Source organism: Shewanella oncorhynchi (assembly GCF_012584455.1).
Classification (GTDB): domain Bacteria; phylum Pseudomonadota; class Gammaproteobacteria; order Enterobacterales; family Shewanellaceae; genus Shewanella; species Shewanella oncorhynchi.
Map to the genome: position 1 here is coordinate 1 of NZ_JABAEB010000017.1, position 57,671 is coordinate 57,671.

The 57,671-nt window shown below is 46.1% G+C and carries 50 protein-coding genes (1 of these 50 running past the window's edge); 27 read left to right on the top strand and 23 right to left on the bottom strand.

What is annotated here, in order from left to right; translation table 11 throughout:
- Window positions 1-71 precede the first annotated feature (71 nt).
- Together HGO26_RS20170 and HGO26_RS20175 are read right to left on the bottom strand one after the other, a co-directional pair.
- On the bottom strand, window positions 72-6,299 hold the full coding sequence (locus HGO26_RS20170) for a SpvB/TcaC N-terminal domain-containing protein (protein WP_168827481.1): 6,228 nt from the start codon (window positions 6,297-6,299) through the stop codon (window positions 72-74).
- 385 nt (window positions 6,300-6,684) lie between these two features.
- Window positions 6,685-7,281, bottom strand: coding sequence for a tyrosine-type recombinase/integrase (locus tag HGO26_RS20175; protein WP_168827483.1), 597 nt, complete (start codon window positions 7,279-7,281; stop codon window positions 6,685-6,687).
- Between the two features lie 625 nt (window positions 7,282-7,906).
- On the opposite strand from HGO26_RS20175, the gene HGO26_RS20180 reads away from it, so the two are divergent.
- From HGO26_RS20180 to HGO26_RS20190, 3 genes are all read left to right on the top strand, one after another.
- Window positions 7,907-10,144 (top strand): hypothetical protein, encoded by a 2,238-nt coding sequence (locus HGO26_RS20180; RefSeq protein ID WP_168827485.1) that lies wholly within the window; start codon window positions 7,907-7,909, stop codon window positions 10,142-10,144.
- A gap of 10 nt (window positions 10,145-10,154) precedes the next feature.
- Complete coding sequence (locus HGO26_RS20185; RefSeq protein ID WP_168827486.1) at window positions 10,155-11,855, top strand: toxin-antitoxin system YwqK family antitoxin; 1,701 nt, start codon at window positions 10,155-10,157, stop codon at window positions 11,853-11,855.
- A gap of 599 nt (window positions 11,856-12,454) precedes the next feature.
- Entirely contained in the window at window positions 12,455-12,730 is a 276-nt protein-coding gene (locus HGO26_RS20190) for an acylphosphatase (protein ID WP_168827487.1), read from the top strand.
- A 48-nt stretch (window positions 12,731-12,778) separates the two neighbouring features.
- On the opposite strand, the gene HGO26_RS20195 is transcribed toward HGO26_RS20190, so the two are convergent.
- From HGO26_RS20195 to HGO26_RS20205, 3 genes are all read right to left on the bottom strand, one after another.
- Window positions 12,779-13,780, bottom strand: coding sequence for a CsiV family protein (locus HGO26_RS20195; protein WP_168827488.1), 1,002 nt, complete (start codon window positions 13,778-13,780; stop codon window positions 12,779-12,781).
- A complete protein-coding gene (gene mfd, locus HGO26_RS20200; protein ID WP_168827489.1) occupies window positions 13,780-17,265 on the bottom strand; it encodes a transcription-repair coupling factor in 3,486 nt (1,161 codons plus the stop codon). The genes HGO26_RS20195 and mfd overlap by 1 nt, the downstream gene beginning before the upstream one ends.
- A gap of 85 nt (window positions 17,266-17,350) precedes the next feature.
- Window positions 17,351-17,992 (bottom strand): hypothetical protein, encoded by a 642-nt coding sequence (locus HGO26_RS20205; RefSeq protein ID WP_168827490.1) that lies wholly within the window; start codon window positions 17,990-17,992, stop codon window positions 17,351-17,353.
- A 94-nt stretch (window positions 17,993-18,086) separates the two neighbouring features.
- Between HGO26_RS20205 and HGO26_RS20210 the strand changes: the two genes are divergently transcribed.
- From HGO26_RS20210 to lolE, 3 genes are all read left to right on the top strand, one after another.
- Window positions 18,087-19,319 (top strand): lipoprotein-releasing ABC transporter permease subunit, encoded by a 1,233-nt coding sequence (locus HGO26_RS20210; RefSeq protein ID WP_168827491.1) that lies wholly within the window; start codon window positions 18,087-18,089, stop codon window positions 19,317-19,319.
- A 134-nt stretch (window positions 19,320-19,453) separates the two neighbouring features.
- Entirely contained in the window at window positions 19,454-20,149 is a 696-nt protein-coding gene (gene lolD / locus HGO26_RS20215; RefSeq protein WP_168827492.1) for a lipoprotein-releasing ABC transporter ATP-binding protein LolD, read from the top strand.
- On the top strand, window positions 20,146-21,396 hold the full coding sequence (gene lolE / locus HGO26_RS20220) for a lipoprotein-releasing ABC transporter permease subunit LolE (protein WP_168827494.1): 1,251 nt from the start codon (window positions 20,146-20,148) through the stop codon (window positions 21,394-21,396). The genes lolD and lolE overlap by 4 nt, the downstream gene beginning before the upstream one ends.
- Window positions 21,397-21,672: 276 nt before the next feature.
- Here the strand turns inward: lolE and suhB are convergent, their stop codons facing one another.
- Window positions 21,673-22,476, bottom strand: a complete 804-nt coding sequence (gene suhB, locus HGO26_RS20225) for an inositol-1-monophosphatase (RefSeq protein WP_028759815.1) — start codon at window positions 22,474-22,476, stop codon at window positions 21,673-21,675.
- A gap of 153 nt (window positions 22,477-22,629) precedes the next feature.
- Here suhB and trmJ point away from each other — a divergent pair, with 153 nt between their 5' ends.
- The 14 genes from trmJ to HGO26_RS20295 all read left to right on the top strand — a co-directional run bounded on the left by trmJ (window position 22,630) and on the right by HGO26_RS20295 (window position 33,125).
- Window positions 22,630-23,358 carry a tRNA (cytosine(32)/uridine(32)-2'-O)-methyltransferase TrmJ gene (gene trmJ / locus HGO26_RS20230; protein ID WP_028759816.1) on the top strand — a complete coding sequence of 243 codons (729 nt, stop codon included), beginning with the start codon at window positions 22,630-22,632 and terminating at the stop codon, window positions 23,356-23,358.
- A 40-nt stretch (window positions 23,359-23,398) separates the two neighbouring features.
- Window positions 23,399-24,220: a serine O-acetyltransferase gene (cysE, locus tag HGO26_RS20235; protein ID WP_028759817.1), complete on the top strand. Its 822-nt coding sequence runs from the start codon at window positions 23,399-23,401 to the stop codon at window positions 24,218-24,220.
- A 378-nt stretch (window positions 24,221-24,598) separates the two neighbouring features.
- Entirely contained in the window at window positions 24,599-25,060 is a 462-nt protein-coding gene (iscR, locus tag HGO26_RS20240; RefSeq protein ID WP_006081858.1) for a Fe-S cluster assembly transcriptional regulator IscR, read from the top strand.
- 80 nt (window positions 25,061-25,140) lie between these two features.
- The gene (locus HGO26_RS20245) at window positions 25,141-26,355 is read left to right on the top strand and encodes an IscS subfamily cysteine desulfurase (RefSeq protein ID WP_028759818.1); all 1,215 of its coding nucleotides are present in this window, start codon (window positions 25,141-25,143) and stop codon (window positions 26,353-26,355) included.
- A 37-nt stretch (window positions 26,356-26,392) separates the two neighbouring features.
- Window positions 26,393-26,776 (top strand): Fe-S cluster assembly scaffold IscU, encoded by a 384-nt coding sequence (gene iscU / locus HGO26_RS20250; protein ID WP_006081856.1) that lies wholly within the window; start codon window positions 26,393-26,395, stop codon window positions 26,774-26,776.
- 14 nt (window positions 26,777-26,790) lie between these two features.
- Window positions 26,791-27,114 (top strand): iron-sulfur cluster assembly protein IscA, encoded by a 324-nt coding sequence (gene iscA, locus HGO26_RS20255; protein WP_006081855.1) that lies wholly within the window; start codon window positions 26,791-26,793, stop codon window positions 27,112-27,114.
- Between the two features lie 16 nt (window positions 27,115-27,130).
- Entirely contained in the window at window positions 27,131-27,655 is a 525-nt protein-coding gene (gene hscB, locus HGO26_RS20260) for a co-chaperone HscB (protein WP_113940596.1), read from the top strand.
- 67 nt (window positions 27,656-27,722) lie between these two features.
- The gene (gene hscA / locus HGO26_RS20265) at window positions 27,723-29,585 is read left to right on the top strand and encodes a Fe-S protein assembly chaperone HscA (protein ID WP_168827496.1); all 1,863 of its coding nucleotides are present in this window, start codon (window positions 27,723-27,725) and stop codon (window positions 29,583-29,585) included.
- An 8-nt stretch (window positions 29,586-29,593) separates the two neighbouring features.
- Window positions 29,594-29,932, top strand: a complete 339-nt coding sequence (fdx, locus tag HGO26_RS20270) for an ISC system 2Fe-2S type ferredoxin (RefSeq protein ID WP_168827498.1) — start codon at window positions 29,594-29,596, stop codon at window positions 29,930-29,932.
- 157 nt (window positions 29,933-30,089) lie between these two features.
- Window positions 30,090-30,995, top strand: coding sequence for a 30S ribosomal protein S6--L-glutamate ligase (gene rimK, locus HGO26_RS20275; RefSeq protein ID WP_006081851.1), 906 nt, complete (start codon window positions 30,090-30,092; stop codon window positions 30,993-30,995).
- Between the two features lie 113 nt (window positions 30,996-31,108).
- Window positions 31,109-31,306 carry a Fe-S cluster assembly protein IscX gene (iscX, locus tag HGO26_RS20280; protein ID WP_028759821.1) on the top strand — a complete coding sequence of 66 codons (198 nt, stop codon included), beginning with the start codon at window positions 31,109-31,111 and terminating at the stop codon, window positions 31,304-31,306.
- A gap of 217 nt (window positions 31,307-31,523) precedes the next feature.
- Window positions 31,524-31,691: a hypothetical protein gene (locus HGO26_RS20285; protein WP_168827500.1), complete on the top strand. Its 168-nt coding sequence runs from the start codon at window positions 31,524-31,526 to the stop codon at window positions 31,689-31,691.
- Window positions 31,692-31,888: 197 nt separating this feature from the next.
- Complete coding sequence (ndk, locus tag HGO26_RS20290; protein WP_011789197.1) at window positions 31,889-32,320, top strand: nucleoside-diphosphate kinase; 432 nt, start codon at window positions 31,889-31,891, stop codon at window positions 32,318-32,320.
- Window positions 32,321-32,681: 361 nt separating this feature from the next.
- Window positions 32,682-33,125, top strand: a complete 444-nt coding sequence (locus HGO26_RS20295; protein WP_028759822.1) for an Hsp20 family protein — start codon at window positions 32,682-32,684, stop codon at window positions 33,123-33,125.
- Window positions 33,126-33,225: 100 nt separating this feature from the next.
- On the opposite strand, the gene ilvN is transcribed toward HGO26_RS20295, so the two are convergent.
- The 3 genes from ilvN to HGO26_RS20310 all read right to left on the bottom strand — a co-directional run bounded on the left by ilvN (window position 33,226) and on the right by HGO26_RS20310 (window position 37,175).
- Window positions 33,226-33,720, bottom strand: coding sequence for an acetolactate synthase small subunit (gene ilvN, locus HGO26_RS20300; protein ID WP_028759823.1), 495 nt, complete (start codon window positions 33,718-33,720; stop codon window positions 33,226-33,228).
- Window positions 33,720-35,438: an acetolactate synthase 3 large subunit gene (locus HGO26_RS20305; RefSeq protein WP_105252618.1), complete on the bottom strand. Its 1,719-nt coding sequence runs from the start codon at window positions 35,436-35,438 to the stop codon at window positions 33,720-33,722. The genes ilvN and HGO26_RS20305 overlap by 1 nt, the downstream gene beginning before the upstream one ends.
- 513 nt (window positions 35,439-35,951) lie before the next feature.
- Complete coding sequence (locus HGO26_RS20310) at window positions 35,952-37,175, bottom strand: multidrug effflux MFS transporter (protein ID WP_168827502.1); 1,224 nt, start codon at window positions 37,173-37,175, stop codon at window positions 35,952-35,954.
- 452 nt (window positions 37,176-37,627) lie between these two features.
- Between HGO26_RS20310 and HGO26_RS20315 the strand changes: the two genes are divergently transcribed.
- The gene (locus HGO26_RS20315) at window positions 37,628-39,502 is read left to right on the top strand and encodes a choice-of-anchor I family protein (RefSeq protein WP_168827504.1); all 1,875 of its coding nucleotides are present in this window, start codon (window positions 37,628-37,630) and stop codon (window positions 39,500-39,502) included.
- 184 nt (window positions 39,503-39,686) lie between these two features.
- On the opposite strand, the gene HGO26_RS20320 is transcribed toward HGO26_RS20315, so the two are convergent.
- Window positions 39,687-41,045, bottom strand: a complete 1,359-nt coding sequence (locus tag HGO26_RS20320) for an aminotransferase-like domain-containing protein (protein WP_168827506.1) — start codon at window positions 41,043-41,045, stop codon at window positions 39,687-39,689.
- A 92-nt stretch (window positions 41,046-41,137) separates the two neighbouring features.
- Here HGO26_RS20320 and HGO26_RS20325 point away from each other — a divergent pair, with 92 nt between their 5' ends.
- Both HGO26_RS20325 and HGO26_RS20330 read left to right on the top strand, forming a co-directional pair.
- A complete protein-coding gene (locus HGO26_RS20325; protein WP_028760074.1) occupies window positions 41,138-41,764 on the top strand; it encodes a LysE family translocator in 627 nt (208 codons plus the stop codon).
- A 184-nt stretch (window positions 41,765-41,948) separates the two neighbouring features.
- Window positions 41,949-43,706, top strand: a complete 1,758-nt coding sequence (locus HGO26_RS20330; RefSeq protein ID WP_168827509.1) for a SulP family inorganic anion transporter — start codon at window positions 41,949-41,951, stop codon at window positions 43,704-43,706.
- Between the two features lie 132 nt (window positions 43,707-43,838).
- Here the strand turns inward: HGO26_RS20330 and HGO26_RS22410 are convergent, their stop codons facing one another.
- Together HGO26_RS22410 and HGO26_RS20340 are read right to left on the bottom strand one after the other, a co-directional pair.
- On the bottom strand, window positions 43,839-44,036 hold the full coding sequence (locus tag HGO26_RS22410) for a hypothetical protein (protein ID WP_028760072.1): 198 nt from the start codon (window positions 44,034-44,036) through the stop codon (window positions 43,839-43,841).
- 187 nt (window positions 44,037-44,223) lie between these two features.
- Window positions 44,224-44,880, bottom strand: coding sequence for a glutathione S-transferase (locus HGO26_RS20340; RefSeq protein ID WP_168827511.1), 657 nt, complete (start codon window positions 44,878-44,880; stop codon window positions 44,224-44,226).
- Window positions 44,881-45,021: 141 nt separating this feature from the next.
- Here HGO26_RS20340 and HGO26_RS22315 point away from each other — a divergent pair, with 141 nt between their 5' ends.
- The 3 genes from HGO26_RS22315 (at window position 45,022) to HGO26_RS20350 (ending at window position 47,052) form a co-directional block, all read left to right on the top strand.
- On the top strand, window positions 45,022-45,195 hold the full coding sequence (locus tag HGO26_RS22315; RefSeq protein ID WP_158683081.1) for a hypothetical protein: 174 nt from the start codon (window positions 45,022-45,024) through the stop codon (window positions 45,193-45,195).
- A gap of 47 nt (window positions 45,196-45,242) precedes the next feature.
- Window positions 45,243-46,247 carry an oxygen-dependent tRNA uridine(34) hydroxylase TrhO gene (trhO, locus tag HGO26_RS20345; RefSeq protein WP_105252610.1) on the top strand — a complete coding sequence of 335 codons (1,005 nt, stop codon included), beginning with the start codon at window positions 45,243-45,245 and terminating at the stop codon, window positions 46,245-46,247.
- Window positions 46,248-46,584: 337 nt separating this feature from the next.
- Entirely contained in the window at window positions 46,585-47,052 is a 468-nt protein-coding gene (locus HGO26_RS20350; RefSeq protein ID WP_131524476.1) for a hypothetical protein, read from the top strand.
- Between the two features lie 166 nt (window positions 47,053-47,218).
- Here the strand turns inward: HGO26_RS20350 and HGO26_RS20355 are convergent, their stop codons facing one another.
- The 11 genes from HGO26_RS20355 to HGO26_RS20405 form a co-directional block, all read right to left on the bottom strand.
- Entirely contained in the window at window positions 47,219-47,476 is a 258-nt protein-coding gene (locus tag HGO26_RS20355; RefSeq protein WP_168827513.1) for a DUF2897 family protein, read from the bottom strand.
- Window positions 47,477-47,521: 45 nt separating this feature from the next.
- On the bottom strand, window positions 47,522-48,259 hold the full coding sequence (gene kdsB, locus HGO26_RS20360; protein WP_028760067.1) for an 8-amino-3,8-dideoxy-manno-octulosonate cytidylyltransferase KdsB: 738 nt from the start codon (window positions 48,257-48,259) through the stop codon (window positions 47,522-47,524).
- 97 nt (window positions 48,260-48,356) lie between these two features.
- Window positions 48,357-49,427, bottom strand: coding sequence for a 3-deoxy-alpha-D-manno-octulosonate 8-oxidase KdnB (gene kdnB, locus HGO26_RS20365; protein WP_113939602.1), 1,071 nt, complete (start codon window positions 49,425-49,427; stop codon window positions 48,357-48,359).
- 20 nt (window positions 49,428-49,447) lie between these two features.
- On the bottom strand, window positions 49,448-50,635 hold the full coding sequence (gene kdnA / locus HGO26_RS20370; RefSeq protein WP_028760065.1) for an 8-amino-3,8-dideoxy-alpha-D-manno-octulosonate transaminase KdnA: 1,188 nt from the start codon (window positions 50,633-50,635) through the stop codon (window positions 49,448-49,450).
- A 193-nt stretch (window positions 50,636-50,828) separates the two neighbouring features.
- On the bottom strand, window positions 50,829-51,446 hold the full coding sequence (can, locus tag HGO26_RS20375; protein ID WP_168827515.1) for a carbonate dehydratase: 618 nt from the start codon (window positions 51,444-51,446) through the stop codon (window positions 50,829-50,831).
- Between the two features lie 304 nt (window positions 51,447-51,750).
- Window positions 51,751-52,188: a type 2 periplasmic-binding domain-containing protein gene (locus HGO26_RS20380; protein ID WP_028760063.1), complete on the bottom strand. Its 438-nt coding sequence runs from the start codon at window positions 52,186-52,188 to the stop codon at window positions 51,751-51,753.
- A gap of 10 nt (window positions 52,189-52,198) precedes the next feature.
- Entirely contained in the window at window positions 52,199-53,377 is a 1,179-nt protein-coding gene (locus HGO26_RS20385) for a porin (protein WP_168827517.1), read from the bottom strand.
- 325 nt (window positions 53,378-53,702) lie between these two features.
- Window positions 53,703-54,533 (bottom strand): alpha/beta fold hydrolase, encoded by an 831-nt coding sequence (locus HGO26_RS20390; protein ID WP_168827519.1) that lies wholly within the window; start codon window positions 54,531-54,533, stop codon window positions 53,703-53,705.
- Between the two features lie 112 nt (window positions 54,534-54,645).
- The gene (locus tag HGO26_RS20395; RefSeq protein WP_168827521.1) at window positions 54,646-55,359 is read right to left on the bottom strand and encodes a D-alanyl-D-alanine carboxypeptidase family protein; all 714 of its coding nucleotides are present in this window, start codon (window positions 55,357-55,359) and stop codon (window positions 54,646-54,648) included.
- A complete protein-coding gene (gene dapE, locus HGO26_RS20400) occupies window positions 55,353-56,492 on the bottom strand; it encodes a succinyl-diaminopimelate desuccinylase (protein ID WP_211085980.1) in 1,140 nt (379 codons plus the stop codon). The genes HGO26_RS20395 and dapE overlap by 7 nt, the downstream gene beginning before the upstream one ends.
- Complete coding sequence (locus HGO26_RS20405; RefSeq protein WP_168827525.1) at window positions 56,492-56,836, bottom strand: ArsC family reductase; 345 nt, start codon at window positions 56,834-56,836, stop codon at window positions 56,492-56,494. The genes dapE and HGO26_RS20405 overlap by 1 nt, the downstream gene beginning before the upstream one ends.
- Before the next feature lie 269 nt (window positions 56,837-57,105).
- On the opposite strand from HGO26_RS20405, the gene HGO26_RS20410 reads away from it, so the two are divergent.
- On the top strand, window positions 57,106-57,671 hold the 5' end (the start) of the coding sequence (locus HGO26_RS20410; RefSeq protein WP_168827527.1) for an MFS transporter. It continues 805 nt past the right edge of the window; only the first 566 of its 1,371 coding nucleotides appear in the window; its start codon is at window positions 57,106-57,108; the stop codon falls past the right edge of the window.

The following is a 57,671-nucleotide window of genomic DNA, read 5'->3' on the forward strand; positions in this document are numbered from 1 at the left end:
ATGTTTTCACCTAAAGTCATCTACGAGGTAATAATATCACCTCTATTTAGGTGGCCAAAATTAGTGTGCCACTACATATCTGCACTATCTTCTGGTGTAGGGTGCAGACTAGGGATTGAACTTGTATCTCCATATATTATCCCAAACGAAAAATCACGTACAATTGTCTTTAGAAAACCAAAGGCTCGATTTCCTTCAATTGGTTTTATTTCACCTGTTATACCAATATTTTGGTTTCCAACACTCCTGCTGGCATCCTGCTGCAATCCAACGGCTTTCTTCTCTTGCTTGGCTGCTCCGCCAGTTTGGGCCATCTGCAACTCATTTGCTTGCCCATTTGAAGCGGTTGTTTTGCCGTTGTTTAACGTATTGGAGATAGCATCAGTCAGCTTCATGTTCTCCGTTACGATTTTATTATCCTTAAAATAGTTATCACAGACACTTTCTAGATTTGAGCCTGCACAGGCATACCCCGTAGGGTCAGTTCCGCTCATCGGGTTATTCAAGATGTACGAATACGGGTTAGCACTTTGGCTGTTCTCGGGGAACTGCAAGAACGGGTCAACACTTAAGAAGCGGCCGACATTAAAGTCGTAAATCCGCCCGTTCATATGAATTAACTGCTGCTCATTCAAATGCTCGTGATTGGTGTAGCCCTTAGTCACGCCTTGCCAGGCCGTCAGTAATACATTGCCTGCGGGTATATCCCGTGGCCGGCCGAACACATCATAACCCCGGTATTGCAGGACAGCGCCGGTTTGCCCATCGATTAAGGTATCGACACTGCCTAAGTGGTCCCTTAATACGTGCTGGAATGGTGACTGATTGCCTAAGGTCCCCACATGGGCTTTCATCTTGATGGTGTGGTCACCGATGTAAGTTTTATCGATGGTGGCACTGCTGCTCACCTCACGTTCAAAACTGCCTACATAGTAGGTAGTGGTGATGCTGCTACTACCTTGCTGCTTAACCTGTTTATAGCGCTGACCATTCGCATCATAACTAAAGGTACTGGTAGTGCCATTACGCACCACGGTTAAGGGTTTGTTTTGGTCATCGTAGGTTAAGGTCGCCCCATCGCCAGTTAACCGATTACCATTGTTATCATAAGTAAAGTTGTAGGTTGTACCGCCGCGAATAAACTGCCGTATCGCGTTTGGGCCTGCATTACCCCCTAAACCTTTACCCACGTTACCATAGAGATAACTGCTGCCATAATCACCTTTGACCAGAATATTCCCCGCGGCATCATAGTCATAATTGATAGGCGCATACGGGGTGCCTTTAATGGTTTTGGTGGAATTATCGACCCGCATCAGTTCATCGTAGGTATAATCCTCTGCAAAGCGAGCGATGGCATTTTCTTGCCGAACCAGATTGCCCATAGCATCGTAGTCATAGTTAAGATACTGAATACCTACTGTGCTACAACTGCCGTTATTACTGGTACAAATCGAAAGTGGAGAGCCAGCTTCATTGCGGAAGAATTGTTGTATCTTACCGTTGCTGAATCGTTGCTGGTTGACACTCCCTAAGGCGCTGTACGACTCAACCGTGCGCAGAGACAATTCGCTGCCATCGGTAAAGCGTTGATAGTCTTCAATCAGATAGCCGTTATCATTGAAACGGTAAGCAACATGCTCACCACTGGGGAAAGCCATCGCTTTGAGGCGGCCAAATTGACTGTCGTAGACATACTTTTCAGTTAAGTTAAGGCCGCCCATTTGGGTGATGGTTTGTATCATTCGCCCCACGGTATCGTAACTGTCGGTTTGGGTGTGCCCTACGACACTGGCTTGATACAACTTGCCATTACCGACCGTGGTGTCATACACCCAAGTACGTGTAGTTTGAGTATTGGTTTGCTTTGTTTGTCTGCCCAGTTTGTCGTAGGTAAACGTGGTGGCGAGATTACGCGCATCAGTTTGGGTAACTAACTCGCCAAACAGATTGTAACTGAATAGCCACTTACCCATATTGGGGTCATCAAACCATGCCTTGCGCCCCAAATCATCATATTGCGCAGTGATACGACTGCCGAGCACATCCTGAATGAGTACCGGTAAGCCTGCAGCATTATAGGCAAAATAGCTGTTGTGCCCTTTGGCATCGGTTGTACTCAGCAGTTGGCCCAAGCTGTTATAGCTGCGGCTCATTTGGAGGTTAAAGTCCCCCGAAACACTGATGTCGGTTCGAATACCATCAACATAAGTGTATTGCGATTGATAGGAGACCATGCCATCGTCATACAATTTGCGACTAGGTCGGCCTAGTACGTCAAAATCTTGATATTGCACGACTTCAGCCGTCCCATAGGATTGGGTTGGCCTAGTCTCACTTACCAAATTGCTTCTAACGTCATAGCGTTTTGCGGTAATAATATCCCCAGCAAATCCTGCGGTAACGGTCTTCACTTCTCGATTTAAGCTATCAAAATAGACGATGGTTTCCGGTTGGCCACTGCTTTGCTGCGTGACGCTGTAGGCATAATTGCCAGTTAACCATTCCATACTGCTATACACGGTTGGCGAAACGACTGTGACCCCTTTAGCGCTGCCGCTACTGGTGATTTTGCCGATAAAGTTCACGGTATTGGTGGTGGTCACACCGTTGATATCTATCGAGGTGAGCGGTACACCGGTCAAGGGGTCGTATTGCGTTGTTGACGCCGCGACACCCGGCCACTGGGCATTAAATGTTTGATACACAAAGTAACCATCATTACTCATGGAGACTTGGGTATAGCGGTCACCAACCGTGGTTTTTAATGCATGCCCATAGGGGTCATAAGCACTAAATTGCGTCGTACTTCCAACACCCATCAAGGTCCCAATGTCCTCCACCTTAGTCGAAGCGAGTGCCATCACACCCTGCTCATTGGTACCATAGGTATGAGTGACTCTTTGTCCCGTTGCGGTGTTCGCTGGATTAAGTACGACACTTTCATGGGTTGTTTTATAGGCTACCGTTTGATTGGTGCTGCTCACCGTTGGCATTAACCACCCAAGACTATTTGTGAAGGCTTGGGTCGTGGCTTGAGTATGTTTCACCGTACTGTCTTCGCTAGTCACCGTGTTAGAGGTCACTTGGCAGTGGGCATTTTTAAGCGTGACATCCTTAACCGTTGCAACACTGATATTCGGGTTAACCGTCCATTTCGTGGTGGTGCTTTCTTGAGGATAAAAACATGCGCTTTGGCCCACGACGTAACTTCCTGGTAAGGGCGCATTTTTTTGAACCGAATATTCGCTGAGCGTGTTATTGCGGCTATCGGTGACCTTTTTGTACTTCACCATCCCAGACCAAGGGAAGGTTTGTTCAAATTGAGTCAGAGTAATGAGGCTTTCACTGTTAAGTGCATCGGAGCGCGTTTCAATGATGTCGCTGAAGCCTTGAAAACCGCGCCCTGCGATATGGAAACGCGCATTTTTATAGCTGTATTGGGTGGTATCGACCCCGCCAACCCCATTATCGCTCTTTAGGGCTGATACCACTCGCATGGTGTTGGTGAAGTAAACATAAGGATAATTTAATGTCGATTCAGCAACACTATAACGTTGCTTTAACTGGGCATAATCCAGTTGAAGTTTCTGCCCCATGCCAGTATTAACACTGTTGATCACGGTATCTTGTGTCGTTGCATGGGCAAAAGCCAAAAATCCTACCGAGTAACTACTTGGCTTGCCACCTTGCTTACTGCCATAGAACCAAGTGCGCTTGACTGCATCCGACTCAAAACCCACCCCAGAGACAAAATCGACGCGGCCATCGCCCGTTAAATCAATCGGTGATAAGGTTGCTAACGCGCCATAAACTGGCAATTGCACATCGGTAAAGGTTTTGCCATCAGGGTTAGTCAGTAGCACATTCCAATGCCACACATCGTAATCGTAAAACTTAGGGGCAGATGCGCCATCAACGGCTGCACAGGCCTCATTAGAGCTCCAAGTCCAGCACTCATAAGTATATTTTTTACGGAGCCTGTCGGGATATAGAATATCTTGGCGACCATCGCCGTTATAATCGACAAACTGGATAAACTGCTCATGCACATAGCCTGCAGGCCCTCCATGGCGAGGGTCCTCGGCAATCAGACCACCATTAGCAGTCCAAGCGAGCTCCTTCATTCCGGTGTTATAAGGTGCTTCAAATAATCCCGCCCCTTTATTGATAATGATATGTCGCGTAAAAAAGTTGTCGGTACTTTTGACTTTGTGCAGGGTTAAAATGTCGCTTAACCCATCACCATTGAAATCGACCCACCGGCTTGGTGTGGTGCGGTACACCTTATCGACACTGATGGCAAATGCTTGGTTTTTCTCAATAAATGACACTGTTTTGTCTGTGCGATTAAAGATAACTTTGTACCATTTAAGGCTTGAGTTAAATTGGCTTGGCGCTAAATCTGGCACGCCATCCCCATCTACATCGATAGGAATTAACGGCTCGGCAGCGCTGACACTGAAACTGCCGCGATAATCAAAACCATCACCCACAGCTTTGCGCTGATAAGCCTTATAGGTGATAGTGAAATTACCGACACCGGCTTGCTTGTTGGTGGCTAATAGAATGTCTTTGCGACCATCCCCATCGAAATCCATGACGTGGCTAGTGCAAAATACATCTCCAAGCATTTGAGATACTGAAGCATAGCAAGTGGCGTTAATCCCCGTAGCATAAGCACGCTTTATGCTGCCATTAGGTTGTAAGCTCGTGATGATTAACTGTGAATTATTATCGGTGTAGACAAAATCATCGGCCCCATCAAGGTCATAATCAATGGCACCATTAACCACATTGGTACTGTATTCATTCGATGCGGGAACACCATCGCCATTAATGTCTCCAGCCCAGTTTTCAGTACTCTTATACGGCAAAGTTCGATAACTGACCTTGGTGCCTGTACGAGAAAGATAGATACCATCTAATGGGATAGATAAATCTGCCACCCCATCACCGTCATAATCATTATCTTTGCGCACAGCCAAACCGACGGTGTAATTGTCATTGATGGCGGCAAGCGCATGATTTGTTATCAAGTTATGCTGATAACTGCGTTCAAACCAACCAAAATCGGTATTCAAGCATTGACTGGGGTCGGTACCATCACAGTAAGATAAACTGGCAAGTCTCGCCGCATCATTAAGTGCAGTGGGATTAAGTGGCGCATAATTCAATAGCCACTGCGCTTTCACATCGCCGTCTATCAGTACATCAATGCCACTGATGCGTTTATTGCTAATACTATAGCCGCCCCAATGGTAGCTGGTTTCTGCGGGTACGGCCGTATAGTTAACGTGCACGCTACGCGAACCCTGAGTGCCTTTATAGCCGGTGTAATAAATATCTTGAAGGTATCGATTCCCTGCTGAAGAGGTATCGTAAAAATACGAGACCTCATTACCATGTGAGTCTTGTGTCAGTTGTTGCAACCAAGATGACGCGACACTGACGCCTACAGGGGTAATCCTGCTATTGGCATTGCCCCCTAAAAGATGGTAAGTGCCATTAGCTTCATACACTTTAAAGTAAACTGAACTCGTGTTGAGCGCGCCACCGAGCTGTTCGATAATGACCGTGGAATTACGCTCCGTTTTATAGAACGTGCCTAATGCTCCGTAAACGCCTTGCGCACTCGAATTAGGCGGAGCTGTCACGACCAGTCGGCTACCGTTGTAACACAGCTTGTCATTACTGCTGTAAGTGGCATTACTTGCGGTTGCATCTAAGTCGTAGATTTGGCTACAGCGTGAAATGCTGGAATACGCTGATAGTGACCAGCCCATTCCGGCCAAGCCTTCTCCCGCTTGGCTGCTGTAATTAAGTGATAGCGAGGGCTGCATACCATTTCGCCCAGGCGCGACGGTTAGCGGCACGGTGTAAGAAAACGCGCCACCATCAACCGTCGCTTGTCCTTGAATCTCGCCGACTAATTCATCAAATGCGGGAGACGCTAACGAGTTGCTGGCATCCGGGATAGTCGCAATACTGGCTAGGGTTGATGATTGAGAGGGCGTTCCACCCGTAGGTGCGGTGCCAACAAGCGTACTGGCACTGTAGGCGCTGCATGCTGTACCAATACAGGCATTGATGCGGTAGTAATAGCCTGAGAGCGTTTTACCTGAGAGATTCGCAGAGCGAGCACTTGTCCAGCCAGGGCAATATGTCCCCGTTCCGCCGCCAAACGAAAATGCCATCAAAATTGGTGGAGTAGTCCCCTCATCGGGGCTACCAAGTCCACTATAAACAGTGCTCCAAGCATTGCCGTCAGTAGATTCCTGGATATTGACCGCTGTCACCGTGCAATCAATGTTCCAGTGCAACTCGATTGTTGAACTTATCTTGCTACCACTCAGCGGCGGGGTTGCAGGGGGGAACGCAGCATAACTATTTGGCATCCAGACAAAGCAATAGCATTAAAGCGGCAAAAGATGAGTTACGGTGCGGTGTCCACAGTGGCAACATGATATTCCCTTTAATCCAACATCCATTTTTGTCAAATTAAAATACAAAAATAAAAACATAGTTGCAACATATTAAAAACACTCGGTTAATTTAAGTGCTTGCGAATCAATATTGCGATAAGGTTGACTACGGTAAATAGGGGATGTTTTTTTTGGGGCAATGCTACCGTGCGATTAGACCAAGGCAATGGCGCTTAAGACGACCACTGCCTTTATCCATTTACACCTCAATGGATTCAGATATACGCAGTGCATCTTCAATCTCAACACCCAAGTAGCGGACGGTATTATCCAACTTGACATGGCCAAGCAAAATTTGAATCGCTCGAATATCTTTTGTTCGGCGGTAAATCAGCGTGGCTTTGGTTCGGCGCAGTGAATGCGTGCCGTACAATTCACTATTTTGGCCTAACTGACGCGCCCAGTTTTTGACTATAGCGCGGTAATAGCTGTAACTCATCGGTTGATGAGCACATCTTGGGCTCGGAAATAAGTAGTCCTCTGCGATGAGCCGCTTTTCGAGCAACCAAGAAGTCAGACAATGTTGAGTTGGTGGTGTAATTTCAAACTGCACTTCACGGTGAGTTTTACGCTGTGTTAATCGCACGCGCGGATTGATGATGCCTGCTGAGGTAATGTCTTGAACCTGCAAATGCAGTAAGTCACAAGCGCGCAATTTTGAATCAATCGCTAAATTAAGTAACGCTAACTCTGCAATATTATGCTCTAACTCTAACCGAGTGCTAATGCGCCAAATCTCTTCCAATTTAAAAGGTCGTTTTTGGCCCATGGGATGACCTTTATTCCAAGCGTCCATACAAACCTCCTCAGGTTGTGATGAATAGACACTTAAATTTTAGGAAATGGTGCGCTTAATTGGACACATATGGATTATAAAATCTCATGGATAAATGGAATTAAAGCAGAGTCTAAAAATGGAGTGCTGAATTGCTTTGGGGCAAAAGCTGTTTAGGGCTGATTTGTGTATTAATGACTTAGTTAAGATTGGCCTTGTTACAACAGTGACCGTTGGCGATATGGCTGCTCTTTCACATCTGACCCATAGGGATATGGGAAATATCACTATGATGTCGGGAACATCATTGACCATGTGAACGCGGTATTTACACTTTCGTGTGCTGCAGATGTTACCGTCGAGCCCATAGGGATACTTCTTTTGAAAGAAATAGACGGCGAGTCACTGAGAAACAATGACAATTAATGCTGCACAGCTAGCTTTTTGCATCAGTTATTGATGCCGGAATTTGTCATTAAAAACTTACCTAAGATTGGTATTGCAGTACCTGTGACTATCTAAAAAGGATGCTTTAGTCGCGCATTAAGGTGTTGCGCTGGATAGGCATAAATAGCCAAAGCATTTTATTTACTGGGCATGAAAGGGCATAATGCGGCGCTTACTATTTGAGATACAAGGAATAACCATGAAGTACTTGGTTAGCGTAGTTGCATGCTGTTTATTATCGGCCTGTTCTTTTGGGGATGCTGATGTTGAGTTTACGCCTGAAAAAGGGGAAGAGCGCTCGTATCAGCTGTATAGCACCACTAACATCACTGTAGACAATGGTCAGCGTACCGAAACGGTTAACGCCACGTCACATCAATTGCTGCGTTATAAGGTCCTCGAAACAGGCAAAAACAGTCGGTTTCAAGTGCATGTCGATTATATGAACATGCGCGATGGCCAAGGGAGCGGCGTCAGTAGTGGCCAGCGGGCCGATCGTAATCCAGAAATGCACGCTATTTTCTCGCAGGGGTTTGAATTTTCTTTAAATCTAGACGATGGCAGCGTTAAAGAATTCAGTGCATTGAACAAACCTGTATGGCAGGCGCTGTTGGCTGAACGCGGCGCAGAGCTTGAGCAGGAACTGAAAAAGCTCTTTAGCTCATCGGCCTTTCTTAGCACCATACCCACCAAAGCGGGGGCGGTTGTCGCGCTTCCTGCCTATCAAGGCCACGCCAATGCCAAGCTTACTGTATTGCAAGTCACTGATACTCATGTGTTAGCCAAAGTTGAAAGTGGCGGCGAGCAAGCCAAAATATACGGTCAGCTGATGTTAGAACGTGAGCGGGGTTGGTTAGCGCAATTAGCCTTAGTGGCAGAAGCGCCGTTTGAGCGCTACGGCTATAAGGGCACAGTGCGCAGCAACGTTATTATGTTGCCGCAGGAGCGCCAGTTGGGCGATCTGACGCAGTATTTAGGTTTTTATGATTTCCCAGTATTTGAGTATCAAAAACAACCTGACGTTGTGTTGGATAACGTCAATAAGACCTTAACCCAAGATGCTGTATTTGCCTATGATGCGGGCTACTTTTACCCGCAAGATGATTTATTAAAGCTGACTTATCAGTATGACTTTTCAGGTTTTAAACCCGAAGGCGGGTTTAGCTTAACCGATATCACAGCACACAGTGCGGATGGCACAGTACTGCCGCTGCAATTGAGCAAGGTAGGCAGTTATAGTTATCCAGAACAGGATGGTTTCCATCAGTCTGAGCAGCAGAATTTGCTTATCGGTTGGAATGCGCCGAATGACCTCTTAGCTCAGGTTGCTGAGTTTCGCGCGACTGCCCATTATCGCGGCGCGAAATTGGTCAAACTTAACCTGACCCCCGATCCCAGCAAAACTGTGGCCTTGCAGTATGAAGATATACAGCTGGAACTCTCGCCAATCCCAGATAAACCATTCAGTTATTTGCTGAAATCGCGAGGTAGCACTGACAAATCTTGGTTATACCGGCGCTTTGACGGTGCCGAAGGCGCTATGGTGAAATATCTTTCACCGCCGCCCACTGGGCCGGATTGGTTAACCCCGGCAGAGCAAAATATGGTGGCGTTGGCCTCATTGGCACAATATGAATCGATCACACAGTTTACCTTTCCCGCAGCGCCGCCCACGCTGACACTCTATGTGAATACTGTGGTTGACAGTGGTGAACTGACAAAGAAGATTCGTTTTATTCCGACTCAAGATTACGCGCAAAATGTCGCCTATCCGCCGGTGCAGCAACAACTGCTTTATAGTGATGATATGTATGCGTCCTATGTTAATCAGCCGCAAGTTACTGCACCTGAAGACCCCGCCTTACTTGAGCCGCAAGTCGTGGCCAAATACGGCGTCAGTTTGCTGTTAACTTCCGAGCAAGCAGCGGTGTGCACGCTCAGTGTTGTCGATGCACCTAAGGTCAACGGGCACACACTGCAATGGACAAACACAAGCACTAACAACACGGGTTTTGGTGGAGGGCTGGATAAGTTTGTGCTGTACCAACTGACTAGCGCCGATGGGATCCGCCGCAATTTTTACGACATCAATGTCAGCAGCACTTTGGCCTGTACCGGTACGCCCAAATGGCAAGCGCTAGCGTATCAACCCGAGCAAAGCTGGTTGATTGATATCACTCAGTTGCCGAATGTTGATACCCATCAAACCGTGGCCGACTTTATGCGGCGCTATCGTTTTTTAAATGCGCAAAATTTACAGCTAGCTCCTGCGATTCAAGGTGACAGCAGTGATTTTTATCAGCGCCCGTTGCAGCAAGTATTACGTGAGGAACGCTGGTTTGTACTGGCGGGGCGCGCAGCACAGATAGAGCAGCTGACGATAAGCGGCGAACCGGTCAATAAACAGTGGGTTAATACATTCCCTGCGTTACCTTAAGGAGCAGAATATGAGAGTCTTATTACTATTATCTGCACTACTTATGTCGTTTAATCTGTCGGCTGAGCGAATTTTACTCGACGAACTATGGCGGCTTAGCGATGTGCCTGGTGAAGCCATTTATTATCAGGAGCAAGCGCCGACAGAGCAAAATGGTGAGTGGCCGCTACAACTCTTTTATCTGGAGACGGATAAACCCGTTTTTAAGGGCAGCGTCAACAGTCCCAATTTAGCCGAGAGTTTTATCGTTGGTGATTTTGAGTTTTTCTATCCCGATGGTCAACTGTCTCGCAAGGGCAGTAGCGATGCACAAGGGCGTTATCAAGGCACGCATCTGCATTATTGGGAAGACGGAGTGCTCTCGGGAGAGTACCACTACCAGCATGGCCAGTTGCATGGAGATCAGAAAAGTTACCATACTAATGGTCAATTAAGGGAGCTTCAGCATCGTGTGAATGGCGCTGAATTAGGATTATCGCAAAGTTATTTTAACAATGGCCAGTTGCAAACACGCGTAACCTACGGTGCTAACGGTATGGAAGGGCTATATAAAAGCTTTCATAACAATGGTCAGCCGGAGCAAACCGTTAATATGGTGGCGGGAAAAAGAGAAGGCGAGCGACTGTATTGGACAAAAGACGGCTGGTTATACACTAAAGAGTTTTATCTTAAGGGGAAAATACACGGCGAAGTGTTGATTTACCGAGCTGCCGATGTGCTGCAAGAGATTAAACACTATGAGCATGATAAACAGGTGGGAAACCAGCAGCGTTTTGATGAACAAGGGAGGTTAGCAGAGCTGCAAAAGTATGATAAGGATGGTCGTGAAATTCAACATATTACCTATGATAATGCCGGTAACGTTGCGACCCAAACCGACACGCAATACCTCGCTAAAGGTCAGACTAGCACTGAACAGCGCTTCGATTCTGCGGGAAAGTTAACTTATCAATATCAGCAAGATACTACAAAAGACTGGAGCTTACGTCAGCGTTTTGATGCAGCAGATGAGCTGATTGAACGTGATGAACAACTCAAGGGACGATACGATGGCTTGTATATCGGTGCAGGCTGGAATGGTTATATCAGGCGGATAAACTACCGCAAAGGTCAAATGCACGGTGCATATCGAGAAGACAAGGTCGAGGACGGCGGTTTTGTCATCGGCCAATATCACTTAGGGTTAAAGTCCGGCAAGTGGGTCACAAAAAACGTGGATACGACGCGCAATGAGCAGTTTAACCAACAAGGTGAGCTGAGTGGTGAACAAACAGAAATCGCAGCCGATGGCACGATAATGCGCCGAGAGTTTTATAAAAACGCTAAGTTACATGGCGCGTATTTACTGCGTGGCTTTGATAAACAACTGCAAGCCCAAGGTCAGTATGTTAACGGTCAGCGCGAAGGCCAATGGCTGCTGCAAGATGAAAGCAGCTACAGCATGGTTAAGCTCTGGCATGGCAACTATAAAGCTGGACACGAAGTGGGTCACTGGCAAGCCTTTTCCGCCAATGGCCATTTATTAGGGCAGGCCCAGTATGATGATCAAGGTCAATTGCAAGGCAAAGGCTATAGTTTTAACGAAGATGGCAGCCTGCTGCAAAGTGATGAGTATCTTGATAATCAACTGCACGGCAGGTCGGTGTACTACTTTAATGGTGAACCCTCATCCGAGTATCGCTATCAAAATGGTCTGATGATCAGCGAGTAGCACTTCATCACCTAACCACACAATCAAGCAAAAACCGACTAATTAGGCCGGTTTTTTGCTTTTTTGCATCTAGTTTGCTTGCCTTGCTTTATCGTCAGGCATACGCGCCGCTTGTCATTAGAGGGGGACTTCTCAACCCCTCGTTTCGTGTTTACTAACTTGCCAGAACAAACACAATCTCAGCGTTAAACGTCAACACGCCTTTATACTTCTTTGGCTATCACAGGGGGGTGTTTTTAAACATGAACAATGCAGATGGGTGTACGAGCTGATTTTCAGCTAAAAGCATTATATTCATTCGGGATGGATAGTTTTACTTTTCAAACTCTTGAAAATAATTATTTATTGTGTAAAGTAGCGACCCTTGCTATTTTGTAACAAAATGATACAGAGTTGCTGTTTTATTTGTCCATTTATTGGATATCCCTTTGCGTATGTCGCCCGACACAGCTAGCAGCAGTCTTGTTAGCTGTTTTTTTTGCCTAAATTTAAATATTGTTTGTTTTTTGCTCTACAAATCCATAGGTTAACACTTAGCCTTTGGATAATTGCGGCTATGCTTATTTCTATAACAAGGTTCCGTGAAAAAGGAGCGTGAGATGAAGCGAGTATTAATTAATTTGACGGGAAAAGTGCAAGGTGTTGGTTGCCGTCATGCGACCTTGACTAAGGCCAGAGCCCTTGGTGTGACAGGATATGTAACCAATTGCCGCGATGGCAGTGTTGAAGTACTCGCCCAAGGCAGTGACATTGCTGTTAATGCTTTAATTGCTTGGTGCGAAGTAGGTGTGCCTTGCACTGAGGGATTAACCGTAATGGTAGGAGAAGACGAGGCTGATGATATCTACCTCGATTTCTCCATCGTTCAGTCTTAATTTAAACGTACCGTGTTAACTTAAGAATTGTGCGGGTTGTGTGTTTGTTCAGTATTGGCCAACAGTCTGTATTGATTCGGCATTCTGATTATTTTGCATTGCACTGGGTTGCGCCATCTTGCGAATTTGGATCACCATGCCCATTTCGGGATGATCTAAATAATGGATTTCTTCACTCTTCACACGGCGGTTTTGCTCCAAAGGCACAGACATTAAAAATGGTGTCATGACTTTGGGTGCCGTGAGTGTTGCGCTGGTATCGGCCGCATCACTGGGTACGGCCGGCATTAATTTTCTGCCTTCTTTGCGTAAGTGCAATGCGGTTTCAATATACAAATAGTGGCTTAAATAGATATTCAGTGTGCCATCTAATTCCCATACCGGTGATACAGCAGGTGCAAGCATTGGCGTGCCATCGGCATTAGTCATAGGCTCTGCTTGAGCTTGCTTAATGATTTTTCTGCCATCGAAGTGATAAGTACCTGAGAAATCTTTACCCGCAAATAAGCGTATGGGTACTGAGCCACTCTTACCACGCATAGGTTGTTGCCAAGCCATGTGCAGTAAACTGCGAGTACCACGTTCGCGGGAAATACTATTGATAATGCTCGCGAACTGACTTTGGCTGCGGGTTAACAATACTGGGTTGCCATTGGCTGTAGGATAACTGATCTGTGCGCTGCTGATTTCTGCTGGGATCACTGGCGGGTAACGATATTCCACACTCGCAGGCGCGGCAGGCATAGGTTCTGACGTCGAGGTACCGTTTAAGGTTTCAGCGCAGTGGCTATTTGCATCGGCATCAAAGACCAGTGTGCAAGGCGCAGATGCGCTGGGTATCGGCGTGATTGCTTGCGCGATAGCTGGGGAGATTAAGTCTATTGCGTTATCGGTTTTCGTCTTGTTCGGCGCATCAGGCCATTGTTCACTTGACTGGCTTTGGCGTTCAAACACATAGACTTCAACCTCGAACCAAGCTTCTGCTTGGACGACCTGACTGTGTGATAGTGCAATGAGTGTAGCGATAGAGACCGCGAGTTTACGTAACACTATTTATCTCCAAGACGATGTTGCGATAATTGTTCTAGCAAGAGTTTCACTAAAGCGAGCCTGTCTTTACTGGTTTCGGCTGCAAGGCTGAACTTTAACTTATTCGGTCCTTCCATTCGATAGATTTGTGGCTGGCTTTGGAGTAATCCAATAATAAACACAGGATCTATGACATGATCATCACTAAATTCGATGCTGCCACCTTTACTGTGCACTTCTATTTTAGTCGCACCTAAGCGAGTCGCCTCATGTTTATAGAGGGTCATTTCCATTAAGTTACGCGTCGGTTCAGGTAATAAGCCAAAACGGTCGATCAATTCGACTTTTAACTCATCCAGCGCCGCCTGTGTTTCGCACCCTGCGATGCGTTTATAGAGCGACAGACGAATATTTACGTCGCTCACATAGGCTTCAGGCAGCAGGGCGGGGATACGCAGTTCAATTTCGCATTGCTGATTGAGCATTTGCGCCAGTGACGGTTCTTTGCCTTGTTTTAAGGCTTTTACTGCCGCTTCGAGCATTTCCATGTATAAGCTAAAACCAATTTTCGAAATATGGCCACTCTGTTCATCGCCCAAGAGTTCACCTGCGCCGCGGATCTCTAAATCTTGGGTCGCCAGCATAAAGCCCGCTCCGAGATCTTCAAGAGCATCAATGGCTTCTAAACGTTTGCGCGCATCTGGCGTCATACGTTTGGGATGCGGCGTCATCAAATAAGCGTAGGCCTGATGGTGCGAGCGCCCGACGCGGCCACGCAATTGGTGTAATTGTGCCAGACCAAAGGTGTCGGCGCGCTCAATAATAATGGTGTTGGCACTTGGGACGTCGATACCGGTTTCAATAATAGTGGTACAGACTAACACGTTGAATCTTTGATGGTAAAAGTCTGACATTACCCGTTCTAGATCGCGCTCACGCATTTGACCGTGGGCAACGACGACTCGTGCTTCAGGCAATAAATCGATAATGCCTTGGGCACATTTCTCAATACTTTCAACATTATTGTGCAGGTAATACACTTGGCCGCCACGGAGAATTTCCCGCAAAATGGCTTCACGCACGGTTGCAGGATCGGATTCCCGCACAAAGGTTTTCACCGCTAAACGTTTGGCGGGCGGGGTGGCGATAATCGATAAATCGCGCATGCCCGACATGGCCATATTTAAGGTACGCGGAATGGGCGTCGCGGTTAGGGTTAAGATATCCACGTTAGCGCGCAGCGCTTTGATTTTCTCTTTCTGACGCACACCAAATCTGTGTTCCTCGTCGATAATCAACAGGCCTAAGTTTTCAAACTTGGCCTCAGATTGCAGTAACTTGTGGGTACCGATAACAATATCGACTTTGCCTTCTTCCAATTGCTGCAGCACTTGAGTCTGCTCTTTGGCGGTACGAAAGCGTGACATCACTTCAGTGACCACGGGCCAGTCGGCAAATCTGTCTTTAAAGTTTTCATAGTGTTGCTGGGCAAGCAGTGTGGTCGGAACTAGCACGACCACTTGCTTACCAGCGTTGACGGCCACAAAGGCGGCGCGCATGGCGACTTCGGTTTTACCAAAGCCCACATCGCCACAGACTAATCTGTCCATTGCGGTCGGCGATTGCATATCGGCTAACACGGCGATGATGGCGCTTTCTTGATCGACGGTTTCTTCGAAGGGGAAGCCGCGGGCGAATTGAGCGTATTCTTCTTCGTCAATTGCGCAGCTTTCGCCGGGACGCGCTTGGCGACGGGCATAGACATCGAGCAGCTCGGCTGCGACGTCGCGGATTTTTTCAATCGCCTTTTTCTTGGCTTTAGCCCACGTCTCGTTGCCGAGTTTATTTAAGTGGGCGTCTTCATCGGCGCCAACACTGTAACGGCTGATGAGATGCAATGAAGACACTGGCACATACAGTTTGTCACCGCCAGCGTATTCTAATTGCAAGTATTCTGCGACCAGTCCACCCGTATCTAGGGTGACTAAGCCCCTATAAAGTGCAACGCCGTGTTCTAAATGCACTATGGGCTGGCCAACTTTGAGTTCGGCCAAGTTTTTAATCAGGGCATCATTACTGATCTGACGCTGTTTTTCACGCCGGCGTTGCTGGGAAATACGATGGCCGAAGAGTTCAGTCTCACAAATGATACTGATACTTTCTTTGGCGCTGATTTGCAGTAAACAACCGCGTGACAGCGGCGACACGATAAGGCCTAACTTGGCATCACTTTGAATAAATTCATCAAAATGGTTAAACAGTGCAGGTTTTAACTGAATTTTAGCGAGCAATTCAAGCAGCGCTTCGCGGCGACCCTCGGACTCCGCGCTAAACAACATGCGTTTGGCGCTGCTGGCATAATCTTGCAGCGCTAGCAGCGGTTGCTTTAATTTATGATTGGCGCTGATGTCGGGCAGGGTACTGGCGGCAATAACAACCGCTTTTGTTGTTTCAGTGCCATCTGTTGGCACTTGCATTTGATAACGTGGCAGCGGTTTAAAGGCGGCAAATAACTCTTCTATGAGTAAATACAGTTCTTTAGGCGCCAGTAATGGCCGCAGCGGATCAACGCGTCTGTCTTGATAGCGATGCTCGACTTCTTGTAGATGGGCGCGCGCCGACTTTTCGATATCGCCTAAGGTGATGAGTTGAGTGTCTTTGGGCAAGTAATCGAATAGGGTGGCGGTGTCATCAAAAAACAGCGGCAGGTAGTTTTCGACCCCCGCCGGCATCAAGTTACGGCTCACTAGCTGATAAACCGATTCCGGCTCTTTGACTATGACCTCGAAACGGCGGCGGTATCTTTGCCTAAAACCTTCGATGGCCGAACTGTCGGTTGGGAATTCCTTCGCGGGCAATAGGCGAATCGAGTCGACAGGTTGCAATGAGCGTTGGGTTTCTGGATCAAAATGGCGAATGGTTTCCACTTCTTCATCGAATAGCTCGATGCGCAGTGGCATATTCATCCCCGTTGGGAAGATATCCAGAATCGATCCGCGAATGGCAAACTCGCCATGTTCATACACTTGCTCCACCGAATGGTAGCCAGTGTCGGTTAAATGCTGGCGTACATCGTGTAACTTGTAGCTATCCCCCTTTTTGAGCACAAACACGTTGGCGCTTAAATAGGCCTTAGGTGGCAGGCGTATCATCAAGGTGGTGACGGGCACGATAACGATATTTTGCTCAATCTGAGACAGCTGTGATAGCGTTTCGAGTCGCTGGGAAATTAAATCCTGATGGGGCGAAAAACTGTCGTAGGGCAAGGTTTCGCGGTCAGGGAATAATCTGACCTTAATGCCTGTTTTACTGAGCAAATAACTCAGCTCTAACTCTAAGCTTAAGGCACTTGGCGTGTCACTGGTGACGACTAAGGTCGTTCCCTTATGTTGACGCGCTAAATTGGCGAGTGTAACGGCTTGGCAAACGCCGCCCACGGTGGACAGAGTCTGAATTTGAGTGCCATTTTTGACGGCTGGCGGCGTTAGGGCTGATATGTGAGTCATTGGCGTGCGATAAACTGATTCATTCACAAAGAGTTGCAGACATTGTAGAGACTTGATGGCGTAGGTGCCAGAGAAAAGTCAGCGGCTATTGACGCTCGTCTCTGGCGAGTTTGCGTAACTTGAGTTGTTTCTGTTGCACATTGAGGCTGGCTTTGACTAATTGCTCCACGTCAGATTCAAGAATTTGACTGAATTCAAAGTCGGTTTGCCATTGTAGATGTTCAGGTTGAGTATGTTGCTCTGTACTGTCATTACGACTCATATCGCCTTCGGCTTGTGCTATTTTTTGTGCTTGAGTGGCGATGACTTTGCCAAAACAGAGAATGGCAACTAATTCGTCGTGAATAAACAGAGTGATTTTATAGTGGGAGCCAATATCTAAGGCTGTTGGGGTGAGTAATCTCAGGCCACTGCCACCAAATTGGTTACCAAAGCATTTTTCGCCCTCTTGGGTTTCTTTTTCTAATACATGTTGCAGCACTAGATCTACTTTGCGGGATTGCAGCTTTAAAAAATCCACGACAACTTTTGCCTCGTTATCTAAATGGCGCAGCTGTAGCAAGCAGTTAGCTTCGAGAGTTTTGACTTCGCTGAGCAATTGAATGCCTAATGATTGCATTGATCTCAGTGCCATTTCTGAGGGTAATGGCTGGGAACTCGGCCATTGGCTTAGGTAGGCGGTAAAGTGATGAGGCACACTAAAATACGGATTGGTGTCAGTGAACAAGGCTTGCCTCTTTATTTATAGGACCAATACCCCTATTATCGTGCCCATCTTCATGATTTAGCAAGTTCAGCACACAGGACGCAACCCTCTTTCAATGAATCCAGGATTCCCTTTCTATATTGGTTACCGTTATTGGCGGGCCAAAAAAGCGAACGCGTTCGCGTCGTTCATTACCTTATTTGCCGTTTCGGGCATTTTTTTAGGCGTTGCAGCCTTGATCGTTGTCAGTTCAGTGATGAATGGCCTTGAAGGCCAACTTAAGCAACGTATTTTAGGTGCAGTGCCACAATTAACCCTTTATAGCGAAGCGCCATTAGTCGATTGGACAAAGCAGGCGAGTGCGCTTAAAGCCTTACCGGGTGTTTTAGGCGTTACACCGAGCGTGTCGACGCAGGCCATGGTGCAATCTGCGTCGAATATTCGCGCTGTGCAGGTTTATGGGGTGTTTCCCGAATTAGCACAAAAGTTATCCTCCGTTGCGCAGCACACTTACTCAGGTGCATTTGAACAGTTGGCGAGTGGCGATTTCAAGGTGATTTTAGGATCTGAGCTCGCACGGCAACTCAAAGTCGCTCCCAGTGATACGGTACGATTATTGAGTGGCGATGGTGTGGTGTACTCCCCATTAGGCCCAGTGCCGAGTCAACGTAAGTTCTTGGTATCTGGCATTTTTGAAATGGGCTCTCAGGTTGATGCCGGCGTTGCATATATCCATTATCAAGATGCAAAGCGTTTGATGCGCCAACCGAGTGAGGCTATTGATCAGCTTAGACTTTATTTAACCGATCCCTTTAGCGCGCCCGCTTTAGCGTCTAAAGTGCAGGATGTTCTCGCTAAACAAGATATTAAGGTAACAACCAGCGATTGGCGTGATACCTATGGTCACTTGTTTGGTGCGGTAAAAATGGAAAAGAACATGATGTCGCTGATGCTGAGCCTGATTGTGGCCGTGGCCGCATTCAATATTGTTTCGGCGCTGGTGATGATGGTGGTCGATAAAACCACGGATGTGGCAGTGCTAAAAACCCAAGGCTTAACCACGCCCGCCGTGATGGGCATTTTTGTGGTGCAGGGGTCGCTCAATGCAGTACTCGGTTTAGTGCTTGGGCTCGCGGTAGGTATACTTATCACTTTGAATCTTAATGGCATTATGACGACATTAGGCATTTCGATTTTAGGTGCGGGACAGAGTTTACCAGTAAAACTGGAGTTGATGCAGTTGTCAGTGATCGTGATAGGCACACTATTGGTCACCTTGTTGGCGACCTTATATCCCGCGCTGCGTGCGGCCAGTGTGCAACCTGCAACTGCGTTGAGATACGAGTAACCCCGTGAGCTTTTACGAATAGTCGTCACCCATGGGCATTCATCCGTGAGTGATGCTTGCCAAGATGAAAATAATTTAATGCATTGATTTAATGAAATAAATCGGTGCCAAAGCATGTTTAAGAGAGAACTTCAATGCAAGACGTGTTACTGCAAGTGCAGAGTGTCAGTAAGAGTTACCATGATGGCGCCGTGACCACGCAAGTGTTGTCTAATGTCGATTTGCAGGTGTTTAAGGGCGAGCAGTTGGCGATTGTCGGCAGCTCAGGCTCAGGTAAGAGCACACTGCTGCATATTATGGGAACTTTGGATGAGCCAACCGCGGGCAAAGTCTTGTTGCTAGGCGAAGATTTATACCAAGTGTCTAGTGCGCGTCAAGCGCAGATCCGCAATCAAGATCTCGGCTTTATCTATCAATTCCATCATTTATTGCCTGAATTCACTGCGCTAGAAAACGTCGCTATGCCGGCATTTATTCAAGGTAAAGACCGTAAACAAGCGCTCGCCGATGGAAAAGTCTTATTGGAGCGGGTAGGGCTAGGCCATCGTATGACCCACATTCCTGCTGAACTATCGGGCGGCGAGCGTCAGCGTGTCGCTATCGCAAGGGCGTTGATTAATAAACCTAAGTTAGTGCTGGCCGATGAACCTACGGGTAATTTAGATGCTAACAGTGGCGATGCGGTTTATGAGTTGATCCGAGAGCTGGCCGATCAGTTAGGTACGGCGTTTGTGGTGGTGACCCATGATCATAAATTGGCTGCCCGTATGGACCGCCAACTGATGATGAAAAACGGTTACTTGCAATTAGCGGCGGAAACCCAAGTATGAAAGGACCGTTAGCCCTATCCATTGGTTGGCGTTTTTATCGCGCCCGCCAATCCAACAGTTTTATTAGTTTTATTTCCTTTGCATCGACTGCCGGTATCGCTTTAGGTGTGGCGGTATTGATCATAGTTCTGTCTGCAATGAATGGTTTTGAGCGCGAGTTAGAGCAAAGATTACTGGGTGTAGTGCCGCAGGCGGACATTGTCGGGGTGGACGAACCTATCGTCAATTGGCAGAGTGTTGCGCAAGGTGCGCTACAAATTGAAGGTATTCGTGGTGCAGCCCCCTTTATCCGCATGCAAGGTTTAGTGCAGAAGCCAGGTGGTTTTCAAGGCTTAGCCGTGGTGGGTATTGATCCGAAAGAAGAAACGAAGGTTTCAACTTTGTCACAGTTTATGAGTGATGCAAGCTGGCAGAGTCTGAGCCAAGATGAGAATCATATCGTCCTTGGCGAGAGTTTATTGACTAAGTTGGGGCTTGAGGTGGGTGATACGCTGGCCTTATATGTGCAGGATATCGATCCAGACGCGGCAGGTAGTTTACGTGCTGCGAAGAGCCATCGTTTTGTGGTGTCAGGCACCTATCATCTGGGCGGCGAGCTTGAACTGACAACCGCTTATATTCCATTGCAATACGCGGCGCAGATCTTGAACATGAATAACGGTGTAACGGGTGTGCGTATTAGCGTCGATAAAGTGTTTGATGCACCAGTAAAAGTGCGCGAACTCGGTTATGCGCAAAAGCAGTCTGTGTATATCAGTGACTGGACCCGTACCCAAGGGCATTTATATCAAGATATTCAGTTAGTTCGCACTGTGATGTATTTAGTTTTAGTGTTGGTGATTGGTGTGGCCTGCTTTAACATTGTCTCCACCTTAGTCATGGCGGTGCGGGATAAAGCGTCCGAAATTGCGATTTTGATGACCATGGGCCTGAGTCGTTTGGCTGTGATGGGGATTTTCATGGTGCAGGGCGCGTTAAATGGTCTGCTTGGCTGTGGCCTTGGCGGCATTATCGGCATTAGTGTGGCGCTGAATTTAAGTGCGATTGCGAGCTCAGTTGAGCAATTACTCGGTATTCAACTGCTCTCGGCCGATGTTTACTTTGTCGATTTTTTACCGTCTGAATTGCATGTTTCGGATGCGGTACTGGTGATTATGATGGCGTTTGTGATGAGTTTAATCGCGACTTTGTATCCCGCTTGGAAGGCGAGCCAAATTGCACCAGCACAAGCGTTAGCGGGTAGATAACTGGATAAGTGGCTGTTCGTCATGTTAGCCGATGTGGGCTGAAATCAGTGCAGATGTTTTCAGGACACTCCTTTCTTTCCAATGACTATTGCTTAATTACTATACTATTTCTAAATACGATATTGTGGCGACTGAGGACTTGATGACTCGAGTACTTAAGGCTTTAGAATGAAAACCACATAAACAAAAAGGCCAGTGGGCGCTCTTAAAGAGATTACCACTGGCCTTTTTTGTATCTGTTTTATGCGTTTATTTAAAGCTAAGCGTTAATCTCGATTAACGTTTTAAGCCTTCGTTCAATAATGGACGCATGATCTTCACTAATTCTGTGGTCACCTTAGGTGAGCCAGCAACGATGTTGCCCGAAACCAAATAGTTATGGTTGCCAGTAAAATCAGTCACTGTACCGCCTGCTTCGCGGCAAATCAGATCGCCAGCAGCGATATCCCATGGCTTTAAGCCGATTTCAAAGAAACCGTCCAAACGACCCGCAGCAACATAGGCTAAATCTAATGCGGCAGAACCTGCGCGACGTAAGTCAGCACATTGGCCGAAGACTTCGCCGAAAATAGCCATGTAAGTTTCAGTGTGTTGACGCGCCTTAAATGGGAAGCCAGTACCAATCATAGTAGGCGCTAATTCATTCACGTTGGTAACACGCAGACGGAAATCATTGAGTTTTGCGCCTTTACCACGGACGGCGGTAAAGAGTTCTTCACGGACAGGATCGTAAACAACGGCAACTTCAGTCTTGCCTTTGTATTGCAGAGCGATAGAAACCGCGAAGTGGGGAATGCCTCTAACAAAGTTGTTAGTGCCATCCAGAGGGTCGACTATCCAAACATAGTCTTTATTCTCACCGCGGTTTTCGCCTTTCTCTTCACCCACGATAGTGTGATCAGGGTAAGATTTACGAATTTGGTAAGTAATTGTCGCTTCTGCTTCCTTGTCTACACTGGTAACAAAATCGTTGATACCTTTTGAACTGACTTCGATACGGTCAAGTTCAGTATAGGCGCGCATAATAGTTTGGCCGGCCGCGCGGGCAGCGCGTACAGCAATCGTCAGCATCGGATGCATTGCAATCCCCTGGATGTTAAAGAACGTTAAAATAGCGGGCGGTATTATACTCGATTTGATAGTTATATCAAATACCGATTTTCATATAAGCATTCGGCAATGGCTGTGATAATATTCGTCCCCAACGTTTTATGAATTAAATTAAGTTGTTTCATGCTAAGTAATATTCGAGTGGTTTTAGTGGGGACTTCGCACCCCGGCAATATTGGTTCTACTGCCAGAGCGATGAAGACTATGGGTCTGTCTACTCTGTATCTTGCAGAACCCCGGGTTGAGCCCGATGGTCATTCCATAGCATTAGCCGCGGGTGCATCGGATATTCTGAAACATCTTGTGAAAGTGGATTCACTTGCTGAAGCGATTGCCGATTGCAGTCTAGTGATTGCAACCAGCGCGCGCAGTCGCACTTTAGATTGGCCCATGTTAGAGCCAAGACAAGCTGGGGTGAAATTAGCGACCGAGGCACTTAAAGGCCCTGTTGCGATTGTGTTTGGCCGTGAAAACCATGGTTTAAGCAATGAAGAGCTGCAACAGTGCACTTATCATGTGGCTATCCCTGCAAATCCAGAGTACAGCTCGCTTAATCTGGCGCAAGCCGTACAAATCATTTGTTATGAAACCCGCGTTGCCCATCTCGCGCAAAAAGACGTTGCCGAAGAAGAGCTGACTGAGTATCCCTTGGCTGCCGATCAAGAACGTTTTTTCGCACACCTTGAAACAACACTGTTATCCACTGGATTTATCATCAAGAACCATCCTGGACAAGTGATGATGAAACTTCGCCGCTTGTTTAGTCGTGCACGGATTGAGAGTCAGGAAATGAATATCCTCAGGGGTATTTTGACGTCAATTGAGAAAGTGGCGGGTTCTAAAGAAAAATAGCCAAACCTTAATAATTAACACTAATCGCGAAGGATAAACAATGGGCGTGATAGCTAGGCTAAAAGAAGATATTGAATCTATATATCACCGTGATCCTGCGGCGCGTAGCGCGTTTGAGATCTTGGTTAACTATCCAGGCATGCATGCCATTTGGTTGCATCGGATAAGCCATAAGCTATGGAAGCGCGATTGGCGCTTAACGGCACGTTGTTTATCGACGTTTTCCCGTTGGTTGACAGGAGTTGAAATCCATCCTGGGGCAACCATAGGTCATCGATTTTTTATCGACCACGGTATGGGCGTTGTGATAGGTGAAACGGCTGAGATTGGTGATGATTGCACCCTTTATCACGGTGTCACGCTTGGTGGAACCACCTGGCAGGCGGGGAAACGTCATCCGACGTTAGCCAATAACGTGGTGGTGGGCGCAGGGGCAAAAATCCTCGGTCCTATTACCATGCACGATGGTGCGCGTGTGGGTTCTAATTCTGTTGTGGTGAAAGATGTGCCCAAAGATACCACGGTTGTGGGGATTCCTGGGCGCGTGGTGGCTACACCGTCACCGCAATCGAAAGAGAAAACTGAACGCCGCAGCGCGATGGCAAAAAAATATGGCTTCGATGCGTACGCGGTATCACCGGATAATCCCGATCCGGTGGCCAATGCAATAGGGCAGATGCTCGATCACATGCATTTGATGGACTCGAAAGTTCAAGAGTTGTGTCAAGCCATTCAAGGGCTGGGTGGCAATGTCTGCACTGAAAAACTGCCAGAGCTTGATATGGGCGAGTTCAATGATGCAGAAAAAGCGGCGGCGGAAAAACGCCATAGTGCATTAGATGAGTTTGATCCGAGTATCTAAGTTTCAAGAAATGGTTCAACGAAATCATTTAATTTAGTGGTCTAACTTGCTTAAGGGCTGACCCTCACAAGGGTCTCGTTTAGCGTGTTACTTTAGCTCATCCTGTTGTAAAGGCGCATATTGCGATCAAACCTGAGTTTGATCGCGCCATAGTACCGAGATCACTTTTATCCTGCGTTTATATCGTGCTAGATGTCGATTAATTGGCGCTTTAGCATTGAATCTTAGGCTAGAAAAAGGTTAAATACCCCACCAAGATGAAAGGGTATTGGTTATGTGCACACTCATATACTTGAGTGTTTTAGTAGGTTTTAATACTTGACTGAATTACTCGGGTATGTTGAAATAATGCATACCTGTTCGGGAGCTATGGTAGTTATGAAACTTACATCAAAAGGTCGTTATGCAGTAACCGCTATGCTAGATGTGGCAATCCACTCAGCATCGGGACCAGTTCCCTTAGCGGATATCTCTGAAAGACAAGGGATTTCGCTTTCCTATCTGGAACAACTCTTCGCTAAGCTAAGAAAACACGGTTTAGTTGCCAGTGTACGTGGACCGGGCGGTGGTTATCGCTTAGGCCTAGAAGCAAATGATATTTCAGTCGGCATGGTTGTACATGCTGTAGACGAGTCTGTCGATGCGACTCGTTGCCAAGGACTTGGCAACTGTCAGAGTGGAACTCGCTGTTTAACCCATTCACTTTGGGGCGATTTAAGCAAACAAATTTCCGATTTTTTAGATGGTATCAGTCTTGCCGGCTTGATGCAGAAGCGAGATGTGCAATTTATCTCACTTAAGCAAGACACTATGCAAAAGGAACAAAGAGTCAGTTTATAGCGGCACTTTGTTATATATAAAAATAATTTTTGTACGTTGTATGTAGCCTCTACCAGAGACTGCTCAGTACGGAGTGTGTTATGAAGCTTCCTATCTATTTAGATTATGCCGCCACCACGCCTGTTGATCCTAGAGTCGCGGAAAAGATGTTCCAATGCATGACAATGGACGGCATCTTTGGTAATCCGGCCTCACGTTCACACCGCTACGGCTGGCAAGCCGAAGAAGCGGTGGATATTGCTCGCAACCAAGTTGCCGAGTTAATTAACGCCGATCACCGCGAAATTGTGTTTACCTCTGGCGCGACGGAATCGAACAACTTAGCGATAAAAGGTGTTGCTCATTTCTATCACAAGAAAGGCAAGCACATCATCACCAGTAAGACTGAACATAAAGCGGTTCTCGATACTTGTCGCCAATTAGAGCGTGAAGGTTTCGAAGTGACTTATTTAGAGCCTGCTGCAAACGGCATCATTCCGATGGAACGTTTAGAAGCGGCAATGCGTGACGACACTATCCTTGTCAGCATCATGCACGTGAACAACGAAATCGGTGTTATCCACGATATCGATGCAATCGGTGAACTATGCCGTTCAAAAGGCATCATTTTCCACATGGATGCAGCGCAAAGTGCAGGCAAAGTACCTATCGATGTGCAAGCCACTAAAGTGGATTTGATCTCGATTTCTGGCCACAAAATGTATGGCCCTAAAGGTATCGGCGCACTATATGTTCGTCGTAAGCCACGCATTCGCCTAGAAGCGCAAATGCACGGTGGTGGTCATGAGCGTGGTATGCGTAGCGGTACGTTACCAACGCATCAAATCGTAGGTTTAGGTGAAGCTGCTGCAATCGCAAAAGCGGAAATGGCCTCTGATGACGCTCGTATCGGTGCATTACGTGACAAATTATGGAATGGCATCAAGCACATTGAAGAAACCTATATCAATGGTGATGCGATTGACCGTGTTAGCGGTAGCCTCAACGTCAGCTTCAACTATGTTGAAGGTGAGTCGTTAATGATGGCACTGAAAGATTTAGCGGTTTCATCGGGTTCGGCTTGTACCTCAGCCAGCCTAGAGCCTAGCTACGTATTACGTGCACTTGGCTTAAATGATGAAATGGCACATAGCTCAATTCGTTTCTCAATCGGCCGTTTCACAACCGAAGAAGAAATCGATCACGCTATCGAAGTTATTACTCAATCTATTGATAAATTAAGAGAAATGTCTCCTTTGTGGGAAATGTTTAAAGATGGGATCGACCTGAACCAAGTTCAATGGGCACATCATTAATTCTGACCTTTACAATAGATAATTTTGGAGCAGTACCATGGCTTACAGTGAAAAAGTGATAGATCATTATGAGAATCCACGTAACGTTGGTTCTTTTGATAAAAACGATCCTTCGGTCGTGACCGGTATGGTAGGCGCGCCTGCTTGCGGTGACGTGATGAAACTTCAGTTGAAAATTGGTGCTGATGGCATCATTCAAGATGCTAAGTTCAAAACTTACGGTTGTGGTAGCGCGATTGCGTCTAGCTCACTGGTAACTGAGTGGGTTAAAGGCAAGACTATCGAACAAGCTGCGGCGATCAAAAATACGGATATCGCTGAAGAATTGGCATTGCCACCAGTGAAGATCCACTGTTCAATTTTGGCTGAAGATGCCATTAAAGCTGCTATCGACGAGTACAAATCGAAACAAGCTAAGTAACATCTGGAGTTAAGATGGCGATTACAATGACCCCAGCGGCAGCCGATCGTGTCAGATCTTTCTTAGTCAACCGAGGCAAAGGTGTAGGCCTGCGTCTCGGCTTAAGAACATCAGGCTGTTCTGGTATGGCTTATGTACTTGAGTTCGTTGATTCTTTAAATGATGATGATGAAGTGTTTGATATCGAAGATGTGAAAATCATCATAGATGCCAAGAGCCTTATCTATCTTCAAGGGATCGAGCTGGATTTTGTTAAAGAAGGGCTGAATGAAGGCTTCCAATTTAATAATCCTAACGCAAAAGGTGAGTGTGGTTGTGGTGAGAGTTTCACTGTTTAACCGCTAAAGTTGACGCATGAATTATTTCGAGCTGTTTAAATTTTCCCCTGCCTTCGATATTGATACCGCCTTACTTGCAGAACGCTATCGCGAACTGCAACGGGCGGTTCATCCCGATAAATTTGCCAATGATACTGATCAGCAAAAATTGCTGTCGGTGCAGCGCACGGCGCAAGTCAATGATGGTTTTCAAACCTTAAAAGATCCCATTCGCCGCGCTGAGCATATGTTGTCGCTGCGTGGTATTGAATTAAGCCATGAAACCACGACAGTGAAAGATACTGGCTTCTTGATGCAGCAAATGGAATGGCGCGAGGCGTTAGAAGACATACGCGATAGTGCCGATCCTCAAGCGAGTATTGACGAGCTATATCAATCATTTGCACAGTACCGCGCGCAACTTACTCAGCAATTGACTCAACTGTTAACCAGTGAGCAGGCTGAAGACGCATTGTTAGCGGCGGATCAAGTTCGCAAACTCAAATTTATGGCAAAATTACACGACGAGTTGACCAGAGTCGAAGACGCTCTGTTAGATTGATTTTCCGTGTTTATGTTACTTTGCTGACTCAAGTACGCTTGAGTTGGCATTACTAAGTTGGATATATATGGCCCTTTTGCAGATAGCTGAGCCCGGTCAAAGTGCCGCGCCGCACCAACATAGACTTGCCGTTGGCATAGATTTAGGTACGACCAATTCTTTGGTGGCGGCTGTTCGAAGTGGAGAGACGGCAACCCTGCCGGACGAACTTGGACAGCATTCATTACCTTCTATCGTGCGTTATACCCAAGATTCAGTCGAAGTCGGCGCACTTGCGGCGTTGAGTTCGGCGCAGGATCCGCAAAACACGATCGTTTCGGTTAAGCGTTTTATGGGCCGCAGCCTAGCGGATATTCAAGCTGGCGAGCAATCATTACCCTACGAGTTTGCCGAAAGCGAAAACGGTTTACCTTTATTTGTGACTCCCCAAGGCCAAGTGAATCCCGTGCAAGTGTCTGCGGAGATTTTACGTCCGCTGATCGCCCGCGCTGAAAAAACCTTAGGTGGCGAACTGCAAGGTGTGGTGATAACCGTACCGGCTTATTTTGATGATGCCCAGCGCCAAGGCACAAAAGATGCCGCAGCTTTGCTGGGTGTTAAAGTGCTACGTCTATTGAATGAACCGACGGCTGCTGCGATTGCCTATGGCTTAGATTCTAAGCAAGAGGGTGTGATTGCCATCTATGATTTAGGCGGCGGCACTTTTGATATTTCTATTTTGCGTTTGAATCGCGGTGTATTCGAAGTGCTTGCTACTGGTGGCGATTCAGCGCTTGGCGGTGATGATTTCGATCACTTACTGCAAGCACATATGCAGCAAGTGTGGCAGCTTAGTGACATCGACTCACAATTAAGCCGTCAGTTGTTGATTGAATCGCGTCGAGTTAAAGAAGCCTTAACTGATGCTGCAGAAACTGAAGCAAAAGTGATCCTTGCCGATGGTACTGAACTGACGCAAATCGTTACTAAAGCTGAATTTGATGCCATGATTGCGGCATTGGTGAAAAAGACGATTGCCAGCTGTCGCCGTACCCTGCGTGATGCGGACGTCACGACGGATGAAGTGCTTGAAACTGTGATGGTTGGCGGTTCAACGCGTGTGCCATTAGTGCGTGAACAGGTCGAAGCTTTCTTCGGTAAACCACCGCTGACATCTATCGATCCCGATCGTGTTGTCGCCATTGGTGCGGCCATTCAAGCCGACATTTTAGTGGGTAACAAACCCGAATCGGATTTGTTATTGCTCGATGTGATCCCTTTGTCATTAGGCATAGAGACCATGGGCGGCTTAGTGGAAAAAGTGGTATCGCGTAATACCACGATTCCGGTTGCACGGGCGCAGGAATTTACCACCTTTAAAGATGGTCAGACGGCCATGGCATTCCATGTGGTGCAAGGTGAGCGTGAGCTCGTTGCCGATTGCCGCTCACTGGCGCGTTTTACCTTAAAGGGTATTCCGCCGTTAGCCGCTGGCGCTGCGCACATTCGGGTGACATTCCAAGTGGATGCCGATGGTTTACTTAGCGTGACGGCGATGGAGAAATCCACCGGCGTGCAGTCTAGTATTCAAGTTAAGCCGTCTTTTGGTTTATCGGATACTGAAATTGCCACTATGCTGAAAGATTCGATGAAGTATGCCAAAGACGATATCGGTCGTCGTATGCTGGCTGAGCAGCAAGTGGAGGCGGCGAGGGTACTCGAGTCTTTACATGCCGCGTTAGCGAAGGATGGCGATTTGCTGAATGCCGATGAGCGTGGGCAGATCGATGCTACTATGGCCAATGTGGCGCAAGTTGCCGCGGGCGATGATGCCGATGCGATTAAACTCGCGATTGAAAAACTGGATGAGCAAACCCAAGATTTTGCTGCCAGACGTATGGACAATTCTATTCGAGTGGCATTTAAAGGCCAGTCGATCGACAACATATAGGTGATGTAATGCCCCAATTAGTCTTTCTTCCCCATGCCGAGTTGTGCCCTGATGGCGCTGTGCTTGAGGCGAATGTTGGTGAGACCATTCTCGATGTTGCGCTGCGTAATGGCATCAATATCGAGCATGCCTGTGAAAAGTCCTGTGCTTGCACGACATGTCACTGTATCGTGCGTGAAGGCTTTAATGATCTTGAGCCAAGTGATGAGCTAGAAGATGACATGTTAGATAAAGCATGGGGACTCGAGCCCGAAAGCCGTCTATCTTGTCAGGCTAGAGTGGTCGACACTGACATGGTGATTGAGATCCCTAAATACACGGTTAACATGGTTAGCGAAGGCAATTAATATTGCTTCGATAATGATTAAAACCAGTCCACGTGACTGGTTTTTTGCTTTTGGCGTTGAGCATTTGTGCAACTAATCTTGTCTATGCCTCTAGTTGTTTGATTTATCCTTGCGCAGGCGTATTATGCGCTCAAAATTAATGGTTGCCGGAGACCAAATGAGAATAGCGATTTTATCGCAAGGGCCAGAGTTATATTCAACGAAGCGACTCGTTGAAGCGGCTCAATTACGTGGTCATGAAGTACACGTAATCAATCCCCTTGAATGTTATATGAATATCAATATGCGGCAATCGAGTATCCACATTGGCGGGCGAGAGTTACCTGCATTTGATGCCGTGATCCCCCGTATTGGGGCGTCGATTACCTTTTATGGTTCGGCGGTGTTGCGCCAATTTGAGATGATGGGCGTCTATGCCTTAAATGATTCAGTTGGAATTTCCCGCTCACGGGACAAATTGCGTTCTATGCAGCTGATGTCACGCCGCGGTATTGGTTTGCCTATTACCGGTTTTGCCAATAAACCGAGTGATATTCCTGACTTAATTGATATGGTGGGTGGCGCGCCTCTGGTGATTAAATTACTCGAAGGCACCCAAGGCATTGGCGTGGTATTAGCCGAGACCCGCAAAGCGGCTGAGAGCGTGATTGAAGCCTTTATGGGCCTGAAAGCCAACATCATGGTGCAGGAATATATCAAAGAAGCCAACGGCGCAGACATTCGCTGTTTCGTGCTCGGTGATAAAGTGATTGCCGCCATGAAACGTCAAGCTATGCCCGGTGAGTTCCGCTCTAATTTGCACCGTGGTGGCACGGCGAGTTTAGTCAAACTAACTCCTGAAGAGCGCTCTGTGGCTATTCGTGCGGCGAAGACGATGGGATTGAATGTGGCAGGGGTTGATTTGTTACGCTCAAACCATGGCCCAGTGATCATGGAAGTGAACTCTTCACCAGGGCTTGAGGGGATTGAAGGTGCCACCACGAAAGATGTGGCGGGTGCTATTATTGATTTTGTTGAAAAAAATGCGATTAAAGTAAAAAAGGTGACGCAAGCACAGGGTTAACACCCTTGGTGTCGAGTATTGACTACGGAATATCAACACTTGATTCACCTCCTTATGGGTAACGGCGTTAAGCACTAGCTTACCCATTCAAGCGAACCGAATAGGGGAAAACGATGACATTAACTTGGATAGATTCGTTAGATATTGCGTTGGAATTACTCGAAGCACACCCAGAGGTGAATCCCACTCAGCTGCATTTCACCCAACTGTATGAGTGGGTGTTAGCTTTGAATGATTTTGCAGATGATCCTAAGCATTGCAATGAAAAAATACTGGAAGCAATTCAGCAGTGTTGGATTGATGAAAAGTAGTGAGCACAGTTGTGGTACGGCTTTTTATGTGAGGCATCTTGTCCTTCAGAAGATTAACTAAGGTGATTTATCTCACGTATTTGCAGTGGCGCAGAGAATATTTGGCGAGAGTTTGATCACAGTCAAGTTCATTTTCAGTGGATATCGTAATTTGTTGTATATTGGTTAAGGCATTTATATGGCTTAACTTTATTATCGCAACTGCAAGGATGTTCACATGAAACTTTTGCTTGTATTGTTATGTATGTTTGTCCCTTCAATGGCTTGGGCTCATCCAGGTCATGGCGGTGTCGGTTTATTCCATCACTTGTTAGAGCTTGCACCCGCAGTCATTTTAGTCGCTTTGATTGCATGGGCTGGTATTTGGGCAAAAAATAGAAAATAATCCCATTTTTTAATGAGTTAATGAACCCTGCTAAGGATTTATCCTCCTAGCGGGGTATTTTGCGTGATCAAGCTGATTACGAATAAAGCGAATGTGCGCAATATCTCAGACTAATTTGCTATAAAGATAGGATTTAGCTTTTAAATTTCGTATAATCCGCGCGAATTTTTTAAACTTGCTGACAAAGGAAGCTAGTTATGGCGATCGAACGCACATTTTCTATTATCAAGCCAGATGCTGTTGCAAAAAACCACATCGGTGCTATCTACAATCGTTTTGAAACTGCTGGTCTTAAGATCGTTGCAGCTAAAATGTTACACCTGACCAAAGAACAAGCTGAAGGTTTCTATGCTGAGCATAGCGAGCGCGGTTTCTTCGGTGCTCTGGTTGCATTTATGACTTCTGGTCCTATCATGGTCCAAGTATTAGAAGGCGAAAACGCTGTTTTAGCTCACCGTGAAATTTTAGGTGCAACTAATCCAGCTCAAGCAGCTCCTGGTACTATCCGTGCTGATTTCGCAGAAAGCATTGACGAAAATGCGGCTCACGGTTCAGATGCTGTTGAATCTGCTGCTCGTGAAATTGCTTACTTCTTCAGCGCTGAAGAATTGTGTCCACGCACTCGTTAATTCGATGCTAAGACTGAAAAAGGAGCCTAGGCTCCTTTTTTATTGGCTGCAATTTAGCGAATATAGATTTCCGTGTTGCAATGACGCTAATGCCTCTATACAAATCACACGTCAATTCAAAGTGTTAAAACTTAATTAGAGTTTGTTTTTATTAGTCTTTTTAAATTTTGCACATTTTTTAATTTTCTTGCTTGAAATTTTCTCTCCCGTCCTTATATCTATTTCAGGATCGCTCGATGAGGATCCTAGTGTGAATTCTGTGCCGTAAGGACAGAAGATTTAACTCGGCAGACTCTACAAGCGTTTTCATCGTGAAAACCGTCCGCCAATTCTCCATATTGCTTAAGACAAGGATATGAATATGCGTAATTATGATCTAGCTCCCCTGTACCGTAGTGCCATTGGTTTTGACCGTTTAGCTCAGCTGGCAGAACATGCCGCCGCTAATAATGGCAATACTGGCTATCCCCCATATAACATTGAATTATTAGGCGAAAATCGCTATCGCATTACTATGGCCGTGGCCGGATTCTCAATGAATGAACTTGAGATCAGCAGTGAAGGTGAGAAATTACTGGTGAAAGGCAATAAAGCTGAAAGCCAAACCGAGCGTAAATACTTGTACCAAGGCATAGCGGAACGCGGTTTTGAGCGCACTTTCCAACTGGCAGACTATGTCACTGTGCTCGGCGCAAGTTTAGAAAATGGCTTACTCAATATTGATTTAGTGCGTGAAATCCCTGAAGCGTTGAAACCACGCAAAATCGAGATCACTTCATCGCGCTTGCTAGACAGCCAGTCATAATTGACACTGTGGTAACCACCTAAAAACAAGGGGAGCATAATGCTCCCCTTGATGTTTTTGTGTTCACGCAAAAAATGTCCGCGAGATTTCCGTGAGAAAGCTACGCTTTCATGGCCTTTTCTCCGCGAGCCAAACCCACCACGCCGGAGCGAGAGACTTCGACCAATTTAGTCACTTCACCTAGCGCATGGATAAACGCATCGAGTTTCTCTGATGTGCCGACCATTTGGATGGTATATAAATTGGCGGTGACATCGACAATTTGGCCGCGGAAAATGTCCGCCATCCGTTTAACTTCTTCCCTAAACTCGCCTTGGGCGCGGACCTTAATAAGGGCTAATTCGCGTTCAATATAAGCAGACTCGGTAATATTCGAAACTTTTAACACATCGATGAGTTTATGTAGCTGCTTCTCTATCTGCTCTAACACCATTTCATCGGCAACGACCGTAATGTTAAGCCGCGACAATGTGATATCGTCCGTTGGCGCCACCGTTAAACTTTCAATGTTATAACCGCGCTGTGAAAACAAACCGACCACACGAGACAGGGCGCCGGATTGGTTTTCTAATAATACAGATATAATTCGACGCATTAGCATTTCTCCGTCTTAGTCAGCCACATTTCATTCATCGCACCACCGCGGATCAACATGGGGTACACGTGCTCAGTTTCATCCACCATGATGTCGATAAAGACCAGCCTGTCTTTCATCGCTAGCGCTTCTGCCATTTTTGACTCAAGTTCGGCGGGATCGCTGATCGTCATACCTACATGGCCATAGGCCTCGGCAATTTTGGCAAAATTAGGTACTGAATCCATATAGGAATGTGAGTGACGGCCAGAGTAAATCATGTCCTGCCATTGTTTAACCATGCCAAGGAAACGATTGTTTAAGTTGATAATTTTAACCGGCGTATCATATTGCAGCGCGGTCGAAAGCTCTTGAATGTTCATCTGGATTGAACCATCACCCGTGACACACACAACGGTGGCATCAGGCATGGCCATTTTTACGCCCATTGCGGCGGGTAGGCCAAATCCCATTGTCCCTAGGCCACCTGAGTTGATCCAGCGGCGCGGCTTATCGAACGGATAGTACAAGGCGGCAAACATCTGGTGCTGGCCAACATCAGAGGCGACATAGGCATCGCCATTGGTCAGCTTATACAAGGTTTCAATTACTTGCTGTGGTTTGATGCGACCACTGTTTTTGTCATAGGCCAGACAATCGCGGCCGCGCCATTGCTCAATATCATTCCACCAAGTGGCGATGGCATCGTTGTCATTGTGCTCGTTCGATTCATCTAACAGTGTCAACATGCTGTCTAAAATACTGTCGGCCGACCCTACGATGGGAATGTCGACGTGGATAGTTTTCGAAATAGACGAGGGGTCGATATCTATGTGCAAAATGGTCGCGTTCGGACAGTATTTTTCCACATTATTAGTGGTTCTATCGTCGAAGCGTACACCAATACCGAAGATCAAATCGCAGTTATGCATTGTCATGTTGGCTTCGTAGCGACCGTGCATCCCTAACATGCCTAGGCTGTTTTTGTGGGTACTTGGAAAAGCCCCGAGTCCCATAAGTGTGCTGACGACGGGAATATTTAATCTCTCAGCTAATTGTAAAATTTGCTTATCACAACCCGAGATAATGGCGCCTCCACCGACATAGAGCACAGGCTTTTTAGCCGCTAATAGTGCCTGTAGTCCACGACGGATCTGTCCTTTATGCCCCGAGGTTGTCGGGTTGTATGAGCGCATTTTCACGCTTTCGGGATAAATATACTCGTGCAGCAGCGCTGGGTTTAAGCAATCTTTTGGCAGGTCTACGACAACAGGCCCAGGGCGGCCGGTAGAGGCAATATAAAAGGCTTTTTTTATCGTTTCAGGGATTTGAGTGGGATCTTTTACTAAAAAGCTGTGTTTGACCACTGGACGAGAGATGCCGATCATATCGCATTCTTGGAAAGCATCATTACCGATAAGGTTGCTCGGTACTTGACCCGATAATACGACGAGGGGAATAGAATCCATGTAGGCGGTGGCAATACCGGTAATCGCGTTGGTGGCACCGGGTCCTGAAGTGACTAATACCACGCCCACTTTACCCGTAGCACGGGCGTAGCCATCGGCCATGTGTACGGCGGCTTGTTCGTGGCGAACGAGTATGTGTTCAATACCTGGGATAACGTGCAGGGCATCGTAGATATCTAAAACTGAACCGCCAGGATAGCCAAAAATGTGCTTTACGCCTTCATCAATCAAAGAACGCACTATCATGCTGGCGCCGGATAACATCTCCATGTGGAACTCCTATTGCATAGTACCGTTACGGTAAACAGTATTTTGTTACAGCGACGGTAATCGCTCTAAAAATTAAGCCTGAAGGGTAATTCAGACTCCGAAATGCTGAACTGACTTCGTAGAAGACAAGTGATTCATCCTTAGGATGCAGCAACTGTTGCAATGAACAGAATTTCATCATATTCAAAAAAAACAACATTTCAAGCCTTTTATGTAAAAAATAACCAACTTGAAACAATTTCACGTTTGAATGGCTGGATAACTTGCTGGAATCGCTAAGTAATCTAGGCTGATTTATGGGCTTATTTTATATTTTTCAGATTGTTAGATGCTTAAAAAGCAAAAACGGCACTAAAAGTGCCGTTTTGGTGTGGGACGTTAGATAAGCAGATACTTAACTGTTGCGATTAAATATTACTTATTTGCTACAAAAAGCCAATGCGCTGTTTTCACGCGATCAAACATGTGTTGCCGATGTGGCATTGGCATCCATGATTTCTTAAAAATAGATCCTTAAATCGTCGGCTGTATTTGATGCTTTGGACGATTAAATTGGCAAATACCGACTAACACAATAGAGCCTAACATGAGGGCAGAGAAGGGCACTGCTGTGCCATCATAGAACACCGCTAATAATGGCCCCGCTAACGCGCCACAGCCAAATCTTAAGGTGCCAATAACCGCCGTTGCCGTTCCGGTTTCTTGTTTGAACTTCATCAGCACTATCGCATCGGCGTTGACCGACATCACCCCTAGGCTGCCCATCAAAGGAATAAGCATGATCACGGTAAAATGATAGCTCATATCCAGTAGGTTGACGGTTAATAAACCAGCTCCCGCAATAGCGCCAAAAAAGGTCGATACGTGCAACATACGCAGCGAACCATAGCGGCCGACAATGCGAGTATTAATGATATTGGCCAACATCAAGGCGCCAACGTTGGTGCTAAACAAGATGGCAAAATAGGATTTATCTAAGGCAAAGACTTCCATATAAACGAAGGGGGATGCGGTGAGATAACAGAAAAACGCAAAAGACGTTAACACGCCGCTGGCAATGTTCAACTTAACGCCAGGTCGGGAAAATACGGTCGCATAGGCACCAAGAAACGATTTTTGGCTGCGAGTATCCATATCTTTATCGCTGGGCATTTTTAGCGCAAACAGCACGAGTAATAACAGGGTTGCGGCATAGGCAGATTGAATGAAGAAGATTAAATGCCAATCACCGAGCTCGAGGATCACGCTGCCAATGCTAGGTGCCAGTAATGGCGCTAACATCATGATTAAACTCACGTAAGACATACCTTTGGCGGTATTGTCGCCATAGACTTCTTTGATGTATCCCGGCACCACCACAGTCGCTGCTGCGCCGATAAAGGCCTGCAAAAAGCGTAGCCCAAGAAAGACTTCGACTTGACCAGCAAAACCAATCAGTAAACTGGTTAGCATAAAGCCACTCAGCCCCATTATCACCATAGGGCGACGGCCAATGCGGTCAGCTAAGGGACCGAAACACAACATGCCCAGTGCATAACCTGCTAAGTAGATACTCAGGGACTGTTGCACTGTTGTGATATCGGTATGAAAACTAAGGGCCAATGTCGACATCGCAGGTAAGTACATGTCGATGGCCAATGGTGTGATCGCGACAATCGCCGCTAGCATGGGAATAAGCAGTGCTAAATTCGGTATACGTCTACCGTTATGGGCAGAAGGTTGTGATTGTGGGTCCACTGTTACCTCGGGTGGCGAAAGAATTGAAAGCGTATTTCTCAGGGTTATGCGGCGTGGTTTAAATTGTACTAGGACAATTCACTCTAATCCGTCCATTTTTAGCCAGCATCTTGCACTAATTGGCAGTGTTTGGGGGAAAGTGAATTGTGCTTCGATCAATTTTCACGGTAAGGCATTAAGCAATAGCATAGTAAAGCGCTAGGACAAATAAACCAATCTTTGCGATGATTTCTTTACCGTATTTTACCGATTAAATTGTAACTAAGTAGCAAGTCTCGATAATCGAGGCATAACCTTGGCGGCTCGAGCCGTTATCCTCCAATATGCTTCATTCAAAAGTGTTAGTTGTCATCTGAGTGTCACTGCTTTGTCATCTAGGTGTCTTTTATGCTGACTAATTTAGTGGGCTTTAGCTTCACCCTACTAAAAATAAAATATTCAGGAATGACACGATGAAAACACAACGACTCCCGCTTGCAGCCGCCATTATGGCGAGCTTATTACTCGGTGCTTGCAGCGGTGATGATGGCGCAGCAGGTGATAAAGGCGACAACGGCTTAAATTCACTGGTTAAAGTGACCGTATTAACTATCGGTGATGCAAATTGTCCCGCTGGTGGTCAGCGTATCGATACCGGATTAGATGCCAACCATAATGGACAATTGGATAACAGTGAAATTGCAGTCGCGCAAACCCAATATGTTTGCCAGCCACAAACTGCAAGCTTAAAAGCTGAGTTAATTGGTCGTCATCAGACTGGCGTTTATGGCTTAAGTGCCGCCGAAATTGTTGAATATCATAGTGCTTCAAACCGTATTTTTGTGGTTAATGCGATCAGCGGCAAAGTTGATATTATCGATGGCAGCTTATTAGCGACTGCATCAAACGCCACAGATCCTTTAGCATTGAATAATCTCGACAAATTAGCAGAACTCGATGTTGCTAAGGATGTGGGTCAAACCTTTATGGGTAGCGTTAACAGCGTGAGTATTTCAGGCAACTTGTTAGCGGCTGCCATTGAGCGTGGTGACGCTGCAGGCAATAAAACCCAAGCCAATGGTTTTGTGGCTTTTTATCAACTTAACGGCACAGATGCTCCGCAGTTTATCAGCGCCGTCGAAGTCGGTGCTTTACCCGATAATGTGGTGTTCACCCACGACGGTAAAACCTTACTCGTGGCCAATGAAGGCGAACCTAATCCTGCTTATACCTTAGATCCTGAAGGCAGTGTTGCGCTTATTGCGATTACTGACGGTAAGCCCGCAGCTACTGCGACCATCATAAATTTTAGTGCGTTTAATCAGGGCGGTGCGCGTGCAAGTGAAATCACCGCTGACATTAAAATTAATGGTCCAATGGCGAGTGTGGCGCAGGATTTAGAACCTGAATATATCGCCATTAGCCAAGATAACCGCCGTGCATTTGTCAGTTTACAAGAGAACAATGCTATTGCCGTGATTGATATCGCCAATGCGAAAGTCTCGAAGATTTTACCGCTAGGCCTCAAAGATTACGGGCTTGATGTGAATAAAATTGATGCGAGTGACAAAGATAATCTTGTGAACCTGCAAAGTTACACAGGGGTGTACGGCATATATCAACCCGATACCCTTGCTAGCTACCGTTGGAATAACACTGACTTTATTGTAACTGCGAATGAAGGTGACTCCCGTGACTATGCGGCTTTTTCGGAAGAAGCCCGCGCAGGGGATTTAGTGCTCGACCCGAATCACCCACAATTTGCCGCCGCAAAAGATAAAACCCAATTAGCGCGTCTTAAGGTAACGAAGAGCATGGGGGACGATGATAAGGATGGCGACTACGACAAAGTCGTGAGCTTTGGTGCTCGTTCCTTCTCGATTTGGAATGCTGATGGTCAGCAAGTGTTTGACAGTGGCAGTGATTTTGAACGTATTACCGCCGTACTACTGGGGGATAAGTTCAACAATAACAACGAAGAAAATAAAGGTGATAGTCGCAGCGATGACAAGGGGCCAGAGCCAGAAGCTTTAGCCCTAGGCCAAATTGGTCAACGACTATATGCCTTTGTTGGTTTAGAACGTACCTCTGGCTTTATGATCTATGACGTGACTAATCCTTTCGATGTGCATTTTGTCGACTATGTTGTGAATCGTGATTTTGAAGCTGACTTCGTTGTCGATACTGATACGGGTGAAGTTAAAGGGGATGCAACATTGGCGGGTGATTTAGGGCCAGAAGGGATGAGATTTGTCAGTGCCGATAAAAGCCCTAATGGTAATCCTTTGTTAATCATAGGCAATGAAGTTAGTGGCACCACGAGTGTTTACCAACTCAAGATTAAATAGTGGTGCATATAGCGAATGGCTCACCGATAGTTCATCAAGCTTGTCAGTAACATCAGCGCCAGTAGCATGCATGCTACTGGCGCTTTTTTTATTCACTCTTCTACAATATTCGCCATTTTGTGTGAATTAACTTCATCTGAAATGGCGCATAAAAATTGGCTGAGCTTAATGGTCTTGAAGCGCTTTACACCACTGAATAAGCATTTTGCACTAAGGAACGTATGGTCGATTCTATGCATTCAACCGCGAGATTGAATTGAGTGTCGTTTTCGGCGCCACCAAGGCTCAAGCGGATAAAATTATCATGGCAATTAAAGTCATCACCATTACGGACTAATATGCCTTTTGCGGCCAGTGCGGTAACGAGATGATGGGCTTTGATATCTTCTGGCAGTTGTATCCAACCGTTTAACCCTCGCCAAGTTTGGGTTAATCCCAGCCGTTCGCCCATGGCGATACAGTGACGTTGGCGTTGACGTACGAGCGTATCTCGTTCTGCAGTGATATGACCTTTCTTTATCAACTGACAGGCTATTTCAATATTCAGCGGCGACACCATCCAGCATTGGCTATGAATAGCGAGTCGCACTTGGGCGATTAGTGGGTCAGGAACCAGAATAAAACCTTGCCTTAAGCCGCCAGAAAACAATTTTGACAGGCTGGAAATATAAATCACCCTTGGGATCGCCAGCTGTTTTGCTAATTGCCACAGGGGCGAATGCCATTCTTCAGGTAAACAATAATTCACGTCATCTTCAATGATATAGAATTGATATTGCTCTGATAATTCAAGGATTTTCTGCCGCTGTGATTCACTGTACTGAATGCAAGTGGGGTTTTGATTATTCAGTGTGAGATAGACTAATTTAGGGTTGTGGATCTGTAATAGGGCTTCAAAGCGCGGCAGATCTAATCCTTCGTGGGTAAGGGGCACTCCAACGCTAGTGACACCAAGCTGTTTAGCACAAATTCTCACGCCTGGATAACTGTATTGCTCGTGTAGCAGTATATCGCCTGTTGATAAAAATGCGCTCAAACAGGCAAAAATGGCTTGCTGGCCGCCATGGGTAAAGACCAGTTGCTCGGGCGTTTGCTGTATGCCGCGTTGGTTTAACCATTGGTGGAACACTTGTTGGTGTTGATCTAATGGACTGGCGCGATAACCGAGTAACTGACTCAATTTAGTGGGGTCTTTCGCTAATTGGCTGAGGCAATCGCTTAGGGTGCTGATTTGATCTGTGAGTGGCTGCTGACAGGTCGCCATATTCAATTGTACGTTACCCATTTCAGGTACAGGGGAGGCGTTGACATAGGTGCCATCTCCCACTCGTGCTTCGACGTAACCCCTTTGTTCCGCCAATGCATAGGCGCGGGTCACAGTGCCAATAGTGATGCCTAAGGCATCAGCTAAACGGCGCTGCGGTGGCAGTTTACTACCTTGGGTTAACACCTTCTGCAAAATGCCTTGTTCTATGGCACTGACTAAGCGCTGATATCTCGGGCCTGAAAAAGTCGTTAGGTCTGGCGTCCAGATTGTACCCATGACAATAAATCCATTGATCTCTAATATTCTCCGTATATTATTTATTGCATCTTTTTATGTCAACAAATGTATGCATACAATTTAAGGCGAATATGAATACTGCACTACTTTATGATCCACAATTATGGACTTTAATGGCCTCGACCGCGCTGTTTTGCGCGACGATGACAATGACTCCCGGACCGAACAATATTCTCTTAGCTAGCTCTGGAGCGCATTTTGGTGTGCTGCGTACCGTGCCACATATTGCAGGGATCCGCTTGGGTTCGACCTCTTTACATCTTGCGGTATTATTCGGCCTCGGTACCTTGTTTGAAGCATTACCGGTATTGCACCAAGTATTGAAATATTTCGCTTTAGCATATTTGCTGTATCTCGCGTACAAATTAGTGACGTCGCCAGTGCAGAGCACGCATTTGGATGATGGACGAAAACCTATGACGCTCATTGAAGCTGCATTATTTCAATGGATTAACCCTAAATCTTGGATGTCGACGATTACCCTGTGTAGCGCTTTTACATTAAGTGGCGATGGCTTTTGGTTGAGTGCGTTTCTTGGCGTATTAATGTTCAACATAGTGGGATTTCCTGCATCATTTACTTGGGTATTTGTCGGTGCCGCGATCAGTAAGAAACTCAATACCGATAGACGTAAGCGCCATTTTAATTGGTTTATGGGCAGCTTGCTCTTAGTGTCATTACCTATGATATTACGCTAGCTTGGCTTGAATTAAGTGCCTAACCCTATAAATATTCTGAGGAAGACACTCGCGTAATGATTGGCTTTATGCCATAACCAACATACTATTGATGGCTTTTTAGGTAATGACCTTTTAGCTGAACATTTTCAGTCTCAGTTATACTTGTTGCTTATCTTGATAGTGTGTATATGGAGGTTGCCGAGTGAAGTTCCCTAGTTTGATTTCGTTTATGCCGGGATTGGCGCAATTATTACAATATGAAAAGCAATGGCTTAGGGATGATGTGCGCGCAGGCTTATCCGTTGCCGCTGTGGCATTACCCGTAGCGATTGCTTATGCCCAGCTCACTGGTGTGAATGCTGCAGTGGGTTTGTATTCCTGCGTATTACCAATGTTGGTATACGCACTATTTGGCACCTCAAAACAATTAATCGTGGGTCCAGATGCGGCGACTTGTGCTGTTATCGCCGCGGTTGTCACGCCCCTAGCTGCAGGGGATAGCATGAAGCACTGGCAGTTAGTGATGACCATGACGGCCATGACAGGCTTTTGGTGCTTGATTGCGAGTCGTTTTAGGCTGGGGGTGCTCGCCGATTTTCTATCAAAGCCGATTTTGATGGGGTTGCTTAATGGCGTTGCAATTACCATTATCGTGGGACAGTTTTCAAAAATCTTCGGTTTTACCTTCGATGAGCGTTATCTAATCGAACGCCTCAGCGGTGCGCCTTCTTACTTATCCAAAACCCATTGGCCGACATTGACTATGGGGATTGTGACGCTAGCGACTTATGCCTTAGTGAAACGGTTTCGTCCCCAATGGCCTGCTTCTATGTGCGCAATGGCGATGGCGGCTTTCCTTGTTTGGGTGTTTAACCTGACGAGCTTTGACATTAGCGTCGTCGGAGAAGTGACCTCAGGATTACCTTCATTCCAAGCGCCTGTATTTGATTTAGGTATCGCCCGTGAGCTTGTGGTACCAGCGCTTAACTTAGCCATGGTGAGCTTTGTGAGCATGATGTTGACGGCTCGAAGCTTTGCGGCAAAAAACGGTTACGATATAGATGCCGATAAAGAGTTCAGGGCGTTAGGAATAGCCAATATAGCGTCTGCCATATCTCAAGGTTTTGCGGTGAGCGGCGCGGATTCCCGTACTGCGGTTAATGATGCCAATGGTGGTAAGAGCCAGTTAGTGTCTATCATTGCGGCGGTATTGATTGGTGTTGTGGCGCTATTTTTCACTGCGCCTTTGAAGTTCATCCCCAGTGCCGCCTTAGGTGTAGTGCTGGTGATCGCCTCTATCTCGCTTATCGATTTAAAGTCACTGTGGAATCTGCGAGTGCGGGATAGGTCTGCTTTTCTACTTGCCTGTATCACCTTGTTCTCTGTGTTGTTTATTGGGGTTATCCCTGGGATAACCTTGGCTGTATTACTGGGTTTATTCCAGTTCCTTGCTACTGTGATGCGGCCTACGGATCAAGTGCTTGGTTTAGATAATAAGGGCGTTATCCGCAGTGTCGATGAATCGGGTAAAGCTAAATCGGTTCCAGGAGTATTTATATATCGCTTTAATTCACCGTTAACTTACTTTAATGCGACGTATTTTAAGCGCCGTTTACTGGAAAAGTTTATTCGGGAATCTGAGCCTGTTGATTGCATCATTATTGATGCAGTGCCTTGTTTTACCCATTTGGATTTAAGTGTGATGGCCATGTTGGCTGATTTACATCAACTGCTTAAAAAACGTGGCGTTCGTTTAGTGCTTGCGGGACGTAAACGGCAGATGCTGAGTTGGTTTGAGCAAGCGGGCATGCAGACAGGGGAAGGTGGTATTTTGATCCGGCCAGATTTGTATCTCGCCCTTAAAATGAATCAAAGCTATAAACAAGCCTTGGCTGAAGGGCAAGCGCCTGTGATCCAAAAAGTTCCTGATGACTCGGTATTGTTGCACAGTCATTTGTAGTTAACTGTAATGCCTTGTTTGATTAAACTGGGTCATAAAATAGCGCAGCTTAAGGTTGCGCTATTTTTTGTCTTAATTTGATAAGTAAATCAATGGTATGACTAGCCTTTTGAAGGTATTCAGTTTTACCGTTTAGTCTTTGAGAATTCTATCTAGGGGAATAAAACCGTGAAAACCATAATAACCCATAGGGCCGAGTATCAGACTCAGTAGGCACCATAAGCACTTTTTGTTGGTGCTGAGATCCACTTTACTTTTGAAGGCCCGAAGGGCAAATAGACAATGCAATAGCACCAGGCCCCCAAGCATAATAACGATATTAATATCCATATTTTCCAACTGTCTTATCCTTGTGTTCTATCATTCACGTCCTTGAGTCTTTAGGCGTGGTTACTTTTCTTGAGAATATTGTCTAGCTACGATTAGCTAAATTAGGTACCTAGTGGCAAATACCTTACTCGAATATTTTACCGATGGCTATAACATAAAATAAAAATAATCTTTAAATATTATTGGCTTACATGTCTCCTAACAAGCAAGTTGGAGAATGGCTAGCGTCCCAGATCACATATTTTTCCATCGCACGAATAAATATTTCACTCGAAATGAGGTTTTCTAGCCAAGCGGCGAGTCGCGGAAAATCATCACTCAGTGCACGTTTGAGATCCACTGCGGCAAATTGGCGTACAAAAGGCACGATGGCGTAATCAGCAACGCGAGGTGTATCGGCGACTAAAAAGGGGTGTTGCCCTAAGCATGTTTCAAGTTGCAGGAGGAAATGACTCGCCTGCTGATAATAATAAGCTTGCGTTTGCTCAGGGTAACGGTCGGCATATTTATAGCGGTCAAGCCATGGTTTAAATTGTTGATCATTTTGTGTGATAAGCTGTGCCATTTTATCTTCAATAGCAGGATTTTGCTGACACAATAGATCTAAGGGGTCTGCTTGCGTGAGTGCCCAGCGCATGATCTCAAGACTTTCGGCAATCACCTCACCGTTTGCTAGTACTAATACCGGCACAGTCCCCTTAGGTGAGGCAGCTAGCATTTGTGGTGGTTTGGCTTTAAGGGTGATTTCACGGACTTCAACATTGCATTGGGCTAATAAGAGTCCCAAACGTGCTCGCATAGCATAGGGGCAACGGCGGAAGGTGTATAAGACGGCTAGCGTCATTCGGATTTCCTCTACTGTACGGCGCTAATGCGATGGAAGTTGATGCGACTAAAGCTGATGTCAGCGTGTCATGCTTATTGACGACGCGAGTATGCCAATGCGAATGTTGCGTGCTAATCATGCAATATTCAAAGGGCGCAGATGGTAACGCTTTCATACTGGGATTTCTGCTTAAATTGCCATCATAGAATGATTTTTCTCACCACTGTGCGTAAAGAATTAAAGACCCTGTATTTTATCTGTGTTTATCTTGCTGTGACTCAGGTAGAATTCCGCGCTATTTTTGGGATCTGCAGCAAGGCTGCAGATGATTGATTTGTTTATGCACTGGAAATTAAGTTCCAGCCAGCAAAGAGGGTGTTATGGCTAAAGTTGTCGTATGTGCGTTATATAAATTCGTGTCGTTACCGCATTTTGAATCTATCCGAGCGCCATTGCTTGCTATGATGGAACAGGCCGAGATCAAAGGCACTCTGCTCCTCGCAAGTGAAGGGATCAATGGCACAGTTGCTGGCACTCAAGAAGCGATTGAAGCGTTATTAGTGTGGCTTAATAGCCAAAATGGCCTAGATAATATCGTTCACAAGTTATCATTTGACGATGAAATGCCGTTCTACCGCACTAAAGTCAAACTGAAAAACGAAATCGTGACTATGGGCGTTGAAGGTATTGACCCACTTAAAGTGGTTGGCACCTATGTGAAGCCTCAAGATTGGAATGCGCTGATTTCTGATCCGGACGTGATTTTAGTCGACACCCGTAACGACTATGAAGTGCAAATCGGCACTTTCAAAAATGCCGTTAATCCTGTGACTGAAACCTTCAGAGAATTCCCTGAATATGTGAAGCAGAATCTTGATCCTGCTAAACATAAGAAGGTCGCCATGTTCTGTACTGGCGGTATTCGCTGTGAGAAATCAACTGCTTATTTAAAAGAGCAAGGCTTTGACGAGGTGTATCATCTTGAAGGCGGTATTCTTAAATATCTCGAAGAAGTCAAAGCGGAAGAAAGTTTGTGGGAAGGCGAGTGCTTCGTATTCGATAACCGCGTTGCAGTGAACCATGACTTGAAGAAAGGCCAATACGATCAATGTAATGCTTGTCGTATGCCAATCACCGAAGCTGAAAAACAGAGCCCTGCCTATGTGCAAGGTGTCAGTTGCCCACATTGTATCGATAAAATTTCTGACGAGCAGCGTAAACGTTTCGTTGAGCGTGAGCGCCAAGTTAATCTGGCAAAAGCCCGTAACGAAGCGCATATCGGTAGCGATGTAAATCAAGTGATTGAAGCGCGCCGTGAGAAAAAAGAAGCGCAGCGTCGACTCGCCGCCGAGAAAAATAACGCGAAAAAATCGCAAGCGCTTTAACTTTATATTTCATTGGATTAGCTGTGAGTTAGTCATGAGTTTGCACTGAGCTTGTTTGTCATTCAGGTAGCTCCTACATTGCTTTCACTGTGAATATGGTTTGCACTATGGCCCGACTTGTTCGGGCCATTTTTTTATGCCGATTTTAGTTTTAGTGTGAATGTGCTTTAACTCATTTTTAAACCATTATTTATCATAGCGCTATGCCGAAAACCTTAAATTTATGATAACTTTCAGTCGCTAGTATTAAAAACGTTAGTATTAACAACGCTAGCATTTCAAAAAAGTCGAGTGCTATATACGAAGGGAGCGATTCAGTGCAAGGTAGGCAAAGCGCATGAGCATTTGGAAAGAACTATACGATATTTTCGATAAGGAACGCAGTCGCTGGCAGCAATCGAGCGCCAGTAAGCAGGCGATTGCCTTCGAGTTAAAAGCCAATTTGGGTTTTCTGGCCGATGCCTTAAGCAGCGGTTTGTCGCAAAGTGCGATCGCCAGCGGTTTAGAATGCAGTATTTTTGAGGCAAAACTGAAAGAGGGCGCAGCACTCACTGCGTTAAATCACCGTAAAGTGACACTGAAATTTATTGGTGAATTTGCCGAGTTTAATAAATATGTCGGTAAAGAGAACGACGCTTTAGTTGAGAATGCTTACGCTAGAATCAAATCGCTGCAGAAGTTAGTCGCGGCTGAGCCCAATAAAAATCATGATCTTAAGATTAAATCCCTGTTTCGCTTTTTAGTCTTTTTAGTGGCGCACCTTGAGGAGCAGCCATTGAGTCGCACATCAGCGAAAAAAGCCTAAGGCGGATGAGTGGCATTGGCTAGCTTGTTATTTGAGAGACAAAAAAGGCGCCTGTGGCGCCTTTTCTATGTTTGCGAACGTCATTGCTCAGTGTTTATAGCACAGTCTTTAAAAGGCATGTTTAAGAGCCATCTTTAGACTCACTCTTTAAAAGCCGCCATTGAGCTTAGCCCCTAGGTGGTTCAGTTTTGCTTTGATCTGCTTTATTGGGTTCTGAGTCCGCAGAACTTGGCTTGCTTGAAGCCGCATCGGCATCATTGTCTGCTGCCGAAGGCTTGGCAGTATCTGACTTTATCTGCTTATCTTTACCATGTTGACCGAACTGCGGCAGTTTGAACTTAGCACTGTACTTCAACGCAGCAAGATTACTGGCGATGACACCGACGATCAAAATAATAATGATCCAGACTTCTAAGGTCGACATACTCAGCTCCTGTTTCGAATTGACTCGCGCACACCTAACGGGTGATTAATCAACCGCTAAGCGTTGCTCACATTTACGAATGTCTTCTGGCGTATCAACTTCAATAGAATCAAAGGCGCTAATGGCGATTTTGATCTTATGGCCGTACTCTAATGCACGTAATTGCTCGAGTTTTTCCAGATCTTCTAGACGACCTAATGGTAGGGCGGCGAAGGCCTGTACGAATTTGCGTGTATAAGCATACACACCTAAGTGCTTATAAACGGGGTAATCTTGAGTATCGCGGCCAAAAGGAATACGCGAACGAGAGAAATACAAGGCGTAGTTGTTGTTATCGAACACCATCTTCACATGCATAGGATCGTCAAGCTCGGCTTTATTGACGATTTCAAAACCTAAGGTGGCCATTTCAAACTCACCAGGGTGACGCTCGAAGAGGCTGATGACTTGCTCGATAGAGGTTGGGTCGATTAGAGGTTGATCGCCCTGTAGGTTGATCACTAAGTCGTCATCTTTCAGTCCCAGTTGGTTTATTGCATCATTGATACGATCTGTACCCGAGGCAGCATCTGGGCTGGTCATGACTACTTTGCCGCCAAAACTTTCAACGGCCGCTTTAATGCGATCATCATCGGTAGCGACGTAAATATTGGTGAGGCCTTTGGCTAACGACGCGCGTTCATACACGTGTTGGATCATTGGCTTGCCGTTAATCGGGGCTAAGGGTTTGCCCGGGAAGCGGCTTGAACCGTAACGAGCCGGGATTAACAGAGTCACATTCATCAAATTATCCTACTTTTATCAAAAATATACAGTGTAGATATACAATGCATATAGACAAAAGGGCTCACAATTGAGCCCTTTTAACATGTGTTAGAGCTTAGATACGACGGAACAGGGCAGTCAACATTTCATCTGTGACTTTCTCTTCCCAACCCGCGCCGTAAACGTTAGCCCATAGTGGACCCATGCTCTTAGTCACGGCAACCATTTTCGCTATCGTTTCGTCTGGCAGATCTTTACAGATGTTCTTCGGCAGCGTGATGTTATGTTTCTTCATCATCAGACGGAACTCTTCAACACCTTCTGGATAGAATTCTTCTAACACGTCAAAGGCGATACAGTTGCCGATACCATGGTGGTAACCCAGGATGTAAGACAGACCGTAAGATACCGCATGACAGGCACCCACTTGGCTATACGCTATGCTCATACCGCCCATGAAAGACGCCATCATTAGCTTGTCGTCTTTTTCTACGTGGTCGTCTAAGTACACTTGGCGACATAAATCCATGGCTTTTTCAGCGTAGGATTTAGAGAACTCGTTTAAGAAGGTACCTTGTAAAGATTCAACACAGTGGATATAGCAATCCATACCTGTGTAGAACCATTGGTCCGTTTCTACGCCTTCGATTAACTCAGAATCCATGATGATTTGATCGAATACTGTGTAATCTGAGTTCAGGCCTAGCTTACGTACTGGACCACATAATACGGCGGTGCGTGACGCTTCTGCACCAGTACCAGAAATCGTTGGGATACCGATGTGGTGTACCGCGGGGTTCTTGATCAAATCCCAACCTTGGTACATGGCAGAGCCACCTGGGTTTGTCAGCATCAGCGATACCGCTTTAGCCACGTCCATGGTTGAACCGCCACCTAAACCGACGACGCTCACTGGCAGTTTGCTATTGAAAGCTTGAACTTGTTCAGTCAGGGCATCGATTTGAATTGTGCTTGGCTCTTCATCAACGTTAACCCAAATCACCATGTCTTGTGCTTTAGCAGGAATGCGGCCCTCAAGGGCTTTGCCTTGATGCACGTCATCGACTAAAAACACCACGAAGTCGTCGGCGGTTTTACGTTCAGCAGCTAACACTTCATCCAATTGGACGAATGAGCCACGGCCGAAGATCATTTTTTCAACTACTTTAAAATTCTTAAAACTCATTGCAACAAACTCCCGTAGAATTATTGGGCAAATGCTTTCTTGATGTTCTCGATACGCTCGGCGATCTGAGCATCGGTCCAAGACAACTTGATGAGCATAGAAATCGTGCGGCTCATAATGGCATCGGATTTAGGCACAGAAACTTGAGTATAGTCAGGTCTGTCGGCGATTAATGTGATTGGCAACGCAGCAGATGCCTTAAGCTCCTGAATGTGTTTCCAGTTTTTCAAATAATGCCAGTTGTTTACATACCAGTAGAAGCAGCCATCAACGCCGTTTTCAGCCAGTTTTTTGCTGATTTCTTGCGTGCGCGCTTCGGTTGGCAACATAAAGGTTAAGAAGCCAGCCGAGTCGCCTTCTGGATCTGGGATCTGGCGGAAGGTGACTTCTGGGATAGCGGCCATTGCATCTTTAATGGTCTTTTTGTTTTTACGTTGAATATCGATAATGGTATCGAGTTTACGTAACTGCGCTAATCCTAAGGCGGCATTCATTTCCGAAATACGGAAGTTCAAGCCAATGATAGGGTGTGACTCTGCACCGCGGTCTTTACCAATATGGTCATGGCCGTGATCTGAGAACATGTGCGCGTTGTTGTAGATTTCTGTGTTGTTAGTGATCACAGCGCCACCTTCACCACAGGTGATGGTTTTGACTGAATCGAATGAGTAACAACCCACATCACCGATAGTACCTAGGGCTTGGCCCTTGTAGCTACCACCGATGGCTTGGCAAGCATCTTCTAAAATCAGTAAGTTATGTTTTTTACAGACGGCTTTTATCTCGTCCATCTTCGCCATAGAACCGCACATGTGCACTAAGTTGATGGCTTTAGTGCGTGGGGTAATCGCGGCTTCGATACCTTCTGGAGATAAACACAATGTCTCATCGATTTCGGCAAAAATCGGAATCGCGCCTGCCATAAAAATCGCTTCAACTGAGGCTACAAAGGTAAAAGGTGGCACGATAACTTCATCGCCAGCACCAATGCCTGCAGCCATCATGGCCGTTTGCAGCGCAGCAGTACCGCTTGATAAAAGGTGAGCATGCTTCACGTTCATCTTCTCGCACAGTAGTTGCTCCATATCGCGCGTCTTCCAGCGATCATTACGCATATGGTCGAAGTTGTAACGGAAGGTAAAACCGTTTTCCATAACGTCAGCGACTTCCTGCTTCTCTTCAGGACCAAATAATTCAAAACCGGGCATGGAAGGTATCTCCTTAGAATTTGTGGCGCATAGGTCGCCTGCAATTAACTGGCGGATTATAACTGGCGTAATAGACCCTTGCGATGTTTTATTGCTGAAAATTGTCATGGAAAAAGAAAAACCTGCACAGGGGCAGGTTTTATCTGAGCATTGATGATGCTCTGCGGGGCGTTGAAAGCCTACATTCAGGCCGTTAGCGTGGATTGGCTAAGCCATATTCACGGTCAACCGTAACATCTAAATCTGTCAGTAAACCGTTATCAATGCCGTAAATCCAGCCGTGTACCGCCACTTCTTGGCCGCGATCCCAAGCTTCTTGCACTATGGTTGAACTGGTCACATTAGCAACCTGCTCAATCACGTTTAGCTCGCACAGGCGATCAAAACGTTTGGCTTCGTCCATCTGTTGTAATTCTTCCTGATAAATACGATAGATATCACGTAAATGCCCGAGCCAGTTATCGATGAGTCCTAAGCGTTGCTGACCCATGGCCGCGCGCACACCACCACAGCCGTAGTGACCCACCACCATAATATGCTTCACCTTGAGCACATCGACGGCGTATTGCAGTACAGATAAGCAGTTAAGATCGGTATGGATCACCATGTTGGCGATATTACGGTGAACAAAGACTTCACCGGGCATAAGATCAATGATTTGGTTTGAGGGTACGCGACTATCTGAGCAGCCAATCCACAGGTATTCAGGATGTTGCTGTTTCGCTAATTGTTCAAAAAAATCAGGATTTTCTTGGCGTATACGTCCGGCCCAGCGGCGGTTATTGTCGAATAAAGGTTTGAGTAGTTTCATTTTAACCTATTGTTTTATTGACATATAAAATGTCTTCTCATGCTCTAATTCATGCAAGCAGCACATTTTTAGCAAGAGTATACCAGCAAATTTGGCTCTGCTGGTCTATCCAATTAAGGTTTGAATCAGGATATTGAAAAATCGAGATTATTTTTTCTTAATAGTACTGCAAATGGATAAGCTCTCTCTGAGGGTTCAAGCACCATTTGATTTTGATAGTGTGTTTGTTGTTTATATCGCACAAATGCTGAGTGGAAACCTTGTCCGCCAAAGATTAAGGCGGACAAGGATGATGCAGTATGGGTTAGAACTTACTGATCACTTTCACGCTGTCGTTTACTTCGCTTACGTCAACAAATCCGATCATATTGGGATTGGCGGCAATCAATGCGAGCATTTCAGCGCTGGAGTCGACGACTTTGGGCGGTTGACCTTGGCCTGAAAAGACCAGTTTTGACCAATAGGCTTTTAACTGACTCTCGGTTTTATTAAGGATCTGTTTAACAAAGGCATCACGTGCGGGCGTGCCTTCAGGTTGATCGAGTGCGACGACAGTGCCACCACTGGGGAAAGACTTGAGTTTGCCTAAATAGATCCGTGAAATATCCGCAGCGCTAATTTCTGACGTATTAGAAGGGTGCACCACGACGGCAATTTCGGCTTGAACACAGGCACTGCCAAGTAGAAGCGCACTGGCGACTAAGGTTTTTATCATCAACCGAGAACTTATTAATAGTTTCATGCTTAACTCCTTAAAAAACTAAGTCTATTGCCATACTCAGCAACTGTTCATCGGAGGACGGTTTGTCGTTACTGTAGTTGGTGTACTCTAGTTTCAGTGCGGCAGAAGGATGGAAATCCCAGCGGGTGCCTATGATGTAGTAGGCGCTGTCTTCCTGCTGTGCTTCAAGCGCCGCTTGTGTTCCAAAAACAAGCGGTGCGAGTGCAGCTTGGTTTGCCGGTGGCAGACCATTGTAAACAGGTAACATAGCGTCATAGGCATCGTATTGGGGCTCACCTTTATCAATACCGTAGGTTAAGTGGAAGGTGAAATCGTGATAGCGGATCCCGCCGGAAACAAAGGTTGAATCTTGAATATTAAAGCTACTGGGATCGACATCAATTCGTGTGTATTCGGCCAAAATAAACCATTTTTCAGCATCATATTTAATGTTAGCGCCAATGAGTAACGCGCTGTCATTAATCGGTAAAAGATCATCAACTACTTGCTGAGTAAAGAGTCCTGTTTGAGAAATTGCATTACCTAAGCCAAGCAGTGCGGGTAATTCGTAGGAGAAATCGGTAACTATGCCAATATTTAAACCGTACTCAAACCCATAGGTTACAAAGTTAAAGTTCATTATGTGGCCCTCGGCGGAGAAGGGCGCAGGAGGTGTTGATGAACCTGTAGGCGAGTAGTCAGAAACTGAAGTGGTAATGTATTTATAGGTCAAACCTACTTCGGTATCGCCCCATAAATCGGCATAAACTAAGCCTACACCTTCACCTGAATTAAATGGCAGTGAATAAACTCCGCGGGGCGGAGTGATCCAGTGATAGGCATAGCCTACATCAATATAATCGGAGTATTTATAGAGATTAAAACGTTGGCGACCTGCCATAAGCATAAGTTTGTCGCTGATGTCATAGGAGATATAAGCCCATTCGAATTCAGCGCTATAATCGTTACTGCCTCTGGATAGCACTTGTGCAGTAGCTCTTAAGCCACTACCAAGATCGGCGGTAAATTGTAAGGCAACTTTGGAATCATTATTAAAATCGAGTTCTTTGTCGTAACCATAATAGCTTTTATCGTCACTTAGACTTGAGCCCGCGACAATAGAGGCAAATCCATTTATTTGAACATCGGCATAAAGAGACGGCATATAAAGTGTGCTGAATACGCAGAGGGCAACTGTACTTTTTCTCATGGCAGAATACCTTGTTGAGGGAATACAGTATAAAGGTAGTTGATAATTAGTAGATTTCACCTTTGTGCAACATTTTTTAAGCCGCTTGGAACAAAAACAACGTCTTTACTTGTTAATAGAGGTTTCACAGGTGAGTTTAATGAAATGTGGTGTGCTCAATAACAGACTTTAATAAAGTAAAGCCTAATGTATTTATCCATAAAATAGGAATTAAGTATGGGTGAGCAATATTGATATAAGCACATCTTGGTAACATGTGCTAAGTAGAAATACTCATCTTCAAGATGCGAGTTTTCGCACCTTGAAGCGTAGATTTAGCGATTGATTAATAATGTTTAGCCAGAAAATCGGCTAAATGTTGGTTAATAAATTCCGCTTGTTCGAGAGTTGATATGTGTCCTGCCGCAGGAATATGCACAAGTTGGCTGCCGTCAATGGCATCACTCATCAGGTAACTTTCCAATACGCTGCGGGCCTTATCTTCCTCGCCAGCCATGATGAGGCAGGGTAGCGTCAATTGCTCGGCGTATTCCATGGTATCGCGACGACCAAAAATCATTCGTCCAAGTTTAACTATCGTGGGGATTTGCTCCGCTGTGATACTGGCAAGTGACTGTTCAAAGTCCGTAACCAGTTCGGGAGTGTTATTTGCGGCATCATTGGCGAAGAATAAAGGTGAAATCGCACTGATCAGCGGCGCAGGGATCGCCTTAGCGGCGGTAATCATATCCAGCATGCCATCATATTTCGCACGGGTGACTTCGGGTTCGAAACCGATAAAACTGTTGAGCATAACGAGGGTTTTAACTCTTGTTGGTGCTTTCAGTACCAATTCTGCGCCCCACATAGCACCGACAGATTGTCCGACAACACTAAAGTGAGTTATCTCAAGAGCATCCATTAGCTCAAGCATTTGATCGGCAATATCGAGTAGCGTTTTGCAGTTATTGGGCAGTAAATCTGACTGACCATGGCCCCAAAGTTCAGGCACTATGCAGCGATACCGAGCGCTTAAGGTGGCAATTTGAGGCGCCCACATAGCGCTATCCCATAAATAACTGTGCCCAAACAACAATACAGGGCCTGAGCCGACATCAAGGTAACTTAATTTTCGATCGGCAATAACAAGCTGCTGACGGTGTGAAGAAAAATCCATAAAACCTACTTTATCAAATATATCATTGTGTTAAACCGCATTTTGGCGCCCATTTTGACGATATAGTGCTAGGCTTAACCTGTCTTGACTGACCTTGGCGAGTATTTCGTGATTAGGGCTGAGCGATACGCAGCACGTATTCATCTATTAGACTGTCTAATCGGGCGAGTACTGCATCTTTTAGCAACATATCACTGTTTTCTAACAGGATTGCCAGTTCGGCACGATCGAATTGTGGCAACAATAACTGCGCTACAGGGAAATAGCTAATATGCCAAGGCTCAGGACTTACCGAACTTTGTCCCTGCTGAAACGGGAAGTAAAAGCCAAAATCATGGGCATTTTCTACCAGCCAAGCATGCAATTTAGCGCAGGGACCATCCTGAACATATTCAGCTTCAACAAGGCGCAGGGTTTTAACATCAATTTGAGCCGCATCGAACACATCGAGATCGGTACCCCAATGGTGGCGTGAAGCGCCGGGCAACGCCGACCAGAGCAAAATAAAGTCAACTATGGCATCGTCACTTAAGCCCTGAATATTGACCGGTAACTCATTGGCATCCAATACCGCGCGTTTACCGCTAGCCTTGGCATTCCAAATTGCCAGTTGCCGTTCAAAGGGACGATGTGCCGAGCAAATCGCGAGTTTTATGCCCGCATCTTCAGCTTTTGCCGCCATAGACTTAAAGGCGATAGCTGTGTTCTCCTCTAACCCAAAGCTATGATAACCAAGGTGATACGGGCTTAAATAATCCACTAATTCAGGGGAGCTTAAGCCGTAAAGCTTTGCGGTTTCGGGACGGATCTTCAGATGTGCTAACACAGTAATTGTTCCAAAATGACTTCATAACACAGGGCTAACTGTTCAAGGTCGTCCACTTTAACGCATTCATTCACTTTATGAATGGTGGCGTTGACAGGGCCAAGCTCTAACACTTTGGCACCCGTTGGTGCGATAAAGCGACCGTCTGATGTGCCGCCTGTGGTTTGCGGATCGGTTTCATAACCAGTGACTTGACGAATCGCGATACGGGTAGCATCTAATAGCGGACCATCACCGGTTAAAAAGGGAAGGCCATTGAAAATCCAGCTGATATCGTAGTCTAGCTCATAGTCTTTTAATAGAGTTTCAACCCGCTCAATCAAGATTTCGGCGGTCACTTCGGTGGAGTAACGGAAGTTAAACATCACTTCCAGTGCGCCAGGGATCACATTCGATGCACCTGTGCCGCCATTAATATTGGCGATTTGGAAGCTGGTGGGTGGGAAAAACTCATTGCCATTATCCCAGTGCATTTGACTCAGCTCGGCCAAGAAAGGCGCGGCTTTGTGGATTGGATTATCGGCAAGGTGTGGATAGGCCACGTGGCCTTGAATGCCTTTCACGGTTAAGTTGCCGGTTAAACTGCCGCGGCGACCATTTTTGACCACATCGCCCAGCTTTAGGGTTGATGAGGGTTCGCCGACTAATGCCCAGGTGATCTTCTCGTTGCGCGCTTCTAAGGTATCAATGACTCGCGTCGTGCCGTTGATGAACGGACCTTCTTCATCGCTGGTGATCAAAAAGGCGATAGAGCCATGATGATCGGGATGTTTAGCCACAAAGCGTTCGGTGGCAATGATCATAGCCGCCAGTGAGCCTTTCATGTCCGCTGCGCCGCGGCCATATAAGTAGCCATCAATGATGGTGGGCACAAAAGGCGGCGTGTGCCAGCGGCTCACATCGCCCGTTGGCACAACGTCTGTGTGGCCCGCAAAACAAAAAACGGGGCCTTCATTACCACGGCGAGCCCACATATTGGTGGTGTCTTCAAATACCATAGGTTCGATATTAAAACCGATGGCGCTGAGTCTTTCAGCCATTAAGGTTTGGCAGCCTTCATCAAGCGGTGTCACCGAAGGGCGGGCGATCAGCGCTTTTGTCAGTTCTGTAACGGGATAATTGTCGGCTGGCATCATACTGAGAATACTCTTTTATAGGCGGTTTCATCAAAGCCAATCAGCACTTGTTCACCGACGACTAAGACGGGGCGTTTGATCAGTGTCGGTTGCGTCAGCATAAGTTGAATGGCTTTGGTTTGATCGATATCGGTTTTATCTGCGTCACTGAGCGCACGAAAGCTCGTGCTGCGCTTATTGAATACGGTTTCCCAGCCTGAGGTGTTACACCAGAATTCGAGGTCTTCTTGACGTAGGCCGTCATCTCTAAAATCATGGAAATGAACTGGAAGTTGATGATTTTCAATCCATTTACGTGCTTTACGCACTGTATCGCAATTCTTAATACCGTAGAGGGTCAAAATGATGCTCCAGTGTGGATGGACGCTTGGCTTGCAAGCATTGATTTTGCTGGCATTGTGGCATTGTGCGTCGCATGTCACAAGTGGGATGTGTTGCCGATATCTGGTGATTAATAAAACGTTAATTTTCTAGAGATAATAATCGCTGGTGACTTGCTTTGGTTTAACTTTTTAACACTTGTCTAACTTAAGTGCCTTGTATATATTGTTTTTTCATTAAAATCAGTTTGATTTAAGCATTGAAGTCAATGCGCTTTTAAAGGATTAAGATGCACAGCGATGTTTCATTGCAGCGATTTAAGCAATTTCCGCGCTTGATGTGGATATTTTTGTTTGGGTCTTTTATCACCCGTGGCAGTTATTACATGGTGTGGCCATTTTTAGCCGTTATTTTATATGAGAAATTTGCGCTAAGTGCCACTGAGGTCGGCATGGTCTTGTCCAGCGCCGCGATTATTTCGGTATTTACGAGCTTTGTTGGTAGCTCATTGTCCGACAGAATCGGTCGTCATAAGCTGATGTACCTGACGGGCATTCTCTATATCATCTCGTTTTCGTTATTGGCTGAAGCCAATTCTGTCGAGGGGTATGTGGTCGTGATGACCCTGTGCTCTATGGCCACTTCACTGTGGCGACCGCTGACATCCGCCGCTATTGGCGACATTATTGCCGATCCTAAGACACGCGAATTGGCGATGCAGTCGCTGTATTTTATCGTCAACGTTGGCTGCGCCGTTGGCCCTATGCTGGGGGTATGGCTTGGTCTTACGGGCAAGCAATCCAGTTTCTACCTTACTGCAGTGGCCTTTGCCGTATTGTTGGCCTTGTTATATTG

What these genes read in the sequence shown, in the direction of transcription:
- kdnA (WP_028760065.1), bottom strand. Translation starts at nt 50,635, where the DNA reads ATGCCCGGTTTTGAATTATTTGGTCCTGAAGAGAAGCAGGAAGTCGCT.
- iscR (WP_006081858.1), top strand. Translation starts at nt 24,599, where the DNA reads ATGAAACTTACATCAAAAGGTCGTTATGCAGTAACCGCTATGCTAGAT.
- HGO26_RS20315 (WP_168827504.1), top strand. Translation starts at nt 37,628, where the DNA reads ATGAAAACACAACGACTCCCGCTTGCAGCCGCCATTATGGCGAGCTTA.
- HGO26_RS22315 (WP_158683081.1), top strand. Translation starts at nt 45,022, where the DNA reads ATGGTAACGCTTTCATACTGGGATTTCTGCTTAAATTGCCATCATAGA.
- dapE (WP_211085980.1), bottom strand. Translation starts at nt 56,492, where the DNA reads ATGCCAGCCGACAATTATCCCGTTACAGAACTGACAAAAGCGCTGATC.
- HGO26_RS22410 (WP_028760072.1), bottom strand. Translation starts at nt 44,036, where the DNA reads ATGGATATTAATATCGTTATTATGCTTGGGGGCCTGGTGCTATTGCAT.
- HGO26_RS20175 (WP_168827483.1), bottom strand. Translation starts at nt 7,281, where the DNA reads ATGGACGCTTGGAATAAAGGTCATCCCATGGGCCAAAAACGACCTTTT.
- iscA (WP_006081855.1), top strand. Translation starts at nt 26,791, where the DNA reads ATGGCGATTACAATGACCCCAGCGGCAGCCGATCGTGTCAGATCTTTC.
- HGO26_RS20190 (WP_168827487.1), top strand. Translation starts at nt 12,455, where the DNA reads ATGAAGCGAGTATTAATTAATTTGACGGGAAAAGTGCAAGGTGTTGGT.
- kdsB (WP_028760067.1), bottom strand. Translation starts at nt 48,259, where the DNA reads ATGAATGTGACTCTGTTAATCCCGGCTCGTTACGGTTCAAGCCGCTTC.
- iscX (WP_028759821.1), top strand. Translation starts at nt 31,109, where the DNA reads ATGACATTAACTTGGATAGATTCGTTAGATATTGCGTTGGAATTACTC.
- HGO26_RS20350 (WP_131524476.1), top strand. Translation starts at nt 46,585, where the DNA reads ATGAGCATTTGGAAAGAACTATACGATATTTTCGATAAGGAACGCAGT.
- cysE (WP_028759817.1), top strand. Translation starts at nt 23,399, where the DNA reads ATGGGCGTGATAGCTAGGCTAAAAGAAGATATTGAATCTATATATCAC.
- HGO26_RS20245 (WP_028759818.1), top strand. Translation starts at nt 25,141, where the DNA reads ATGAAGCTTCCTATCTATTTAGATTATGCCGCCACCACGCCTGTTGAT.
- rimK (WP_006081851.1), top strand. Translation starts at nt 30,090, where the DNA reads ATGAGAATAGCGATTTTATCGCAAGGGCCAGAGTTATATTCAACGAAG.
- HGO26_RS20210 (WP_168827491.1), top strand. Translation starts at nt 18,087, where the DNA reads ATGAATCCAGGATTCCCTTTCTATATTGGTTACCGTTATTGGCGGGCC.
- lolD (WP_168827492.1), top strand. Translation starts at nt 19,454, where the DNA reads ATGCAAGACGTGTTACTGCAAGTGCAGAGTGTCAGTAAGAGTTACCAT.
- ndk (WP_011789197.1), top strand. Translation starts at nt 31,889, where the DNA reads ATGGCGATCGAACGCACATTTTCTATTATCAAGCCAGATGCTGTTGCA.
- HGO26_RS20295 (WP_028759822.1), top strand. Translation starts at nt 32,682, where the DNA reads ATGCGTAATTATGATCTAGCTCCCCTGTACCGTAGTGCCATTGGTTTT.
- HGO26_RS20305 (WP_105252618.1), bottom strand. Translation starts at nt 35,438, where the DNA reads ATGGAGATGTTATCCGGCGCCAGCATGATAGTGCGTTCTTTGATTGAT.
- mfd (WP_168827489.1), bottom strand. Translation starts at nt 17,265, where the DNA reads ATGACTCACATATCAGCCCTAACGCCGCCAGCCGTCAAAAATGGCACT.
- suhB (WP_028759815.1), bottom strand. Translation starts at nt 22,476, where the DNA reads ATGCATCCGATGCTGACGATTGCTGTACGCGCTGCCCGCGCGGCCGGC.
- HGO26_RS20390 (WP_168827519.1), bottom strand. Translation starts at nt 54,533, where the DNA reads ATGGATTTTTCTTCACACCGTCAGCAGCTTGTTATTGCCGATCGAAAA.
- trmJ (WP_028759816.1), top strand. Translation starts at nt 22,630, where the DNA reads ATGCTAAGTAATATTCGAGTGGTTTTAGTGGGGACTTCGCACCCCGGC.
- ilvN (WP_028759823.1), bottom strand. Translation starts at nt 33,720, where the DNA reads ATGCGTCGAATTATATCTGTATTATTAGAAAACCAATCCGGCGCCCTG.
- lolE (WP_168827494.1), top strand. Translation starts at nt 20,146, where the DNA reads ATGAAAGGACCGTTAGCCCTATCCATTGGTTGGCGTTTTTATCGCGCC.
- HGO26_RS20385 (WP_168827517.1), bottom strand. Translation starts at nt 53,377, where the DNA reads ATGAGAAAAAGTACAGTTGCCCTCTGCGTATTCAGCACACTTTATATG.
- hscA (WP_168827496.1), top strand. Translation starts at nt 27,723, where the DNA reads ATGGCCCTTTTGCAGATAGCTGAGCCCGGTCAAAGTGCCGCGCCGCAC.
- HGO26_RS20355 (WP_168827513.1), bottom strand. Translation starts at nt 47,476, where the DNA reads ATGTCGACCTTAGAAGTCTGGATCATTATTATTTTGATCGTCGGTGTC.
- HGO26_RS20380 (WP_028760063.1), bottom strand. Translation starts at nt 52,188, where the DNA reads ATGAAACTATTAATAAGTTCTCGGTTGATGATAAAAACCTTAGTCGCC.
- iscU (WP_006081856.1), top strand. Translation starts at nt 26,393, where the DNA reads ATGGCTTACAGTGAAAAAGTGATAGATCATTATGAGAATCCACGTAAC.
- fdx (WP_168827498.1), top strand. Translation starts at nt 29,594, where the DNA reads ATGCCCCAATTAGTCTTTCTTCCCCATGCCGAGTTGTGCCCTGATGGC.
- HGO26_RS20340 (WP_168827511.1), bottom strand. Translation starts at nt 44,880, where the DNA reads ATGACGCTAGCCGTCTTATACACCTTCCGCCGTTGCCCCTATGCTATG.
- kdnB (WP_113939602.1), bottom strand. Translation starts at nt 49,427, where the DNA reads ATGAGTTTTAAGAATTTTAAAGTAGTTGAAAAAATGATCTTCGGCCGT.
- trhO (WP_105252610.1), top strand. Translation starts at nt 45,243, where the DNA reads ATGGCTAAAGTTGTCGTATGTGCGTTATATAAATTCGTGTCGTTACCG.
- HGO26_RS20180 (WP_168827485.1), top strand. Translation starts at nt 7,907, where the DNA reads ATGAAGTACTTGGTTAGCGTAGTTGCATGCTGTTTATTATCGGCCTGT.
- HGO26_RS20320 (WP_168827506.1), bottom strand. Translation starts at nt 41,045, where the DNA reads ATGGGTACAATCTGGACGCCAGACCTAACGACTTTTTCAGGCCCGAGA.
- HGO26_RS20325 (WP_028760074.1), top strand. Translation starts at nt 41,138, where the DNA reads ATGAATACTGCACTACTTTATGATCCACAATTATGGACTTTAATGGCC.
- HGO26_RS20285 (WP_168827500.1), top strand. Translation starts at nt 31,524, where the DNA reads ATGAAACTTTTGCTTGTATTGTTATGTATGTTTGTCCCTTCAATGGCT.
- can (WP_168827515.1), bottom strand. Translation starts at nt 51,446, where the DNA reads ATGAAACTACTCAAACCTTTATTCGACAATAACCGCCGCTGGGCCGGA.
- hscB (WP_113940596.1), top strand. Translation starts at nt 27,131, where the DNA reads ATGAATTATTTCGAGCTGTTTAAATTTTCCCCTGCCTTCGATATTGAT.
- HGO26_RS20185 (WP_168827486.1), top strand. Translation starts at nt 10,155, where the DNA reads ATGAGAGTCTTATTACTATTATCTGCACTACTTATGTCGTTTAATCTG.